We start from the raw sequence: 56,807 nt of genomic DNA, 5'->3' as shown, positions 1-56,807 counted from the left end.
ATCCTGAAATTTACCATGGTCAATATTTAAAAATGGATACGGAAGAAATTTTTGGGATGCGGCTCGAAACACTTTTAAATGAACTTATTGCTTACTGTGGTACGCCTATTTTTTGGGATAGTGATTTTGATGATTACATAAAAAAATGGGATGATTATTATAAAATGGGCTATTTTTTATAATTATATATTGATACTACTTGTGTCTCACATAATCAATCATAAAAAAACAGCCGTACCTCGTTTAAGTGCGGCTGTTTTTGGTTTAATTATATGTTTCGAGTGAGATTGCCGCGCTACATTGCATTTCGCTCGCAATGACAGGCTCCTAAAACCATGCTGTACCAGTACCAGTCATTGCGAGGGAGGTACGACCGCGGCAATCTATTAATTATTAGTCACTCTTCAATCTCAATATTTATCTTTGTGTTAGGGAAACTACTACGATTTTCAGTCAACAACTTTTTCAGTTGGCTTTCATTATCATAAATAACGGTTTTATCGTGTGTTTTTATTGTCAGGCTTTTTAAATCTGACGTAATTAATTGTATTTCTTTGTCGCTCCAGGTTCCGATACCGAATTCAATATGATCATCAGTTTCCGGGATAAGATTGAATACAATAGAATCTCCTGTAACTAACTCTCCTAAATCATAACTTTTGGCTTTATCTTTAATTTTCAGGATTACTTTAGCTTTAAAGTCGGTATTGTTTTTAAAGATAATATCATGTGGAGGGTCGCAGCTAACAAGTGCAAAAACTGTAAATAAAAGTAAATAAACTTTTTTCATAGAATTAATTGGTGTTGTAAAACTAATAATTTTGGCAACACCCTACACCAACTCCCTCAAAAACTCACCTTCATTCCCAGCTTTAACAGCCTTTAAATACGCGGGGCCTATAATAACGCCATCTATGCTATTAAAAACATGTTCTTTTTGGCTTTAGAGTCAATACCAAAACTAAGAAAAAGAGGCGCCATTCCATTCCGACGATAGGAGGAATCTTAAATAAAAAAACAGCCGTACCTCGTTTAAGTGCGGCTGTTTTTGGTTCAATTATATGTTTCGAGTGAGATTGCCGCGCTCCATTGCATTTCGCTCGCAATGACAGGCTCCTGAAACTGTGCTGTACCCGTCATTGCGAGGGAGGCACGACCGCGGCAATCTCATTTTGCGTGACACGATGCACTTCTAAAGATCATTTTCATTTACCCCAAGATACATTATTTCTTCCGAATCCATCTTTTGTGGGTTTATTTCTTTAAGTGGAATATAAATGCTATTTGATTGTATCTTTATTTGTGGTTCAGGATTATTTTTAATGACGATTTTACCATTGTATTTTATAACCCAGCCCTCATTTTCAATTATTGAATTTAAATGCGAATCAAAAATACGACTTGAATAAAGATGCCATTTGTATTTTCCAGGCAGTATATATCTATAATCATTGGAAATCAGATCAGATAACTTACGTTCTTCACCTGAATATAAGTTAAATAAAGAAAACCCTTTTTCATTTTTAGTAATTTCCCGATATTCAGCATCATGGTTATAATCATCTAAAATCAATGTATCACTACTAACCGCCGTAATTTCAAATACAGTAGCCTGCACTTCGCCCTTAGCATAGTATACTTTATTACAATAAAAATCAACACTATGGTTTGGAACAATTTTTTCATCTTTTTTAGTGCTGCATCCAACTAAAATCAATAGAATAAAAGATAAATTCTTCATGTTTTTTATTTAGTAGTGATTATTACCATCGTTATAAACCTACAAAAAAATATTACACACTACACCAACCCCCTCAAAAACTCACCTTCATTTCCAGCCTTAACGGCCTTTAAATACGCGGTGCCTACAATAACACCGTCAACACTACTAAAAGCCTGTTCTTTTTTGGCTTTAGAATCGATACCAAAACCAAGAAAAAGCGGTGTGCTGCCACAAAGCGATTTAAGTTCGGCATAGCGCGTAGATAGCGTGCTGCTAATATCGTAGCCCTGGCCGGTAATACCGTTTTGCCCCACCAAGTACACAAAGCTGTTTTGGCATACCTGTGCAATGCGTTGTACGCGGGCATCGGGGGTTAGGGGGGTGACTAAAAACGTAACTGGAATGCCGTACTTTTCAAATGCCTGCTTATACTTTGTTTCGTACAATTCTACCGATAGGTCGGGTAAAATAAGCGATGCTATGTTGAGGTTTTGACACTTTTGAAGAAAGGCATCCAGCCCAAATTGCAGCACGGGGTTTAAATACCCCATTAGCACTAACGGAATGTGAATTTCGTTTTGCATGGCTTCCAGTTGTTGCAAAAGTAGGCCCAGCTTCATGCCATTGGCAAGGGCAATGCTGCTGGTTTCCTGTATTACGGGGCCATCGGCCATCGGGTCGGAGAACGGTATGCCTACCTCGGCAAAATCAACGCCCAGTTCCTGTAGCTGCAATAGCTGCCCTTTAAGACTGTCGAAATGGGGGTAGCCTGCCGTTACAAAAATGCTTACCTGCTTGCTTTCTTTTTTAAACCGATTCATAAGTTTGAGAATTTTTCCATGTACGTATTCATATCCTTGTCGCCGCGCCCCGAAAGGTTTACCACAATAATATCATCTTTCTTTAATTCCATTTTGCTTAGCGCAGAAAGGGCATGCGCGCTTTCTAAAGCCGGAATAATGCCCTCTAACAACGACAATTCTAATGCCGAAGCCAGTGCCTCATCGTCGGTAATCGCAATGCTGGTGGCGCGCCCTGTGGCAATGGTATGCGCGTGCAGCGGCCCGATGCCCGGGTAATCTAACCCTGCCGAAATAGAGTGTGGTTCAGTCACCTGGCCATCTTCGTCCTGCATTAAAAGGGTCAGGCTGCCGTGCAGTACACCCGGTGTACCCAGTATGCTCGTGGCGGCCGACTTGCCCGAATCGACACCCAAACCGGCTGCCTCTACAGCTACAAGCTCTACATCGGCATTATCGTAATATTGATAGAATGCCCCGGCTGCGTTACTGCCGCCGCCTACACAGGCAATTACCTTGTTAGGGTAGGTTTTGCCGGTTTTTTCTAACAGCTGTTGCTCCATCTCTTTAGAGATAACCGACTGAAAGTACGCCACAATTTTTGGGTAGGGGTGCGGCCCCACCACACTGCCAATAAGGTAGTAGGAGTCGGGGTGGTTAATCCAATGGCGAATGGCCTCGTTGGTGGCATCTTTAAGCGTTTTACTGCCCGATGTTGCCGGGCGAACTTCGGCGCCAAGCATTTTCATGCGTTGCACGTTGGGTGCCTGGCGCTCTATATCTTTTTCGCCCATGTACACAATGCAGTTAAGCCCCATAAGCGCGCAAACGGTGGCGGTTGCCACACCATGCTGGCCGGCACCGGTTTCGGCAATAATATTGGTTTTGCCCATGTGTTTGGCAAGCAGTATCTGGCCCACAGTATTGTTTACTTTATGCGCACCGGTATGGCAAAGGTCTTCGCGCTTTAGGTAAATAGTGGCACCGTATTTTTCGCTTAGCCTGCCGGCGAAGTACAGTGGGGTAGGGCGGCCCACAAAATCTTTAAGCAGTTGTTTATAATCAGTTTCAAAGGCTTCGGTAAAGCAATAGGCATTAAAAGCCGCATCCAGTTCTTCTACATTGGGGCGAAGCAGTTCCGGCACATAGGCACCGCCAAATTCGCCATAAAAGCCAAGCGAGTCGGTATCTAAATAAGAGGGTGTTTTCATTTTTAGTAATTTTAAAAAGTTGGCAATTGCCGTTGGGTCTTTTTCTTTTGGGGCAACCTCAAAACGGCTGTTAAGGTCGTAGCCCGCTAATTTTGGGTGGCTAAACTGCTGTAGTGCCCGTGCCGAATCCGGCCCTATGCCACCACTTAGTATAAAAGGCGTGTTGCCTTTATAGTTGCTTAACACCCGCCAGTTAAAAGCGGTACCTGTGCCGCCGTGGCTCTCGCTTTTGGTGTCGAATAAAAAGTAATCGGCCAGGCCCTCATAAGCTTGGGTAGTATCCAGGTCGGCCTCGGTGGCAATGCCAAAGGCTTTAATTATTTTAATGCCGTGGGGCAATTGCCTTATAAAATCAGGGCTCTCGCTGCCGTGCAATTGTACCGCATCCAGTTTATGTTGCAGCACCTGCTCTTTAATATACTCTGCGGAAGCGTTTACAAACACACCTACTTTTTTCTTATTAGTATAAAAGCTTGTAGTAGTAAATCGTTTGGAACCTTCGTAAAATATAAAGCCCAGGTGGTTTACGCCATCAAGATTGGCTACCTGTTTGCTGCTGGCGTTATCGGTTAGCCCGCATACCTTAATCATGGCTTTAGGTTTTTAACCAGTTCGGCAAGGTGGCCCTCGCGTAAAATGCTTTCGCCGATGAGTGCCCCTTTAAAACCGGCTGCCCTTAGCGCCCCAATATCCTGCGAAGTGCTGATTCCTGATGCCGATATGGCGGGAATGTGCTTTGGCAGGATCTTTATAAGGTCGAACGAATGCTGTAGCGAAGTTTGCTGTGCTTTAAGGTCGCGGTTATTAACAGCAACAAGATCGGCCTCGGCAGGAATAAAAGCTACTTCCTCTGCCGTATGCACTTCATACAAAACCTCAAGACCCAGGTTGCGGGCCACATTGGTAAGGTAGGCGGCCTCCTGCGGCTGTAGTATGGCACCTATAAGCAGCACGGCATCGGCACCGGCGGCTTTGGCCTCGTACAGCTGAATTTCGTCTATTATAAATTCTTTGCGCAGCAGGGGCAAATGCACCACCCTGCGTGCCGCGGCAATATCGTTAAGGCTTCCGCCGAAGTAGTCTTTATCGGTTAGAATCGAAATGCCGCTTGCGCCGTTGTGTTCGTAAAATGCGGCCTGTTCGGCTACATCGAGCCCCAGTTTTATATCGCCACCACTGGGCGACTTGCGTTTTATCTCGGCTATAATGCCAAAGCCCGCTTTTGTTATGGCATCGGTTAAAGAAATGGTTTCCCTGTTAAAATGCTCGCTTTCGCGGAAGCTGTCTATAGAAAAAGACTGCTTAACCAGTTCTACCTCCCGGCGTTTATTGATAACTATTTGCTCTAATACATTCATATCGTAATCTTTTTTAGGGGATTAATGGCGTTGCCCGATAGCACAGCCTCATGCGCTTCGGCAAAAGCCATTTCAAAACTTTTTTGTGGGCTAAAGGTTTGCAACGCCAGTGCTACATTACCTGCCAATACGGTGTTTTGCTGCTCTGTACCGTTGCCCTGTAGCAGGTTGGCCAGCAATTTTGCAGCGGCCTCGACGGTATCGCCACCGGATATTTGAGACAGTTGGATGGCCGATTGCAGCGGAGAGCCCTCAATGAGCTCATCCCGTTGCTGACCCAGCACACGCGTTACTCCTATAAAGGTAAGCTCATCAAAGCCATCCATGCCGTGCAGCACCGTAAATTCTTTACGCTCTTTGCGCAATGCGTGCTGGTACTGGCGTGCCAGCTCTAACGAGTAGGTGCCCGACAACTGGTGCGTGGGGTTTGCCGGATTTACCAGTGGCCCCATGCTGTTAAAAAACGTGGCAATGCCCAGTGCCTTGCGCAATGGCGCCACGGCCTTTAACGCCGGATGAAACAACGGTGCATGCATAAAGCATATATTGGCGCTGTCCAGTTGTTTTTGCAGTGCATCTTGATTGTTGGTAAAGGTGTAGCCTAAATTTTCGAGCACGTTGCTCGACCCACAAAGCGAACTTACGCCGTAGTTGCCGTGCTTTACCACCTTGTAGCCCATACCGGCCAGTACAAACGCCGTAGCTGTAGAGATGTTAAACGTATTCTTGCCATCGCCACCGGTGCCGCAAACGTCTATGCTGTCGCCTACATCAAAATGCATGGGCAGGGCGAGTTCCAACAGTGCTTCGCGAAAGCCGTTAAGCTCGTCCAGTTGCAGGCCGCGCATTTGTATGCCGGTAATAAGGGCTACGGTTTGCGCATCATTCAACGTGCCGTTGCCTATAGCAAGCATGCAGTTGTAAGCCTCGGTTTTATCGAGGTGGGCGCGGGTTATTATTTTATCGAGAATGTGTTTCATTTTTTTTAAGTTTCAAAGTTTTAGTCCTCTCCCCAGCCCTCTCCGAAGGAGAGGGAGCAGCTACACTCAGCTGTTTGGGGTACTATTATTTCTTAAGTCAATATTACCGAACTATACCCGTTCTCGGCTCCCCTCTCCAAAGGAGAGGGGTTGGGGGTGAGGTCAAATGCTATTTCTTGTAAATATCAAACTGTATCCGTCCTCTCCCCAGCCCTCTCCGAAGGAGAGGGGGTAGCTACACTCGGCTGTTTTGATTGTGTATAATATACTTATTATTAATTGCCGAACTGTACCCGTTCCTGGCTCCCCTCTCCTTCGGAGAGGGGTTGGGGGTGAGGACTATTTAGTATTAGATCTGTACCCGTTCTCGGCTCTCCGTTGGCGGTAAGGTTCATAAGCCCTGTGGCTCAGCCACTAATTACTCCCGTATCCAGTTTTCTATTATTTGCCTGCCCTGCGGGGTTAACACCGATTCCGGGTGAAACTGCACGCCGCTGGTGGCATGGGTGGCGTGGCGCAGTGCCATAACGGTACCATCGGGTGTTTGGGCTGTTATTTGCAGCAGCGGATTATCGTGTGCCGTGATTTTCCAGCTGTGGTAACGGCCCACGGGCATGGTTTGCGGCAGTCCTTCAAAAAGCGGGTCGGCCACCAGTATGTTCATATCGGTTGCCTTACCATGTACAGGCTCGGGGCACTGCTCTAAGTGGCCGCCAAAAACCTCGGCTATAGCCTGATGGCCCAGGCAAACACCCAGCATTTTTTTACTGCCGGAATAGCGCTTTATAACCTGTAGCAGCTCACCGGCTTCGGACGGAATGCCCGGCCCGGGTGACAGCAGCAGGGCATCGCAGGTGTCCAGCTCATCATAATCTACCTCGTTGTTGCGCTGCACTATTACCTCTACATTATCAGTCTCGCGCACATAGCGCACAAGGTTGTATACAAAGGAGTCGAAATTATCTATTATACCTATTTTCATTATCGGAGTCTTAAAGTCTTAAAGTCGAAAGTTTTTAAAGTCAAAAGTAGTGCACTCTTAAGGTTTCAGGTTGGCCGCGGCAATTGCGCGGCGAACGGCCCCCAGTTTATTGTTTACTTCCTGTAGTTCGTTTTCGGGTACAGAGTCTAACACCACACCGGCACCGGCGCGGTAGTGCAACTCGTTGTTTTTGCTAAAAATGCTGCGTATTACAATGGCAAGGTTCATGTTACCATCGGTGCCTAAAAAGCCTATGGCGCCACCGTAGTATTCGCGCGGACTCGCCTCGTACTTCTGGATCAGCTTTAATGCCTCGGGTTTGGGTGTACCCGATAACGTTCCGGCCGGAAAGGTACCCGCAAATAGCGTTAGCGCATCGGTGGCCTCGGCCTGGCCGGTAACTTTAGACACTAAGTGTATTACGTGCGAAAAATGCTGCACCTCTTTATACGATGCTATGTGCACGTTGTTGCAATATTTGCTGAGGTCGTTACGGGCAAGGTCTACAAGCATGGTGTGCTCGGCGTTTTCTTTTTCGTCGTGCAGCAATTCGTTAGTATTGTATACGTCGGTTGCGGCATTGCCGGTTTTTTTAACCGTGCCCGCAATGGGGTGTATGGATGCCAGGCCGTCTTTAAGGCGTATTTGGGTTTCGGGCGAAGACCCCATCAATCGGTACGATTCCATATCTACATAAAACAGGTAAGGCGAGGGGTTTAGCCTGCGCAGTTGGCGGTATACCTCGAAATCATCGCCAAAAAAAGGCTGCGAAAACGGGCGCGATACCACCAGCTGAAAAACATCGCCCCTGTAAATGTGCTCTTTGGCTTTGTTTACCAGATCGATAAACTCGTTGCCGGCCACTGGGGGGTTTTCGTCGCCTTTGGTTTCAAAAGGCAACAGCGTAAAGCTCTGCCTGCGCAACAGGGCCTCAAAATGGGTGTCGGGCACCACGGTACCGTCTAACGAATTGTAAAGAATTTCGCCGGTATCATGAAAATGGTCCAGCACTATTAAATACTTATATAATATAAAGTAGGCCTTGGGCATGTTGAGCCCCGATGGTTTTTCGGCAGCAACCGTTTCTTCAAAATGCGAATATTCGAAACCAAAGTAGGTAAGAAAGCCGTTGTTGGCAAACTGGGTTTCAAAATTAAAACCGGCTATTATTTGGCGTACCTGTTGGGTTACTTTGCGCTTATCTGTAATGGGGTGCTCAGTTTTTTGGCCGGCCACATCTATAGTAATAACGGCATCGAACACGTTGATTTCTATAAGCGGGTCGAGCCCGATGTACGAGGTGCTGTCGGCGCGGGAGTGGTAATCGTTACCCTCCAGCAGGCAGGGTTTGCGGTAGTGGTTGCGCAGCCCCATGTACAGGCCAACGGCAGTATACATGTCGGCGTTAAAAGAGTAGGCTTGGGTATGTACGTTCATTTGGATTATAATTTTTGGGTAAAAAGAAAAACGGCTTGCCACATTGTGACAAGCCGTTTAAACATAATGGTATATATACGTGTTTAGGCAACAGTCACTAAAAGAGTTGACTGCCACCACCAAAAATTTACAGATATGTTGTTCGATTGTAAAATCATAAGTCAAAAGTAGTAAAGGTATTTTTACTGAGCAAATATTTTAAGAATAGTTTATTTGGTAATTTGAAGATTTGGTTATTTGATGGAACGCGGATGACGCGAATTTTCACGGATTTTAAAAGTTTGAATGCAGTTTTATAGCCCAAGTGGTAAAATTTTGGTTGGATTAATTTGCTACAGGAAAATAAAATATACCGTTTAAATGGTCTGCCTATTTAGCAAGGCATTTTATGTATTCCATTATAAGCCTGCCTTCTTCTACTTTCTGCTCTTTATTACCTACTATCTTTTTGGCTATTGGGCTTTCTTTAAGTAGCAGTAATTGTTGTTGGTTAACATCGGCACTTGTTCTGTAGTTGTACATATTTGTTGCACTTTCTACATCTACTGATGCCTCAGGGAACGATACTTCTTTGCCATTTTCTAATACAAGTGTCAGGCCTTTAAGCCCTGTTTCTTTACGATCTGCACTGGCTGTAATAAGTACATGAATTGCAAAGTCGTTATTATCGCCATACAAGCAAATATCTTCTGTGCAAGGAGTATGGCTAACATAATCGTATTTTACTGCAGCTGAATTCCATGTTTTATCGATTTTATTATACTTGCAAAAAAAACCATCAGGAAACGTTAATCCGCCCACTACTTCAAAATGGTAGTCAAAGTCGCGATTCTTATCGTATTTATAATATAAGGTTCCTATGTCAGAATTTTCAAGTTTTATAATGTAGTTACCTGCATTTGGTTTGTATGAAATAACTTTAAAAACCTTACCTACTAAAGCATCATATTTAGTATTTAAACTTCCTTTTTTATATACTTTCTTAACAGTTTCATCGGTGTAGAAACCTTCATAACCAAATTTTTGCAGGCTTTCTCGTAGTGTTTGCACTTTTAATTCTTTGCCTTCCAGCATTTCTACCGCCTCACCCGGGTAGTTCATAGATTGCGCAAAACAATTAATACTAACTATACACAACAAAATAAAAAATAACTTTTTCATGGGGAATACTATATTTAATAAAAGGTTACATGGAAGGTATTCGCTCTGCGAAAAGTAAAGTTGCAGGCCGTGCAAAGCTAATTAAAAATATATTTCAAAAACAATTTGTTATAGAATTAGACTTAACAAAAATATCCAAAAGAATGTTTTTAAACCCCAGTAAAAAACAAAGCCGTGGTGCTTTGGGTACCACGGCTTTGCAGAAAATAAAAAATTGAGTTGTGTGTGTAGTAGCGTGTACTAATTATTGTTTTACAAACTGAAGCTCTAAAGCCAGTTTTACTTCTTCGCCAAGCATAACACCGCCGGTTTCAAGGGCTGCGTTCCAGGTAAGGCCAAAATCTTTACGATTAAGTTTACCAACTACAGAGAAGCCCGATTTAATGTTGCCCCAAGGGTCTTTCTGGATACCGCCAAACTCTACTGCAAGGGTAACCGGTTTGGTTTCGCCGTGTACCGATAGGTCGCCTGTAACTACATATTCGCCTTCTTCGGCTTTAGTTACCGATGTTGATTTGAACGTTAGTTTCGGGAATTTTTCTGCATCAAAGAAATCGCCGCTTTTAAGGTGGCCATCACGATCGGCATTGTTGGTATTGATAGAATCTACATCGGCACTAAAATCGAATGTAGCGTTGTCAAAGTTTTCATCGTCTGAAGTAGCGGTAGCTTCAAATTTTGTAAAGTTGCCCGATACGTTGGTAAACATAAGGTGTTTTACTTTAAAACCTACTTCTGAGTGTGTTGGGTCTAATACCCATTTTGTTGTAGCCATGATGTTATAAATTTTATGGTTTATTAATTTGTTTTTATTTAATGTCTTTTAATCTTTTAGACAGTACAAAGTTCTGCCTTTATAATTGCCCCGGCATTGAACTGGGACAAGAAAATCAATTCTTTCAAACTTTTTTACATTGCCATGGGCACTTCCATAAGCAGTATTTCGGCATCCTGAGATTTGGCAGTAATGTCTATGGCGGTAGTATTCCAGATGCCAAGGCCGTCGCGTTCGTTTAGTGCAATATCGCCAATGGTAACATTGCCTTTAAGCACAAAGGCATAAATGCCGTTGCCCGGTTTTTTAAGCGCATATTCGGTTGTAAAGCCCTCGTCGAACTTGCCCATGTGGAACCACGCATCCTGATGGATCCAAACGCCGGCATCGTTAGCGTTAGGCGATAGTATTTGCTGCAGCTTGTTGTGCCTGTCGGCCACATTTAGCGTTATCTGGTCGTAGCGCGGGGTAACGTTGCGTTTGTTGGGGTACACCCATATTTGCAGAAACTTGGTAAGCTTATCTTTATTTTTGTTGTACTCGCTGTGGTAAATACCGGTACCGGCGCTCATGGCCTGTATGTCGCCCTTTTTTATAACGGCGGCGTTGCCCATGCTGTCTTTATGCTCCAGGTCGCCCTCTAAAGGTATGGATATTATTTCCATATTATCGTGCGGGTGGGTGCCAAAGCCCATGCCGGCATCTACACGGTCGTCGTTTAAAACACGCAGTACGCCAAAGTGCATCCTGTCGGGGTTATGGTAATTGGCAAAGCTAAAGGTGTGGTGAGAATCCAGCCAGCCGTGGTTGGCGTGGCCGCGGGTGCCCGCTTTGTGCAGCACCGTGTTTTCCATTATTTTGGTAGTAGCATTGGGCAGGTGGTTGTACCCAATTGGCTCCAGGGGTTTAATCTCGTCGATATCGTTATTTAGAGCATCGCCAACGGCAGCCGATGTTATAAACATCCCGGTGCCCATTAACCCTTTTTTTATAAAATTCTTTCTGTCCATGGTAGGTTGCTTTATTATTACACTACAAAATTGCGACATAATAAAGGGGTGTGCATTGAACTGGGACAAGAAAGGGACATTTAAAAATTTAAAGATTTAAAATTTAAAAATTGAAGTACACTCCATTCTCCTATCAGCAAGTTAACTAATTGGCAATTTTAAATCTTTCAATTTTAAATCTTTAATTAATTCCTTGCCAGCTTCGCTCTTGTTTTGCTTAAAAACTCGGCCGATATGCCAAGGTACGATGCTATGTAATGCTGTGCCACGCGTTGCGGCAGGGTAGGGTACAGTTCTAAAAACTCTACATATTTATCTAATGCGGTTTTAGATATGGTATTAAAAAGCCTGTTTTGCAGGGCGGCAAGGTTGCGCTGAAACAATATGCGGTAGGCCCTTTCGAACTTGGGTGCTTTTTTAAAGAGTGCCTCTTTGCTTTCGGGACTGAATACATAAAACTCGCAATCCTCTAAAGTTTCGATAAACACCTTGCTGGGTTTGTCTTCATAAATGCTAAATGAAATATCGCTAACCCAGGCATCTTCTATGGCAAACTGCAATATAACCTCAAAGCCGTTGGCATCTATATAGTATTTTCTTACACAACCCTGAATTACAAAGGCTTCGAAATTACACATTTCGCCCTCGTGTAGCATAATGGTCTTTTTCGGCACTTTTTTGTACTCTAAAAGTGCATTAAAAGTATCCAGTTCCTGCTGTGTAAAATCAACATAGCGGCTTATGCTTTTGTTTATATTGGCAAAGTTATTCATATCTGTAGGGTTTCACACAAATATAACGCTTTTGCGGAAATTGGAAAAGGAGGGGTGTGGAAGGCCTAATATGAGTGTGACTAAAGTAAATGTCATGCTGAGCTTGTCGAAGCGCGGCATTTACTTTAGTTACTCAACCGGTAAACTAATGCGGTGCACACGAGCGAGACGCTCGCGGCAGCAAGAGCGGCATGCCAATTTATATGCCGCTCCCCTCCGGAGCTAAGCAACAACAAGGGGAGATTTCTCCTGTCGTCGAAATGACAGGCGGTTTGTCATCCTGAACGCAGCCTGCCTGCCGGGAGGCAGGCGCAGCGGAGTTGAGGAATCTCATACAATGATATACCACAACCCTAATCACAGCGCCAAACGCTTTCGTTGCAAAATGGCTGCACTAATTAACGATACGGCAAGGCCTACAGGCAATATCTCGGTATAGGTAATAAGGGCGTTTAAAAACGGGTTCTTGTACATCTCTTTAAAGCCTTGCATCTCGGCACTTGCGTCGGTAATTTCTTTTAATGATGCGCCATCGGCCTGTAGGCCTTCCAAATAATGCTGGGTGTACTTATCTAAATAATCCGGAATAAAAAAGTAGTAGGTAATAAGCCACACCACAACATAAACGCTCGATGCAATAAGTGTAATGTACAGGCCTATTAAAAATGCTTTGCTAAAAGTTATGCTGCCGCCGTAGTAGTTGTCGCGGTACTTTACGGTGGCCACAAATATTAGCGAGAAGCCAATAATCATAGAGGCGTAGCCCACCAGCATGCCGTTGCTAAAATCTACAACATTGGTAACATTTAGTGCAAAACCAAGTACACTAATAAGGCCGGCAAGAAGCCCGGAAATGAGTACAATTTTTTTCATAAGGTTTGTTTTTAATGTATTTTGTTGCTGCAAAATTGGGCAATTTGGGCAGTTGCACACTCATACTTTAGTATGATTTTAAGCTTTAAGCCAACATATTACACAATTATACCAAGGCGTTTGGACTTTTCTACCGCCTGGGTGCGGCGTTTAACGTCGAGTTTCTCGAAAATGTTGGACGAATGTGTTTTAACCGTATTTAAAGATACAAATAAACCGTCGGCAATTTCTTTATTGCTCAGCCCCTTCGCCATAAGCTGCAAAACTTCCATCTCGCGTTTGCTAAGGGCAAGGTTATCAATTTCTGCCTGGTTTATTTGGGCGGGTGTGGTTTGCGGTAGGTAGACCTCTTTTTCCACCACAATGGTATTGGTTTTGGGTTTTACCAGTTTTAACGTTAGCCATATGCCCAGCGCAGTAAAAATAGCGGCTATAGCACCTATGTAAATATCCATGGCGTGGCTTAGCACCAGGAACCTAAACTCCAGCCAGCGCAGTAAAAACAGCAGCGCGGCCAGGCTAATGCCATAGAGCAGGGTGCGTTTGTATTTGTTGTAGAATGCTTGCATAGCTGCGCAAAGATAAATATTCTGTTGCTTATATGCGCCGGGGTCAGTACATTTGGGTAATTAATAGCAACGCATGAAAATTGTACTATCGCCTGCAAAATCGCTTGATTTTGAGACCAAACTACCCGTTAAAAAACATACGCAACCGGCTTTTTTAGAGCAATCGGCCCTGGTGCACGAAGCTGTAAAAGATAAAACCCCTGCCCAGCTAAGCAAGCTTATGGACATTAGCGATAAGCTGGCCGACCTTAACTGGCAGCGCAACCAGGACTGGAAAACGCCTTTTACCACTAAAAATGCCCGCCCTGCCATTTATGCCTTTAACGGCGATGTGTATATTGGGTTAGATGCGTATACCATTCCCGCTGCTAAAGTTAGTAAGCTGCAGGACAGCCTGCGGATACTATCGGGCCTTTACGGCTTGCTTAAGCCGTTGGATTTGGTGCAACCCTACCGTTTAGAGATGGGCACCCACCTGCCTGTTGGCGAAAACAAGAACCTGTACGAATTCTGGAAGCCTGTTATTACACAAGCGCTTAACGACGAGCTTAAGGATGGCGAACTGTTTGTTAACCTTGCCAGTAAAGAATATTTTGATGCCGTTGATGCCAAAGCCCTTAAAGTGCCTGTTATTGTACCCGAATTTAAGGACTATAAAGATGGCAAGCTGCGCATGGTGAGCTTTTATGCCAAAAAGGCGAGGGGCATGATGGTGCGCTACATTATAGACAAGAACATTAAGACCCTTAACGGCCTTAAAGGTTTTGACTATGATGGCTATAGCTTTGATGCCAAATTGAGCAAAGGGAACACAATTGTGTTTACGAGGTAGTTTGGGGTTTGGGGTTTAGAGTTTGGGGTTGTTGGTTGATGGTTGATGGTTGATGGTTGATGGTTGATGGTTGATGGTTGATGGTTGATGGTTGATGGTTTGAACTTTGCAACTTTGCAACTCTCAAACTTTGCAACTCTGCAACTCGGAAACTCTGCAACTCTAAAATAAAAATACCGATCGGTATAAAAATAAAAACGACCCAAATTGAGCTATAATAATATACCGATTGGTATATTATTTGGTATAATGACATAAAAAGTAAAGAATGAACGTATACGATTTGTTTAATAATGATAAGGCCGAAAGTGACGATACCCGACAGTCGGTCGTGATCTATTTTAATTACGACCATAAAAACCTGGAGCCGCTGCACGAGCTGGAAAGTAAGCTACGGATTGAGTTGTACAATACGGCTACAGGCGAGCTGGAAGGCCACCAAATGGCTCTGGATCTGTTAGATGGCTTTTTATACCTGTATGGCACCAGTGCCGAGGCACTCTTTAAAGCCATACGCCCTACGTTGCTTGCCACACCCTTTATGAAGGGGGCAGAGGTACGGCTGAGGTTTAAGGCCCTTGAAAATAACGAGGTATCTGAAATAGAATTTATACTCGAATAAACAAAAAACCTCCGGAAGCGATTTCCGGAGGTTTTTTGCTAAAACTCAAAGTCCAAAAGTGAAATATAAGGCTTAAAGTCCGCTTTTTAACCGCTTCATAAAGTCTTTAAAGGCCGGTTGAAAATCTTCAAAAAGAGGATTTTCTTTATTGCGAAGCATTACCTCGCTAAACATTTTAAGCCCTATGGCAAACTCGGTTCCCTGGTTAACATCGTTAAAAAGGTCGCGTTCCTGTAGCTTTTGTATGATGTTAAAAATGTTGTCGTGGTTGTCAAATACCACGCTAACAGGCTGTTGCAGGCCATCATCCTTTGGGTTGTGGGTGTGCTCTAACGTAATTTTGTAGTGGTTGTATTTTGGGTTCATAGCGAACTATTTAAGATTAAAAGATTGAAAATGAAAGATTTAATGCTAAAAATTAAGCCCGTAAACACTTGTGTTTAACGGGCTTAGGGCAAAGTTGTGTGTAGTTGTAGTGTTTATTATTAATTATTGTATGCGATACTGCACCTATCAATGCCCGGCATTATTTTTTTAGTGAACGGATGACATATCTACCTTGCTCTTACCCTGTTTTACCAGTAAAATAAAGGGTATACACACAAGGAACAGGATACCGAGGTACAGAAATACATCCATATAAGAGAGCACCGTAGCCTGCTTCATAACAGCACCTTCCATAGCGGCATAGGCCTTTTGAAGTGCCTCGCTGGAGCTAAAGCCCCTGGCCATAAAGCCGTGCTGTAGCTGGGTTAGGCGTTGTTGTGTCTGGAAATCGGTAACCGTTTCATGGCCCACCAAATTAACCCTGTGGCTTTGTGTAAAGCGGGTTATAAAGGTGGATATCAACGCAATACCAAACGATCCGCCCAATTGGCGCATCATCCCTGTAAAGGCAGCACCCTCGCCAATATTCTTCCCCTTAAGGGTAGAAAGCGACATGGTAGTAATAGGTACAAACAGCAATCCTAAACCTATACCTCTAAGTATCAGTGGCCAGAACATGTGTTCGGCACCGGTATCAGGCGTCATTATGCTAAACATCCAAAACGTAAAGCCAAAGAATACCATAAAGCCTGTTGCAACCATATAGGTTTGCTTAACACCATTCTGAATCATCTTACCAATAAACGGCATCATAAAGGCAGTCATTAAAGAGCTGGGTATTAGTAGCATACCGGCATCAAGGGCAGTCCATCCTAAAATAGACTGGGTGTAAATGGGTATTACAAACGTAGACCCGTACAAACCAAAGCCCAGTATAAAACACATTATGGTACCAATACGCAGGTTGCTGTCTTTTAGCACACTAAGGTTAACAATAGGGTGTTTGTATACGGTTTCGCGCCATATAAAGGCCAGTAAGCCAAATACGGCTACTATGCTAAGTATTACTATCTCATGCGATTCGAACCAGTCGTCCTGCTGGCCGTGCTCCAGTACAAACTGCAGCGACCCAATAAAGGCTATAAGGAACAAAATACCCCACCAGTCTACCTGGCTTGCCTTAAGCTTTTCGCCATATTTAGGGCTCTTAACATATATAAGGCTCAGCATAGTAGCTATAATACCAAGTGGTACGTTAATGTAAAATATGTACGGCCACGACCAGTTATCTACTATCCAGCCACCCAGAGGCGGGCCAAGGGTAGGGCCTACAATAACACCCATACCGTAAATGGCCTGGGCCATACCACGTTTTTCTACAGGGTAACTCTCTGTAATAATGGTTTGTGCGGTAACCAAAAGGGCACCACCACCCATACCCTGTATAAACCTAAAGGCTACTAACTCCCAGATATTGTCGGCGTTACCGCAGGCAAAAGAGGCTATGGTAAAAATTATAATAGATGCTGCAAAGTAGTTTCGTCTTCCAAACTGTAGCGAAAGCCAGCTGGTCATGGGTATTACAATTACGTTAGCAATTGCATAAGCGGTTATAACCCAGGCAACATCGGTTAGAGTTGCCCCAAGGCTTCCGCGCATTTCGTTTAGCGCTACGTTAACAATCGTGGTATCTACAATTTCGAGCAGGGCACAAAGTACTGCTGTTATTGTAATAATAACGCGATCAAAGCCGTAGAGCACTAAACTGTCGTCTGCTTGAACTGTTGCTCCTGCCATAATATTATTTTAAGTGTACATCTACTTCTACGTTCATACCAGAGCGAAGCAGTTTTACTTTTTCTTTGTCGTTGTTGGGTGTTATAGATATTTTTACAGGAAGCCTTTGTACTGTTTTTACAAAGTTACCAGTCGCATTATCAGGAGGTAACAAAGAGAAACGGGCACCTGTAGCAGGAGAGAATGATGTTAATACACCTTCAAACTCAACATCCGGGTAGGCATCGGCAACAAAGGTTACTTTCTGGCCGGCTTTCATTTTAGTAATCTGTGTTTCTTTAAAGTTAGCAACCACCCATCCATCAGTAGCATCAATAATGTAAAACAAGGCCTGGCCCGGTTGTACCAATTGTCCCGGCTGGATATCTATGGTAGAAACCTGCCCGTCTATAGCAGCGGTAACCACTGTGTAAGAAAGGTTTAGCTCGGCAGCCCTAAGCGTAGCCTGCGCCCTTTTAATGTTGGCATTGGCAACATCAGTCTGTTTGCCCGATACAGCGCTACGCGATACGCTTGCTGCACGCTGCGACCTGCTGGCTGTTTCAGCCTGCTGTAACACCCTTAAGTTAGCCTCAGCCTCTTGTTTTGCGGCCTGTGCCTGCTCAAACTGTTGCTTGGTGATTGATTTGTTGTTGTAAAGGTTCTGGTAACGGGTAAAATCGTTATTAGCCCTCCAAACCCTTACTTTAGCAGCCTCTATATTACCCCTTGATGACTGGATATTAGCATCTGACACCGCAATACCGGCAGCAGTACCGCCAATATCGGCCTTAGCAGCTTCGTAGCTACCTTCGGCAGCAGCAAGGGCCGCTTTAGCCTCTTCAACACGCACTACATAATCTTTATCATCAATAGTAAAAAGGGTATCACCTTTTTTAACAAGGTCGTTATCTTTTACATAAATCTTTGTAATGTAACCGGTTACCCTTGGTAAAATAGGGTTCATGTTTTTCTCTACCTGGGCATCATCGGTAGTTTCGTGCGCCTGCCCATGTATGTATTTATAAATTCCGTACGTTCCGCCTACAAGCACAAGAACGATAAGTATCACAAGGAACTTTTTGTTAGTTTTCTTTTTTTCCGTGGTTTCCATGGTTATTATTTGTTGTTTTGGGTAAGATTAAAAGAATTGGTTAGTTTGCCCGATGCGTTAAGCAGCTCGTAATAACGCTGTGTAATATCGGCTTTAGAGAACGCCTCGTTAAGCTGCGACTGCAATTTCTGAACATCGGCCTCTAAAAGGTCGTTGGTATCTACAAGGCCGTTATCGTACTTGTCTTTTACAATACGGTAATTCTCATCAGATTGGCCAACAGCCTCGGTATATACCTTGTTTTGTTTAAGCGACAGATTGTAGTTTTCTAACGATTCCTGCACCTGTATTTTAACGCGGTCGGTTAAAATTTCTACCTCATGGCTAACCTCCTGGGCGCGGCTTTCGGCGGCTTTAACCTGCTTGCGGTTTTTAAAGATGTTCGATATATCATACGATACGCCTACGCCAAAGTTAACGGCATTGTACACCTGAACCACATTCTGAATATCAAGTGCTACATAGCCGGCAGAAAAGGACAGCGATGGGTAGTAACCCGCCTTAGCCACCTTAATGTTGGCTTCAGACGCTTTTTGCTGCCATCTAAGCGACTCTAAGTCGCTACGCTGAGCAATGGCCTCACCTTCGGTAACCGATGGCGTTACGCCTGCTGCATTTTTAAAATACGCATCGCTTACGGCAATCTGGGTACCCTCGGGCAATTTTAGCAGTGTAACCAACTGAAAATTCAGGGTAGACACCATTTTCCTGGCATCGTCTAAAGACAGTTGTATGTTGCTTGCCTGTAATTGCGACTTTAACAGGTCGTTACGGGCAATAAGGCCGTTTTCTTCCATAGCGGTAAAGTCTTTTACACGCTGGTTGGCACTTTTAAGGTTTTCCTGAATAAGGCTAACCGACTGCTGCGCCTTATACAAATTAGCATAAAGGCTAATGGTTTGCATAGCAACCTGTTCTTTAGTATTGGCGGCGTTAAACGTTTGTGCCTGGTACAGGTTTTCGCTTGCCGCGATGTTGTTTTTGATCTTAAAACCAGAGAAGATAGGCATGCTAAGTGCAGCCTGCCCAAACATAACCTGGTTTACTTTAGGCGATGCTGTTGTGGTGCCATCGTCTTCGGCCGTATCGGCGTTGTTGTTGGCCAGTTTGTAGTTAATGGTAGGGTTGGTAACCCTAAGGTATTGGCCTGAAATTTTAAAATCGGGGTAAGCCGTGTTCTTAACGTTGTCTACGTCGTACTTAGAAGTGGTTACCCGCGTGTTGGCAAGGGTAGCTTCAGTACTTTGCGAAACTGCAATAGAAATGGCCTCATCCAGCGACAGCTGTTTCTTTTCCTGTGCCTGCATAACAGTTACAGAAAAGAGCAGGAGGCTTCCGGGCAGTAGATACTTAATTTTCATTTGCTAAAAGCGCTTTAATGGTTTGTTTAATATGTAATGTTAACTCGTTTGTTATGTAGCTTTCGTAAGCCTCTTCGGTGTCAAGGCCCAGAATCTTTTCAAAGTAAAGACGGTTGCTTCTAAAGTGTACAATAGTGCCCAGAATGGTGGGCGGTATAAGCTCTATGGTAAGGTCTTTTCTAAAGTCGCCTTTTTGCTGGCCTTCTTCAATAATCCGCCTGAATATCTCTGCATTCGATTTCTTAATTTCCATAAAGCTTTCCATGTTAAGAATGCGCTTTTTGGTGGTGAGTTCAAAGTGCATAATCTGGTACATGCACTTGTTTTCGTTAATGCGCCATATATAAAGATCTATAAGGCGGTCTACTTTTTCGAAAGGGGAGAGGTCTTCTCTTGATATGTTTTCGAGCTGCATTTTCATGCTGCTCGTACGGTGAATTATTAATGCCTCAAGCAGCTTTTCTTTAGAACCAAAATAGTACGATATCATGGCTATGTTAACATGCGCCAGTTTTGCTATTGTTCTTATAGAGGCACCATCAAACCCTTCTTCTGCAAACAGCTGTTCGGCTGCAAGCAAAATATCGACTTGCTTATCGTTAAACTCAGACATAATCTATAAGTAATTAATTATGGTACAAAGTTAAACACTTGTTTAAATTAAACGTTTGTTTAATTTGTTGTTAACATAATATTAACAGAAATCGGTTTCGAAAATAACCATAGTAAATATCTATTGTAACAAATTTATTCATTGTTTTCCAAATATTTATGTTGTATTATGTAAAGTGTTTGTTAATGTTTATTTTTCCGAATAGCATATCTTAAGATGGTTTGGGTTAGGGTATAATTGAATCTATTTTGATGCCGAATTTTATATTAAACAGGTGTAATGGCTCTGTTTTAAGATGCGCGCATACTATTGGGGAGTGATTTTTTAGTATTAATTTATGATTGGTAAGCTGTATAAATCTACTAATTTTGTAGACTACTATTAATTTTTGCTTACATTTGTAAGAAGTCAAACACATAATAATGATCGTAACTCCTATGTTTACAGCATGTACCTGTTGTTCCTTGCTATAAAGGAGCTCTTGCTGCTGCCGTTTGGGTAGGTTATATAATTAAAGCAAAGCTTCTCGATAACGGGGGGCTTTTATTTTTTAAAATTTACATGAAACATCCTATTTATACTGCTAATTATTTAAAAAGTGGCCTGTTGCCCGACAAGGCAAAGACCGAATACTGGATCGAAGAATTTTTTCACTGGATGTTCTGTATCGGGCCGCAATATGGCGACTATGATTATTTTCTTACAAAGGAAAAAGAGCTTGAAAGCATACTTTATAGCTTATTAGAGCACATTGGAATGGAAGAGGGTAAAATACAGCCATTACTCTTATTACTAAAAGATAAGGCTATAATACTTCATCAAAAACTTGAAGATGATTTAAAAGCCATTTTTGAATTTGACCCCGCCGCAAAATCGCGTAGTGAAGTGTTGGTAGCTTATCCCGGTTTCTTTGCAATTGCGGTTTATCGCACCGCCCACGAGCTCTGGAATAACCATGTGCCCATGCTGCCAAGGCTGTTAAGCGAGTACGTTCACGGCAAAACAGGTATCGATATCCATCCGGGTGCTACCATTGGCGAACGCTTTTTTATAGACCACGGTACGGGCATTGTTATTGGAGAGACTTCGGTTATTGGTAATGATGTTAAAATGTACCAGGGCGTAACCCTGGGCGCCCTTAGTGTTAGCAAGGCTGAGGCCGAAATTAAGCGCCACCCCACCATTGGCAATGGGGTTACTATTTATGCCAACGCCACCATTTTGGGTGGCGCCACGGTTATAGGAAACGAGTCGGTTATTGGTGGAAACGTATGGATAACCAACTCCATTCCGCCCAACTCGCTGGTGTACCACAAGAGTGTGGCATCGGTAAAAAGCAGGGATGTTTTTCCTGAACCTTTAAATTTTGTAATATAAAAATCTAATTCAATATATATGAAAGCAAAAAGCATTTTAGAGACCATAGGCAACACGCCGCACGTTAAGCTTAACAAACTTTTCCCCAATCGTAATGTGTGGATAAAACTGGAGCGCAACAACCCCGGCAATAGCATAAAGGACAGGATTGCCTTGGCCATGATTGAGGATGCCGAGGCAAAAGGATTGCTGAATAAAGACAGCATTATTATAGAGCCAACATCGGGTAATACGGGTATTGGCCTGGCGCTTGTAGCAGCTGTAAAAGGCTATAAACTGATACTGGTTATGCCTGAAAGTATGAGTGTGGAGCGCAGGAAACTGATGTCTATTTACGGGGCAGAATTTGAGCTTACCCCCCGCGAGAAGGGTATGAAAGGCGCTATTGAAAAGGCTGCCGAACTTACGGCTGCAACACCTAATGCATGGTCGCCGCGCCAGTTTGACAACCCGGCTAACGTAGCCATCCATAAAAAAACTACCGCACAGGAAATTATTGCCGATTTTCCCGATGGGGTCGATTACATTATTACCGGTGTGGGTACAGGAGGCCATATAACGGGCGTAGCGGAGACTTTAAAAGAAAAATGGCCCAACCTTAAGGTGTTTGCTGTAGAGCCGGAATTATCGCCTGTATTGAGCGGTGGCAGCCCGGGCCTGCACCCTTTGCAGGGTATAGGGGCAGGTTTTGTACCATCAATTTATAACAGCAGTGCAATAGATGGCGTAATACAGGTAGCAAAAGACGATGCTTTTGAATATGCCAGAAATGTGGCTAAAGAAGAAGGTATCCTTGCGGGAATCTCAACGGGTGCATCGTTAGCGGCAGTAAACAAAAAACTGTCTGAAATACCCGAAGATGCTGTAGTGCTTACCTTTAACTACGATACCGGAGAGCGATACCTTTCTATAGAGGGGTTGTTTTAGGCAGAGTTGCAGAGTTGCAGAATAAAGATGTTAAACATCTCCCGATGACTTTGTTACTTTGAAGCTTTGTAACTCTGCCACTTATTAAACTCTGCCACTTTGAAACTAAAATAAAAAAAACAAACCCCCACGCTTAGCGTGGGGGTTTACATTCAATTTAAACCTGATTATTAGAATACTAAGTTAACTGTAACTTCAAATTCGTCTGAAATAGCTTTGTCTCCAAGGCCGTCGAAAATACTACCAGAGTTGTACTCGATACCGTATTTAGTCCTGTCGATGTTAAATGAAGTTGTAGCAGTGTTTTTGTTAACTGTAAGATCAAAAGTTACCGGTTTAGTAACGTTTTTAATAGTTAAGTCAGCAGTAATTGTATAAACGTTAGCCGATTTTACTTTAATAGTTTTGAAAGCTATTTTAGCAGCTGGAAATTTATCAGTACCAAAAAAGTCAGCAGCTTTAAGGTGGCCTTCTAATTTTTCTTTTCCTTCGCCGGCTTTAAGGTCGGTAACAGCAATTGTAGTCATGTCTATGTTAAACTCACCACCAGATACTTTACCTGATTTGAATTTTAAGATACCATCTTTAAAGTTAACAGTACCAGAGTGCTGACCTGTAACTTTTTTACCAACCCATGCTATTGTACTTTTAGATGCGTTGATTTTTTTGTCCTGAGCTGTAGCTGTAAGTGTTGTAAGAGCTACTACTAATGCAATTGCAATCGATTTGAAATTTTTCATTGTTTGTTAAAATTAAAATTTGAGTTTATAAAAATTAAAGGGTAATAAATAATTCTTCGTTAGGTTTGCGCACTTTTTTGGCGTGTTGCTGTGCATCCTCTTCGTGGCGGTAGCCAATAGCTGCAATAACCGCAGCGTTAAGGCCTTTAGCTTCAAGGCCAAGTATATCATTTACTTTGGCAGCATCAAAGCCTTCCATAGGGGTAGCATCAATTTTTAAAAGCGCAGCACTGTTAATAAGGGTAGAAAGGGCAATGTAAGCCTGTTTAGCCGTCCACACATTCTTTTGCTCATCAGTAAGGGTTGCAAGAAAACCGTTAATATAGTCGCCAAAGCCGCTAACAGCCTCTATGGCCACACCGCGTTGGTTGCTAATATTATTCAAAAATGCGTTTACGTGAGTGCCACCTACATTAAGCTCGTTAGCGAATATGAACAGGTGAGAAGCGTCGACAAAAATATTCTTGTTGTTGCCACCGGCAGCTTCGGCAAGTTGTTGCTTAACGGCCTGTGTTTCTACAATAAATATTTTGTAAGGCTGTAACCCTACAGACGATACACTAAGGCGAACCGCCTCTTTAAGCGTTTCAAGATCTTCGGCCGATACCTTTTTAGTAGTATCGTATTTTTTAGCGGCATAGCGCCACTTAAGGCTATCAATATAATTTAACATAATGGGTATGATGGTTTATAAAGTTCGGTATTTTTCTAATAAGTAAATAAATTGTTCCTGTTCGGCAGGGGTAAGGTTGTTGGCAAAGCGGGTTTCGTTATCCTCAACTATCGGGTCTAAATCAGCAAGCAGGTTCAGACCTTTTGGGGTAATTGTAATTTCCATTTTGCGGCGGTTGTCCAGGCAAACTTCGCGTTTAACAAGCCCTTTAAGCAGTAGTTTATCAACCAGGCGGGTGGTGTTGCTTGTTTTGGCAATCATCCGTTCCTGTATAACACACATATTAGCGGGCTTGCCTTTCTGGCCGCGCAGTATGCGTAGCACATTAAACTGCTCCGGAGAGAGGTCGTAAGCCTTCATAACCTCATACGTATGTTCGGCAAGTACGTTATGAGTATACATAATATTCATAACTGCCTGTTTGGCAAGGGTTAGTTTTTCGCTTTTTAGTATCTCTTCAATCTTCATAATCGCTACATTTATTATAGTGTTACTAATAAGTTTGTATCTACAATATTTGTATGTACAAATGTAGTATATGTAATTGTTACGATTACTAATAATGTTGTTAATTTTTTGTTAAAGAAATTAACAGCCTTTTAAGTTGGTTTAATTTTAGATGTTTATAATTTTTGAATACACCACTATGCTAAAAAGACTGGATATAGTAGCTGCAGCCCTAATATTAGGACTTGCAATTGGCTGCAAAAAAGAGGCGGCAACCACCACCGAAATTACTGAACCCGTAACCGAAACACCCGCAGATACAACAGTACCCGCGCCACCAAAGCCCATTAAAGTATATACTAATGATACGGTTACCGTTAATGCCTACGAGTTTGATAACGGACTGGATTATTACCTTAACCAAAAAAATGATACTACTTATGTAGTTAATTTTTGGGCAACATGGTGTGTACCGTGCGTACAGGAGTTGCCGCATTTCGAAAAAATAAATGCTAAGTATAAAGAGAATAAGGTAAAGGTTATACTGGTAAGCCTGGATATGGCTAAGATGATAGACACCAAGCTGCTGCCATTCATCAACCAAAAGCAGATTAAAAGTCAGGTATTATTGTTGCGCGACCCTGATGCCGATAGTTGGATTCCTAAAGTAGACAGTACCTGGAGCGGCGCCATACCGGCAACGGTTATTTATAATAAGGATATGCGAAAATTCTACGAACGATCGTTTACCTATGATGAGTTAGAGAAAGAAATTAGTAATTTTAAATAAATATAGTACGTATGAAAACAATAAAGTTTTTAGCAATGTTTCTTGCCATTGGAGCCCTGGCAGCCTTTAAGGCAGATGCTCCGGCAGCAGGGTATAAAGTTGGCGATATAGCTGCCGATTTTAGTCTTAAAAATGTAGATGGCAAAAAAGTATCGCTTAAAGATATTAAAAACGCCAAAGGATATATTGTGGTGTTTACCTGCAACCACTGCCCGTATGCACAGGCGTATGAAGACAGGGTAGTTGCGCTTGATAAAAAATACAAAGCCTTAGGCTATCCGGTTGTGGCCATTAATCCTAACAATCCCGAAAAGCAGAAGGAAGACAGCTTTGCTAAAATGCAGGAAAGGGCTAAGGAAAAGAAATTCGCATTCCCGTACCTTTTAGACGAAGGCCAGAAGGTGTACCCACTATACGGTGCTACCAAAACACCACACGTTTATGTGTTAGAAAAAACAGCTAAAGGCAATGTAGTTAAGTACATTGGAGCGATAGACGATAATTATGAAGATGCCACGTTGGTAAAACAAAAATATGTAGAGGCTGCTGTAGATGCGCTGCTAATAGGCAAAGAGGTGTCTGTAAAAGAAACCAAGGCTATTGGCTGTTCGATAAAAGCATAATACCTTTGTAAAAAATAACCACAATGAATATTTCTCAAAACGAATGGTGGGAAAAGGCACAGGAAGACAGCAATGCTGTAATACTGGACGTTCGCACACCCGATGAATGGAACGAGGGCATTATACCCGGAGCCATTACTATTGATTATTACAAAGGCCAGGGCTTTATAGACGAGGTTGAGCAGTTAGATAAAACCAAGAATTATTATGTATACTGCCGTAGCGGCGCCCGTAGCGGCAACGCCTGCAGCATTATGAACCAGCTTGGCTTTACAACGGCGTATAACCTTTCGGGCGGTATCTCGCAATGGGACGGCCCGGTGGTAGCGCTGGAAAATTAACTAAAAAGCCCTGCAATTGCAGGGCTTTTTTTATGTTCTTTTACTACTAAAAGTATTAATGTTCTCTTTCCAGTAATCTACCAGGTTACGTATTTTTTCTTTGTACTTATTGTAATCGGTTCCTTTATGAATGTACCCCTGTATTGAAAGCTGGTTAGCCTGCTTTAAAGAATATTCGTCTTGCGCATTAGATATAAAAATGTACGGAATGTCTTTATCGCTTAGCAGTTCTTCCTCCAATATAATATTGCGAAGCTCAAAGCCACCCAGTTTAGGCATATTGATGTCAGATATTATAATAAAAGGCTCAATCTCGGGCCTCCTAATGTAGTCTAACGCCTGGGTGCTGTCGCTAAAAAACACCAGTTTGTTCTTGTAACCCAAGTCCTTAAAAATCTCCTGTAAAATGTCTCTGTCGTCTTCATCATCCTCAATTACAAGAATATCCCTGTGCATTTTCATATAAGCCTGTGTGGTTTTGGTTTATGAAATAAATTTAGGGCAAAATTATTTTTTTTCCAAATGTGTAGCGTTATTAAATATTACAAAATGATTACAAAATAATATTAAATTTTCTAATATTGGTACTCTCTTTGCAATGGTTAAATAAACTTCAAAATTGTTAACTTCGTAACCAACATAATCCTACCTATACTATGAAACTAAAAGTACTGCTTATTACCCTTATGCTAATGGCGCCACTGGCAAAATCTGTCGCCCAGGAAACAGCCACTACAATAATGGACAAAGCCTACACACAGGCCAAAAAAGAAAACAAGAACGTTTTTGTAATGTTTCATGCCTCATGGTGCGGTTGGTGCAAAAAAATGGAAAAGAACATGCAGGCCGATGCCACCAAAAAAATGTTCGACGATAATTTTATAAGCACCGCACTGGTAGTACAGGAGTCGCCAAAAAATAAAGCACTGGAAAATCCGGGTGCCGATGAGCTGCTTTTAAAATTTAAAGGCGATAGGGCAGGGCTGCCTTTCTGGGTAATTTTAGACCCTAAAGGTAATGTTCTGGCCGACTCTTTTGATGCTAAGGGAGAGAACTTAGGCTGCCCGTCATCAGCGGAAGAAGTAGCGGAGTTTATCAATAAGCTTAAAAAAACAACAAAGCTTAATGCAAAACAACTGGCTATAATAGCCCAGACGTTTACAATTAAAAAAGGGTAATCAAGATAATATCAGATGAAGATAATTGCCTATTACAATGGTGTCGAATTAGGTAGTTGTAATTACACATGGCTGGATTCGACAGCTTATAAATCGGCACGAAGTTTTACTTTTAAAGATTTTATTATAACTAATCCGGCTGTTATTGATAATAGTGGACACTCTTTTATAAATATATCTGTTTACATTACAAATGTTTATGGTCTTGTTATTGAACTTAACAAAATAAAAATTGTTCCGTTAGTCGATACAGACTTTACTAAAAACGGTAATATTGAGGTTTATGGTACAATTTTGCCAGACTGGTTTGTAGACGTATATGATCAGGCAATTATAGATGTATTTTACTTTTGGGATCATGGTACTGTGCCTGATTTTCCAGCGGTGCCATTAAGTCTTTATAAAGAGTCAGGTTTACAAGCGCGTGGAATATTTAGTGGTTTGCCTAAACAATTACGAAGCGGCGAAATTGTTATTAATGCCGCAACCATAATTGATGAATTCGACTTTTACGAAGCTCTTGCTGTAAATTTAGTAAGTGAGAAAGGTTTTATGGGAGGTTGCTATAATTCTTTAGCAGATTGTTTGATAGAGTCTTACGATAAGGATTATTCTGCAAAGCTTATTTTTAAAAATGGAAAGCAACTTAATAATGTTTTAGGGGCAGACTTTCTGGACGATATAATTACTTTATTTGGCCAATATAATATCACTTTACACTTACTATAGTTGTATTATCTGTAAGCTTACTATCTATTTCTTAACTTTGCTTTAAATACAAAATCATGAAAGACCTGTTATACCTACTGTTTATAACCTTTACCATTACGTCATGCCACGGCCAGCAAAAGAAAGGCGTGGAGTTGGTATCTCCTGCGGCATTTCAAAAAGAAATGGCTGCCAATAAAGGCCAGGTTATAGATGTACGTACCCCAAAAGAATACCAGAGCGGTCATATAGCCGGTGCGGTAAACATGCATGTTTATGATGCTGATTTTTCTAAACGTATAGACAGCCTTGATAAAAATAAAACCGTTTATGTGTACTGCAAAGCTGGTGGCCGCAGTGCCGAAGCCGTAGAGCAGATAAAAGCCAAAGGCTTTGTGCATATTGTGGAGTTAGATGGCGGTATGGATGCCTGGAATGAGGCTGGTAAACCTGTAAAACGCTAATATGCAAATACCTTTAAACATACTTTTGCTGTTTTGTATTATAGGCCTGCTAAGTATTGTATTGGCATGGCTTATTTCCAGGACGCTTAAATCTGAGAAAACTAAAAAAGACCTTGAGCTGCGCTTTGTAGAAATGGAAAATAAAACCAATACCCTGCAACTGCAAACACTGGAGGCACGGTTAAATCCGCACCTGTTTAAAAACATACTCAATTCTATACAATCGCACGCTTATCAAACGTATTTCGCTATGGATAAGCTTTCTAACGTATTGGATTATATTTTGTACGAAAGCCAGAACCGTTTTGTTAGCCCTAAAGAAGAGATTGAATTTGCACTGAATCTTATCGAGATCAATAAAATAAAGTTGAGCCCGTTGTTTTCTATTAGCATCAAGAAAAAAATTAATGAGTTAGACCCGCTTTATGAGCAAAAGATACTTGCTCCGTTAATATCAATAGATCTTATAGAAAATGCTTTTAAACATGCTGATTTGCAAAGTACCGATGCCTTTATATCTATAATTATAGAGTTTAAGGATGGCATGTTTACCATGACGGTATCTAATAAGATATCGCCAAAATCGGCGTTTCTAAAAGAACATAGCGGTATTGGCGCGGCAACATTAGAGCAGCGCTTAAAAATATTGTATAAATCGTGCTTTAAGCTCGACCGTTATGTAGAGGAAGATATATATGTTGCACAACTTAAAATAAACCTGCTTGAACACAAAAATCAGATGCTTACTGCTTGATGACGAGCTTCCCGGCTTAACGCTGCTAAAAATGTTATGCGAACAAATGCCCGAACTGGAGGTAGTAAAAGCCTTTAACAGTCCGCAATTATTATTGCAGGAGCAAGCCGACTTAGAATACGACCTGCTTATTACCGATATCGAAATGCCGGGAATGAACGGGCTTCAGGTAGCCGATGCCCTTAAAGGCAAAGCCATTATTTTTACCACAGCCTATAAAAATTTTGCGGTAGATGCTTTTGACAGGGATGCTGTTGATTATGTTGTAAAACCTGTAAAGCAGGAAAGGCTGCAACAGGCCGTACAAAAAGTAGCCGCCCGAATGGCTAAGCCGCAGGCTGCAAAAGCGCCAAAGCAAATACAATTAAATACCGATAAAGGCAAGGCTCTTATTGGTATCGATACCATTTTTTGCATGGTTACCTCTAAAATAGACAGCCGCGATAAGATACTTTTTTTAAATGATGGCAGTAAGATAACAGCCAAAAACTGTTCTTTCGAAAAATTGTTGGATATGCTGCCCGAAAATGATTTTTGCCGTATAAATAAGAAGGCTATCATTGCCATTAAGCACGTGCAGTTTTATGCGCACGATATTATTACGGCCGATAGGCTGTTACCCGATGGTACGCATTACACCTTTCCGCTAAGCGAGATATATCGTACCGATTTTATTAAAAAAGTAAAGATATAAGCTTTATTGGCGGCTTAGCTTTCAATAAAATAGCCTGGTTTTGTTATTCTTTAACATTATTTTAAGTTTCATTACATAATACTTCCATTTCATTACATCAGCTATGTTTTAGGGATATTGATGTGCTTTTGCTTATAATTTTCTCAGTAATATTGTGCCGTATTTTAAAAGCCACAATCAATGAAAAAATTCAGGAACAGCCTTTTCTACATAACTGTGATAGCCGTTTTTTCGGCATTAATATACTGGGCACTTAAAAACGGAAAAACCCTCGAAGAGGGGCGTAATGTAGTATCGCAGGCGTCGGGTAAGGGGCAATGGCAGGATTTTTTAGATTCGCTATTCCACAACCTAACCCATCCACTGGCACTGCTTTTAGTGCAAATTATAACCATACTTTTTGTAGCCCGCTTTTTTGGCTGGATATGTAAAAAACTGGGCCAGCCAACCGTTATTGGCGAAATGATTGCCGGTATTGTTTTGGGGCCATCATTAGTAGGTACATTTTTCCCGGAATATTCAGGACTTCTTTTCCCAAAAGAATCATTGGGTAACCTTCAGATCTTAAGCCAGATTGGCCTTATCCTGTTTATGTATGTAGTGGGTATGGAGCTCGATCTTAACGTGCTTAAAAACAAAGCCAAAGATGCTGTTATTATTAGCCATGCCAGTATAATAATTCCGTTTACGCTTGGCCTTGTACTGGCATATTTTATATACGAGCAATTTGCTCCTGCAGGAGTAGAATTTTCTTCATTCGGGTTATTTTTAGGTATCGCTATGAGTATCACGGCATTCCCGGTACTGGCGCGTATCGTACAGGAGCGTGGTTTGCACCGAACCCGTATTGGCGCACTGGTTATTACCTGTGCCGCCGCCGATGATATTACCGCCTGGTGTATACTTGCTGCCGTAATTGCTATTGTAAAAGCAGGGTCGTTTGTAAGCTCGCTATATATTATAGCTCTGGCTGTAGCCTATGTTTTCCTTATGCTTTGGGTGGTTAAGCCTTTTCTTAAACGTATTGGCGACTTATTTAGCCACAAAGAAAATGTTACCAAACCGGTTATAGCCATATTCTTCCTAACACTTTTAATCTCGGCCTACACAACAGAGGTTATAGGCATCCACGCATTATTCGGTGCTTTTATGGCCGGTGCCATTATGCCCGAAAGCATGCGTTTCAGAAGCATATTTATAGAAAAGGTAGAAGATGTTTCTCAGGTAATGCTTTTGCCATTATTCTTTGTTTTTACAGGCCTTCGCACGCAAATTGGCCTGCTAAACGACCCGTATTTATGGAAGGTATGCGGACTGATAATCCTGGTTGCTGTGGTTGGTAAATTTTTGGGTAGTGCTATTACGGCACGGTTTGTTGGCCAGAACTGGCGCGACAGTCTTACCATTGGTGCCCTTATGAATACCCGCGGCCTGATGGAACTTATTGTACTTAACATTGGTTACGACCTTGGTGTACTTTCTACCGAAATTTTCTCTATGATGGTTATTATGGCGCTGGCTACCACGTTTATGACGGGCCCTGCACTTGACCTTATAGGGTATATCTTCAACCGCAAGAAAAACTATATCCCGTCGGAAATTAGGCAGGCCAGCCTTTATAAAATATTGGTTTCTTTTGATAGCCCCGAGGGCGGTAAGACCCTGCTTCGCCTTGCCAATGCTTTTGTAGGTAAAATGAAGGGCAATGCTATGGTTACGGCCATGCACATTTCGCCAAGTAGCGAGATACATACCTTTAATTTACAGGAATATGAAGATGAGAGTTTCCGACCAATTTTGGCTGAAGCCGAAAACCTGGGTCAGAAGGTTACCACGCTTTTTAAAGCTACTACCGATATGGACAGCGATATTGCCACGGTTGCCAATAAAGGGGAGTTTGACCTGGTGCTTATAGATATAGGCCAGTCCATTTTTGAAGGTACGCTTTTAGGAAAGATACTTGGTTTTACAACCCGTATAATAAACCCCGAAAGCCTTTTAAATACCTTTACAGGGAAAGAAAAACTGTTCGAAAACTCGCCTTTTGATGATAAAACACAGCATATACTTTCTAAAACCGAATCGCCGGTAGGTATTTTGGTAGATAAAGGCTTTAGCGGAACCGACAAGGTTTTTATAACCATTTTTGATGAAAGCGATGCCTTTTTAATAGATCTTGCCCAAAAGCTTATTGTTAATGCAGGCTCTCAGGTAACGGTTCTGGATGCCGACGGATCGGTAAAAAATAATGCCGAGATTAAAGAAAGCATCCGTAGCATAGAGCACACTGTGCCTAACCACATACAGCTGCTTAACCAAAAGAAACTGGAAAAAGAGTTCCTTCAAAGCCAGGACCTTATGATTATAAGCGTAGACAGCTGGAAAAAACTGGTAGAGTCGCGCAGCCCTTGGCTTAACAATACACCATCATTATTGCTTGTAAAAAAATAGCATGAAGATAGTTGTAAAAACAATGGTACTACTGTGTGTACTACAGGGTGCCTTAGTAGCACACGCCCAGGAAAAAACGACAGATGTCGTAGTAGTGCCTCCAACACCTCCCGCACCTGAGAAAAAATTTGAAGCCGGGTTTGACGGTATGCTGGCCGTATCGTACGGTAGCGAAACTTTAGGCATTAACGTAGGAGGGCCAAGCCTTAAGTATAAGTTTACCAAAAACTTTAAAGCAGGTGTGGGAGCGTTTCCTTCATTAATCGTTCAGGAAGACGGTAAGGCTTTGCCGCGACTGGCTGTTTCGCCTATAATAGAATACAAAAGGTTTATGGTCATAACGCCTTACTACGGCTATGATAGTAAGGATAAACAAATCTGGACCTTTGGGTTAGGTTATAAATTTATCTAATAAGGTTATTAGTCCCGCTCAACGGGTGGGTGCCCCAAAAGTGGGATTAATGTACCTAAATATATATGTTACTTATTACTTTTGAGTTAGTTATTAAAAAAGGATCGTTGTTTTGCGATCCTTTTTTTTGTGATAGTGATTGCTATTCTTACTCTATAAAGTGCATAATTTATGTGTGGCATTCTTTATTACTAAAGATTGCAGCTTAATTGTATTAGTGTATCAGGTTTGAGTGTAGTTAAGGCATTAAACTTCGTTGCGTTAAGCAAAATAGAAGAAGAGGCGTTAAGAATCATTTGTTGTCTGAGCGCATCGAGTTCAAATGATTTAGCCAAATCTTCTATTTTGTAGCAAAAGAAGTTAGAGCCTTGAATTTTTGGTTCTTTTGTTTCAAGACAAAAGAACAATATAAAACATCCAAAAAACGAAATCCCCACGCTTTTTAAGGGCGTGGGGATCTCTACCAAACAAATTATTATGTTGACGACAAATAATTTACTTTCTAACGGTGGTACCGTTCCTCATTTCTTCGCTGGCGGCCTTTACAAGCACATTATCAACTGCAAGGCTATCGCTAAATATCTCTACATTATCGCCCGTTTCGCGGCCTTTTTTAATGCCGGTACGGTGGGTAACATTATCTTTTACGCTAAGTACAAAGCTACCTTCGGCAGAACTTACCACAGCTGTTTTAGGTACTACAAACGTACTGTCTTTAGAGTTTAATGCCAGTATAACCTCGGCAACCATACCGGGTAACAGTTTCTTATTATCGTTAATTACGTCCATCTCTACACGTTCAGAACGTAGTCTTAAATCGAGTGCGCCCGACATACGTTGTATCTTAGCCCTGAATGTTTCGTTAGGAAAAGGCCTCACTGTAAAGCTAATCTCATCGCCCTGTTTAAGGTAACCGGTGTACATTTCGGGTACCGATACGGCAAGGCGCAGTTTCTTCTGGTCCTGTATGGTAAGCAAAGGGAGTTCAGACCCTTTACCGGCCGGGCCTACATAAGCCCCGGTGTTTATATTTCGTGCCGATACCACACCATCAAACGGGGCACGTATTTGCAGGTAGCTAAGGTTAACCTGTACCTCTTTGTAGGCTGCTTTTGCGGCCTGTAGTTGCGCATAGTCAGAGCTTTTGCGAGACAGGGCAATATCAAGGTCGTTTTTAGAAATAGTACCCTCAACTTTGCTGGTTTCCAGTATACGGTTGTAGGTGCTGTTGCTGGCCATATACACGGCCTCCTGAGAGCGCAGGCGCGATTCGGCGGCAGCCAGTTGCGAGCTTATCTCTGGGGCTTCTAATACAATTAGTAGCTGCCCAGCCTTAACCTCGCTACCTATATCTACCTTAAGCTCTTTTACAAAGCTGCTTACCTTAGCATAAAGGTCGGTTTGGCGAAAGCCGGATAATTCTGCCGGAAGGCGAATCTGGCTTGATAGTTTTTCTTTGTGTAACGAAAATGTTTCTATCGTAGGTTCGGCTTCAACAACCGGCGCTTCTTCTTTTTTTCCGCAGCTAACGGCACTTACAAGTAGTAGTGCAGCTGCCGGTATTAATACATATCTCTTCATTGTTTATTGGTGTGATGTAGGTATATAATGTTTACTTTCTATGTCTTCCGGGTCTAATGAAACCGATTGGGTTGTGGCTTTGCCCTGTGCCCATGCAAATATAATAGGTAGTATTACAAGTACGGCAAAGGTAGAGAACAACAAACCGCCAATTACGGCACGCCCCAGTGGCGATACCTGTTCGCCGCTTTCGCCATGGCCTATAGCCATTGGCAGCATACCGGCAATCATGGCAACACTCGTCATTATAATAGGGCGAAGTCGGGTAGAGGCGGCATCGCGGGCTGCCCTCAGGGCATCGCCACCATTTTCACGGCGCAAATGTTCGGCATTCGTAACCAATAGCACTGCGTTGGCTATTGATACCCCGACCGACATAATAATACCCATATACGACTGTAAGTTAAGTGTAGAGCCTGTTGCAAGCAATAAAAGCAATGCCCCTAACACCACGGCAGGCACGGTAGTTAAAATTACCAGCGATACCCTGAATGATTGGAAGTTAGCAGACAGCATTAAAAAGATAACCACAACAGCTATTAGTAAGCCCGATTGCAGGCTGCCCATAGTTTCGCTTAATACTTTGCTAAGGCCAATTGGCTCTATAAACAAACCACGGGGCAGTTCGCCTAAAGAATGTATGGCCGCATTAAGGTCTTTAGATGCAGTACCAAGATCGGTATGGTCTGTGTTGGCAGTGACAGACAGGTACGGCATGGCTCCAAGGTTGTCGTTCTCGCCATGTGTAAACGAGTGGGTAATGGTAGCCACATCGCCCAGTACCGGCCTTACCGAGTTTTTAAGCAATGGTATGTTGGCAATATCCTGTTCGGTCTGCATTTTATCTAAAGGCACCTGCACCTGAACGCTGTACGACAGGCCTATTTTTTCATCTATCCAGGTATTTTTATCGGTATAACGGGATGAGGATGTTGCTGCAATTAACGACCTCGAAATATCGTTCATGTCTACACCAAGTTGTGCCGCCCTAACCCTGTCTATAGTAATATCTAAAGCTGGGTATTTGGTGGCCTGTGCTATCTGCACATCTCTAAAATAGTGTATCTTATTCAGCTTGCCAATAATCTTGTTGGCATATTCTTCGTTCAGTTTTTTGTTTTTCCCTGCAATTCTAACCTCTATTGGGGTTGGAGATCCCTGGCTCAATACCTTATCGGTAAGTTCTATAGGCTCAAACGAAACTTTTACATTAGGCGCTATCTTTTTAATGCGCTGCCTTAATTCATCTTTAAAATCGTCCATATCTCTATGGTAATCTTTAAGTGCTATCTGGAAAACACCTTCGTGCGGGCCCGCCATAAACAAATAAATTGGCGATACCGAAAACAGCGATGGGTGCGTACCCACATAAGCCGATGATATGGCAATATGCTCTTTGCCCACCATAGTTTCCATCTCTTTAAGTATTTTAAGGGCTTCTTCTTCGGTGCGCTCCATACGGGTACCATCGGGTAGCCTTATACGCAGCTGAAACTGACTTGAGTTTACTTTAGGGAAAACATCCTGACCTATAATTCCAAGCATTAGTATGGCAATGGCGGTAATACCCAATAGGTAGCCAATAGAAATAAACTTTCGGGCAGGCATAAGCCTGTCCTGTAGCTTCATAAATCCACGTCGGAATTTCTCAAAACCACCTACTTTGCCATTGTTATTGTAATCTTCCCTCTCGGCAAAATCAGTTTTTTGTACATATACGTCTTCTGCAGGAACGGTAAGTTCGTTGTTGTGTTCTTTCTCGTGCCCGTGGCTTTTCATCAGCCAGTTGGCCATTACAGGCACAAACGTCTGCGAAAGCAGGAACGATATTACCATACTAAAACCAATTGCCATAGCCAGCGGAAGGAACAACGAGCCCGGTATGCCACTCATGGTAAAGGCCGGTGCAAATACCGCCAGTATACATAATAAGATTAGCAATTTAGGCAGGGCTATTTCTTTACAGGCATCCCAGATGGCCAGTGCCTTGGGCTTGCCCATATCGAGATGCTGGTGAATGTTCTCTATGGTAACCGTACTCTCATCTACCAATATACCAATGGCAAGCGCCAATCCGCTTAACGACATCAGGTTAATGGTTTGCCCGAATAATTTTAGGAATAAAACGCCCGATATAATAGAGATAGGGATGGTTAGTATTACAATAAGCGCCGCGCGCCTGTCGCCCAAAAATAGTATTACCATAAGCCCGGTTAGTACTGCCCCGATAATACCCTCTGTAATAAGGCTTTTAACAGAGTTAATTACATAAACCGACTGGTCAAACTCATACGATATCTTAACGTCTTCGGGTAGGGTACTCTGTATTTTAGGCAGGTTTTCTTTTAAATTTTTTACCACTTCCCAGGTAGAGGCATCGCCCGCTTTAGCGATACTTACATAAACCGATCGTTTACCATTAACCAATGCGTAACCGGCATTAGTATCGGCACCGTCTTTTATAATGGCAACATCGCCAAGCGAAAGGTTTTGAACCGAGCCTTTAAACAGCGGAATGTTCTGGAAATCGGTTACCTCTTTAATAGTGTTATTAGTAGGTGTAATATAATTTTGATTGCCTATACGCACATTACCCGATGGTGCTGTTTGGTTGTTAAGCCTTATGGCCTCTACAACTTGGTCTGGCGTTAAGTTGTGTGCACTAAGCTGAGATGGGTCTACGTTAACCTCTATGGTTCTTGGGCTTCCGCCGAAAGGTGGAGGCGATAACAACCCTGGAATTGATGTAAACGATGCCCTTACATAAACGTTGGCTAAATCCTGAAGTTCGTTATTGCTTCGGGTTTTACTGCTTAATACAAGCTGGCCTACAGGCAGCGATGAGGCATCAAAACGAATAATAAACGGCGGTTGCGACCCCGGAGGGAATGCCGCCTGTATCCTGTTAGAAAGTGCACTTAACTCGGCGGCAGCCTGTGCCATGTTGGTACCTTCGTAGTAGCTAACCTTCATTAGGGTAAGCCCTTGTATGTTTTTGGTTTCTATAGTTTTAACACCATTGGCAAATAGCATAATGTTAATGTAGTTCTTGGCAAAGTAAGCCTCCATCTGGTCGGGCGTATAGCCGCTAAACGGGTGCGCCAGGTAAATTACCGGCAGGTTCATTTTAGGCAAAATATCTACCTTAATATCCCTAACGGCGCTTATCCCGAAAAAGAACAGCCCTGCTACAAGTACCAGTATAGAGATAGGCTTGCGGAGTGCAAAACGTATTAAATTCATTATTTAAGGATAATTAAAATTCGTTGATAAAAAGGTTAAAGTCGCCCGTAGCAGCTGCTTTCATAAGCAAAGCCTGCCAAACATTGGTGTAAATAACATCGCGGTCGGTCTCGGCACGGTTAAGTATATACAATGCCTGGGTAACATCTACAAGGTTGGTAAGGCCATTGTTATAAAGCGTGGTACGTTGCAGGTAGGCCTGCTGTGCGGCGTTAACCTGGCGTGGTGCCTCTTTATAATTTTGCATGGCAAAGCCAAGGCGGGCATTGGCAGCATCGTCCTGCGCTTTTAGCTGCAGGTCTATAGCTTTATACTCGTCCTGCAGGCCACTTGATATTAATTTTTGCGCACTAACCTTTTTGCTCGAACGCGCTATAGAGGTAATATTCCAGGTCATGCCCACACCCATAAGGTAGTTTTGGCGGGTAGGGTTTATACCGTCAAAATAATTTTGTGTATACGAATTCTGATTGGTAGCGTAGTCTGAATTAAATCCCGATCCCCTTGTCTGGAACACACCAAAAAGGCTAAAGGTAGGCCAGTATTCTCTCCTAAAAAGCTTTAATTGCTGGTTGCTGTAGTTAATACGGCTCATGTAAAACTGCCTTATAGGGTTAAGGCTGTCGTTTAAGGTTTCTGTACTAATAACACCTTTAGGTACACGTGCAATAAGGGTGGTATCGGTAACAAAATCGGCTGGTTCTACACCCATAAGGCGCACCAGTTCGTTATTTTGCAGCTTAACCTGCTCCTTAATCTGGTTAAGGGCAATTTTGGCGCGCGAAACTTCGGCTGAGGCGAGGGTAGAATCTACCCCCGGCAACAACCCATTTATAACGCGAACAGCTGCGTTTTTAAGTACTACTTCAGATCGTTCAAGGTTTTTTTGCTGAGAGCGCACCAGCCTCTGGCTGGCTAATAAGTTAAGGTAGGCAGCACTAATGCGTATCTTGTGCTGAAACTGCTCCTGCTCAAAGTCTTTTTGTTGGCGCTGTGCATCGGCTTTAGCCAATGTTATGCGCTGTTTCATTCGCCCGAAGGTAAAAAAGTCCCAGTTAATGTTAGCAAGATACAATGCACCAAAGGCAGCGTTGTAATTTTGTTCGGCCAGCGGTAAGCCCGATGAGGCTACCCCTAAACCGCCAAGGCCATAAAGCGGGCCGTTCTGGCCGTTTACGGTACCGTAATCCTGTTGTGCCGAAAGGTTAAGGTTAGGCAGGTAATCGCGCCTGGTTTGTTTTACGGTTTCCTGGGCTGCCTGTGCATATTTGCCCTTGGCGGTAACCAAACCGTAATTTGTTACGCCGGTATCTACTGCTTCTTTTAACGACAGGTTTTGGCCTGCGCCATGCAAGGAGTACAGTAATAACAGCAGCATTAATTTTTTAAAGTGCATGTAAATAAGTATTAGTAAGGAATATAAGTGATGGCGCAAATTTACAAACGATAATAGTTTAAACACTTGTTTAAAATGACGAATTAAATTCGTCATGCATTTTTGCTTTAATCGCAGTTTAAGTAGTTACTTTGTACTCAATACGCATGCTAATGACCCGTTATCTTAAAAATTTTATCGAAAATAAATGGTGGCAGGAGCTTCTTATCCTTGTCTTCTCGTTTATACTGTTTACCCTTAACGACTGGATCTTAATAAAATCCTGGAAGGGTATATGGTCTGGCTGTGCCTATTTTTTAATGTTATACGGGCATGCACAGTTAAACCGCTTTTTCCTGCTGCCTATACTGCTTAAAAAACACAAGCCTTTACTGTATTTGCTGGCTACCTTCGGGTTATTGTTTGTGTTCTCTATTGTAATGTACAAGGTTGCCAATTTATGGATCTACAAAAACTGTTTTCTCTATAAATCGTCAGAGCAGCAAAGCTATGTATTTCAGGCAGCAACACTATTAGCAACACTTATATGTATACTCTCTACCATACTGATATTTAAGTTTTACCGCGACCGTAAAAACCTGGACCGCGAAAAACTACTTTACAATCAGGCCCAGATAAACTCGCTTAAAGATCAGTTAAACCCGCATTTTTTATTCAATACCTTTAATACCCTTTACGGAATAAGCCTTCAATATCCGGAGCGTACACCCGAACTTATAATGCACGTATCGCAGCTAATGCGCTACCAATTAGAGAGCCATGAACGCCAGTGCGTGCCGTTGGAAGACGAAATTAGCTTTATAGGCAGTTACATTCAGTTAGAAAAAGAGCGTGTGGGCTACCGTTGCAACATTACGTTTAATAGCGATGTGGACGATGAGAACGCCTATAAAATTCCGCCCATGCTGCTTATCAGCTTTATAGAAAATGCTTTTAAGCACGGTACCTGCTCTATAGAAAAATGCTTTGTTGAGGTTACTATATCAGTTAAAGAAGGCAAGCTGGACCTGTTAGTAAGGAACTCGATACCCGAAAAGAAAAACGATGTGGTTTCTACCAAAATAGGTATTAAAAACACTACCGAAAGGCTTAAATTACAGTACGGCAGCAACTATACACTTGATATTAAAGAAGACCGTGTTTTCAGCGTAAACTTACAACTTCAGCTTAAAAGGATATGAAGCAGCCTACTACCATAAAATGTATTATTGTAGATGATGAGCCTGCTGCCCATTATGTGCTTGCCAATTATATTAAGCAAAACCCCGAACTGGAGCTTGTATTTGAGGGCTACAATGGGGTGGAAGCCTTAGAGTATCTTAAAACAAACAGTGCCGACCTGATGTTTCTTGATATTGATATGCCCGAAATTAGCGGCCTTGAAATGCTTAAAAAACTGGCTAAGCCCCCGCGTACCGTTCTTACAACCGCCTACAGCGAATTTGCTTTAGAGAGTTACGAGTATGGTGTTATAGATTATCTGCTTAAACCCATATATTATCCAAGATTTCTTAAAGCCATTAATCGTTATTATGAGCTTGCTGCCCCGGTAGAAGCAGTTATCGACGAGCCTGTAACACAGGAAACCATTAAGGTTAAAGTTGATAGCGAAACCGTTACTATAGAGGTTAGCAGCATATTGTATGCCCAGAGTTATGGCAACTACGTAAAGATATTTACACTGAGGCGCAATTACCTGGCTACCATTACCACCAACGATTTTGAAAAGTGCCTGCCACCGGGCTTGTTTATGCGGGCGCATAAATCGTTTATTATTGCTTTAGATAAGGTAGAAGAGGTTAAAAAAGACCATGTACTAATTAAGCGTAACCCCATACCTATTGGTATTACCTATCGTCGCGAGCTTGCCGAAAAGCTGCGCGAGGTAAAAAAATAAAACACAAGAACAACTATAATTTTAAATTAAACTACCCCATGATCGAAGTAAAAGCCTTTGCGGCCTATGATGCCGAAACCCCATTAAAACCATTTGATTTTGAACGTAAAGATGTTGGCGCTCACCAAATACAAATAGAGATACTCTTTAGTGGTGTTTGCCATAGCGATATCCACACGGCACGCAGCGAGTGGGGCAAAGCCAATTACCCTGTTGTACCCGGCCACGAAATTGTGGGCAGGATTATAAAAGTGGGCAGCGATGTTACTGCTTTTAAAGTAGGCGAACTTGCCGGTGTTGGCTGTTTTGTTGATTCTTGCCGCGAGTGCCAGAGCTGTAAAGAAGGCGAGGAGCAATATTGCGAAAAGGGCATGACAGGTACCTACAACAGCTTTGAGCGTGGTACTAACATTCCTACGTATGGTGGTTACTCTACAAGCATTACTGTAGATGAAAAATACGCTTTGCACATTGCTGATAATTTAGACCTTGCCGGTGTTGCACCGTTGTTATGTGCCGGTATTACTACATTTTCGCCACTGCGCCACTTAAAAGTAGGTAAAGGCCATAAGGTAGCTGTATTGGGCCTTGGTGGTTTAGGCCACATGGCGGTTAAATTCGCTGCGTCTTTTGGTGCAGAGGTTACTATGCTGAGCACATCGCCATCTAAAGAGGCCGATGCTAAAAAACTTGGTGCGCATAACTTTGCATTGACATCTGACCCTGAAGTAATGAAATCGTTAGCTAACTCGTTCGATTTTATTGTAAATACTATCTCTGCTAAGCACGAATATGCTACCTACCTGAACCTTTTGCGTAAAAACGGAACTATGGTTGTTTTAGGTGTGCCCGAAGTACCATCTGTAGCACCGGCTATGAGCCTTATTGGAAAACGCCGAAGCATTATGGGCAGCCTTATTGGCGGTATTGCCGAAACGCAGGAAATGCTTGATTACTGCGCAGAGCACAATATAGTGTCTGACGTTGAGGTTATAGACATGCAGTACATTAACGATGCTTACGACCGTATGGAAAAAAGCGATGTTAAATACCGTTTTGTTATAGATATGGCTTCGCTTAAATAAGAACCTTTTTTGTTACCAATAGCTATATATTTGTAAAAAAGGACAGTCCGCAATGGCTGTCCTTTTTTTTATTAATGCTGTAGTATCTCGAACCAGGAGAGTATATAATCGGCTTCGTCGTGCCAGGTTGGCAATCCTAACACAAAATGGTTCTTGCCTTTAAACTCTTTATAATCAGTAACCGAATGGCTTTTTTCGTACTTAAGGTAGTTGCTGTAATTAAGAGATTCCGGCATTATATGGTCGGCACTGCCGGATATGAAAAGCAGTGGTGCATGCGGTTTATTAAAATCAACAGCGGCGGCATCAGTCAAAGTGTCGCGCAATACCTGTTTGCTTTCGGGTATAGTATTTTCCTGATACGATATAAGTTGCTCTTCGTGGCTCATGCCGTTGGTAAAAGCATATTTCCATTCGTCAATACTCATTAAATGGGTCTTATTCTTCGGCGTAAAATACCCTAAAGGCTTCCATATCGATTTAATAAAAGACCATTCAAACGATCGTACGCCCTGCGGCGGAACAGAATGTATGGCAACACCCGCCAAAACAAGGTCGCGGTTAACCAAAAGCTGCACTAACAAGCCACCAAGTGAATGTCCAATAGCTATGGGTTTTTCGGGCAGGGCAGCAATTATATCTATATAATGTTGTAAAAGAGTCTCTAAGCGCAGGCCTGCCAGATCGGTATCGTTAGGCTGGCGTTCCCTAAGTTCATGTGCAGGCGCATCTTTAAAAGGCCACGGTGGTGCAATGCAGGTATAGCCTTTGCTCTTATAAAAAGCAATCCAGGCATCCCACCCGTGGTGCGATACAAATGCACCGGTTATAAATATAATCGTTTTAGAATTAGGTAAAATCATTGCAATTTTTGTTGTTTGTATGTAGGGAGGTTGTGCACAAAGCTATTGCGATAGTACATCGTGTATTTCGGGCTTGCGGTCGAACATTTTCTTGGCAAACGGGCAAAGCGGAATAATTTTTTTGCCGTTTGCGCGTGCAAAAGCCACCGCGCTGTCCAGCATTTTAAGGCCTACACCTTTAAACTCAGGGTTGCCAACGGTATGCTCAATAATAAATTTATCATCGCCGGCCCAAACGTAGGTCATTATACCGGCTTCGGTTTCTCCTTCAATAGCCCTAAAGTGGCCTTTCTTTTTATCGTCAAAATGCTGTATTTCCATAGCAGATATTTATTTTTTTATGTTGAAGTTGGGGTTTTGTTCAGGCAGCGGCACATAGCCGGTTTCGCCCTCTAATTTGGGGAATTTGTGGTCGGTCCAGCGTTGTTTTGCCTCTTCTATCATTTCTGCAGATGATGCCACAAAGTTCCAGTAAATATAGCGGGGCTCCGGAAAAGGCTCTCCGCCAAAAATATATACGGTAGTATTTTCGTTCATTGTAAACTCGCAAACAGAGCTGTCTTTAGCTACCAGTAATTGCTTAGGCAAAAAGGTAGTGCCATCGTTCTCTATACTGCCCTCTAATATATAAAGGCCACTTTCGCCATACAGGTCTTTGCCAATGGCAACCTTTTGGGCTGTAGTACTTTTAAGCTCTATAAAGTAAAGGGGGCTGTAAACCGGCACGGGCGACTTTTTACCAAAAGCTTCACCTGCAATAAGTTTGATGTTAACAGTATCCAGTTTCCATTCCGGCAACTGGTCTTCGGTAATATGGGCAAATGAAGGCTCCATTTGCTCCAGGTGCTTGGGCAGGGCAACCCATATTTGCAGGCCGTGCAAAAATTTATCCGAATGGCGCAGGCGTTCGGGTGTACGTTCAGAGTGTACAATGCCTTTACCGGCAGTCATCCAGTTAACCTGGCCTGGAATAATTTCCATCTCGGTACCCAGGCTGTCGCGGTGCATTATATTGCCCTCAAACAGGTAGGTAAGGGTAGAAAGCCCAATATGCGGGTGCGGACCCACATCTAAATTTTCATGATCGTTAAGTGCGGCGGGCCCCATGTGGTCTATAAAAGCAAAAGGCCCCACGGTGCGCTTATCTTTAAACGGCAAAAGCCTCCCTACCAAAAAGTTGCCTATGCTGGCAGGGCGCTCTTCTATTATCTGGTTTATATTAGACATTATCAATTTGCTTTGTGTGTGTTAATTTACAAATAAATTTATAAAAAAACCAAACCCAATATTGAGAAATTGATAAAAGTCTAAATAATTGCCGTTTTATTAATTAAAATTTTTAGCAAGCCATTCGGCAGAAAGCACCACATCCTGCTGTGTAAGATTGTGGCTTGTTGGCAAATCGTAAAAAGCTACGTTAAAGCCCAGCTCTTCAAGATTTTTAAGGTATATGGTTGTGGCATTAGCATTAACGGTAGGATCTAATTTACCCGAGCTAAAAAATACCGGAACCTGTTTTGTAGTGCCCTCTGTACCTATACCTTTAAAAGGCTGCATTGGGCGGTACAGTATAGCCCCCGCTAAAAAATCAGGGTACTGTACAAGCGTGGCGCCTGCAATGTTAGCCCCGTTAGAATAGCCAAGTGCAATTATTTTATTAAGGTTGAAACCTTCTTTTTCTGCCAACTCCTTAATAAAAGCTACCATTTCATCGGTACGGAAGCGCAAATCGTCTTCATCAAAAATACCCATGCCCAGGCGTTTAAAAAAGCGTGGCATACCGTTTTCGCTCACGTTGCCGCGAAGGCTCAATATGTTATAGCTATCGCCAAAATTCTCAGCAAGCGGAATCAGGTCGGCTTCATCGCCACCGGTACCGTGTAATAGTAATAGGGTATAAGCCTCAGGGTTACCTGTAGGTTTATAAATATATTTAAGTGGTGTAAAATCCATAATATAGTAGTTAAAATTACCTCCCGGCTGAATTGTGGCAGCCGGGAGGTAAATAATTAATTTATAGGTACTAAATGAGCTTCGATATCTTCGCGGCGCGATTCGTACTGTGCAGGTAGTTTAAGGCCTTTGCCCAAATCTTCAAGAGCCTCATCTACAGTAAAGCCGGGGTTATCGGTAGCAATTTCAAACAAAACACCGCCCGGTTCTCTAAAGTAAAGGCTGTGGAAGTAATTCCTGTCTATTTGCGGGGTAATGCTAAGGCCGGCAGCGGCTACTTTTTCTCTAAAGTGCATTAAAATTTCATCGTTTAAAACCCTAAAAGCAACGTGGTGTACGGTACCATTGGCAACATGGCCGCGTTTTTCGTCTTTAAGTTCTACTAAGTCAACTATCGCTGCCTGATCTACAGTATCTATGGCATAGCGGTAGCGGTTACCTTCCTGGGCTATAAGTTTGTAGCCAAAAATATCGGTAAGTACAGCAGCAGTGCCGGTTATACTGTTTAGGGTAATGGTAATATTATGAAAGCCCCTTGTTGCAATGTTGGCTTTAACCTCGTCGGTTTCCCAGGGTTTGCGGTTATCCTGTGTGGCCGATTCTATAAGCTCAAATTTAAGTCCGTCCGGATCAAGAAATGTAAGGTAGCGTTCGCCGAATTTCTCGGCCGGTTTATTATAGATAACATTGTATTTTTCAAAACGTTCTACCCATAATTCCAAGCTGCCTTTAGGTACAGAGTAGCCAATTTCGGTAGCCATGCCAGAACCCCTGCGGCCTTGTGGTATGCCATCTCCCCACGGGAAGAAAGTAAGTATGGTACCGGCGCTGCCCACTTCGTCTCCAAAGTAAAAATGGTAGGTTCCCGGATCGTCAAAGTTTACGGTTTTTTTAATAAAGCGTAAGCCTAAAATGTTGGCGTAAAAATTAAAGTTACGTTTGGCATCGCCTGCAATTGCAGTAATATGGTGTATGCCTAAAATTGTATTTTCCATGGTTGTTTGATTATTAAAATTTGATATTGTAAAGGTATAACTGGTTTATTTTTAAAACATTGAACTAAGACAAGAAGTTGGTAGTAGTGCCTCCGGTCAACGCGGTTGTAATTTCATTATAAAGTAACCCACTGCCGCCGCCATAGTGCTGCACTATTTTAACTGATGGGTTATTGAGGGTAAAAAAAGTCCTTAATTTGTTTTCGTCTTCTTCATCTATGCCACAGCCCAGGAGCACGATATCAAACGGGTGCTTTATAAAAAGCTCCATAGCCTGGCTATCTTTGCTTACCCCAATGCCGTTCCAGCTATCGTTCTTATTAATAAGCCTTACTACGGTTTCCAGTATTTCGGCGTGCCTGCCAATGTAAAGGATGTTTATTTTTTTAGACATGGCGTTATAATTTTTTGGTTGATTATTATAGTACAAAGTTGCTGCATTACGACCTTAAAAACATTGAACTGGAACATGTAATACATTATTTACCTGCATAAGGCAAATTGCATACCTTTATTTTAGTTTATTGATAATTAGTGTTTTATTTTGTTTTGTGTGGTTTTTAAATAGCGATATAGAGTTTTTTATTTGCCACATTACGGTATTTCGTTGTTTTTTAAGTGGGTAAGAATTATCAGGCAATTTATTTATCTTTACAATCATGTTTGATAACCTTATACTATACCTGCAATCTAAATTTACTATTACCGATGAAGAAATTGAAATAGTAAAACAGGTGTGCCGCCTTAAAAAGCTGCGCAAAAGGCAGTATTTGTTACAGGAAGGCGATGTTTGGCGCTATAATGCTTTTATATCTAAAGGCTTGGTGCGTACTTTTAGGGTAGACGAGAAAGGGCAGGAGCATATTATACAATTTAGCTCTGAGAACTGGTGGACGGGCGACAGGCAAAGTTATATTACCGATAGCCCTGCACGCTATAATATAGAAGCCCTGGAAGATACCGAGGTTATATTAATACCTAAAGGCGATTTTGAAGGGCTGTACCGCTCTATACCTAACTTTAGCGATTTTATGCACCTGCTTATGGAGCGTACTTTTATAGCTTCGCAAAACCGCATACATGCCGGCATTAGTTATTCGGCTGAAGAAAAATACCACGATTTTCTTAAAACCCACCCCACGCTTGTTAACCGTGTGCCACAGCACATGATAGCTTCTTTTTTAGGCTTAAGCCCCGAAACCCTTAGCCGTGTGCGCACTAAGAAATAGTTTTACTTGCTTTTTTATCGGCTGTTATTATTTGTCTTGATAAATGTCAAGAGTTTTTTCTGCTTTTTATCAATGGATGCAGGGTGGTGTTTAACGCAACTTTGTATCATCAAAAACCAACAAATGGTTTTGAGTTTAAATAACAATTAAAAACTATTTATCATGAAAACTTTAGAAAATAAAGCAGTATTAGTAACAGGCGGTAGCCGTGGCATAGGTGCCGCAATTGTAAAAAGATTAGCTAATGAGGGTGCAGATGTTGCCTTTACCTACGTAGCAGGCAAAGAGCAGGCCGATGCCCTTGTAAAAGAAATTGAAACCCTTGGACGTAAAGCAGTAGCCATACAGGCAGACAGTGCCAATGCCGAATCGGTTATTGCGGCGGTAGAAACCACCGCAGCGCGCTTAGGTAAAATAGATATATTAGTTAATAATGCAGGTGTTGCGGTTATGGGGCCTTTAGACCAATTTTCGTTAGAAGATTACAATAAAACCTTTGATATTAATGTGCGTGCAGTATTTGTGGCTATTAAAGCAGCTGTAAAACACATGGCAAGCGGTGGCCGTATTATAAACATAGGCAGCACTAATGCTACCCGCATGCCGTTTGAAGGTGGTAGCGTTTACGCTGCCAGTAAGGCTGCCGTACAGGGCTTAACTATGGCATTGTCCAGAGATCTTGGTCCGCAGGGCATTACCATTAACAACCTGCAACCTGGCCCGGTAAATACCGATATGAATCCCGATAATGGCCCGTTTGCCGATTTGCTGAGAACACAACTGCCAATTGGCCGTTATGGCGAGGCATCTGAAGTTGCATCTTTTGTAGCCTACCTTGCAGGCCCCGAAGCCGGCTACATTACCGGAGCCAGCCTTAATATAGATGGTGGGTTTATGGGTTGATTTTGAGCAGCAAAGTTCCAGAGTTGCAAAGTTGCATTGTCTCACAACTCATTAACTGTGCAACTTTGTAACTTTTGTAACTCTGCAACTTTCTCCATTAACTTTATACTTTCCTTAATACTCTTAGCTGTTTTTGTGTGGTACATTTATAGTAAACTAAAAAAAATAGCCATGAAAACAGTATATACTAAAATAAGTTTATTTGCCATACCGCTTATTGCGGCTGCTATAACAACATCGTGCATAAGTGGGCAAACCGCCGGAGATGGGGGAGTGGAGAGCGAAACCATTAACGTTACATCGCCTAATGATATAAGAACATCCAGCGATATGAACATCTCGCCATCTAACCTTACTACCAGCGACCCGGCCATTAAAATGCAGGAAGATTCGCTTAAAACTACACCCGCTGGGCCAAGCGAACGCTATATAATTAATAATTAAAGGGTTTTGAGTTATTTTTGTGCGTTTTTTAAGGTAAATTTAATAAAACTATAAGAATTTTTTTGTGATTGCTCGCCTATCTTTGATTTTCAATAATATAAAGAGCAAATTCATGAAAAGATCATTTTTAAAAAACAGCATGTTTGTTGCATTGCTTGCTGCAGGTTTAGGCCTTGCATCTTGCGGAAGCAACAAAACAGAGGGTGACGCAACAGCTACTGACACTATTAGCAGCACCGAAACAGAAATTACTACCGATACGGTTACAACAGTTACAGATACTGTTACACCACCGGTTAACGATACTGTAGCACCATAATTCTAACCGGCATTAGCCTGACTGAATTATTAGAAAAGGACAACTTTATTCAGGTTGTCCTTTTTTTGTTAAGGTTTTGATGGATAGTCCTGTTAATTAGGTTTTTATTAATAAAATGATGGCTAAATCTTAATTATTGATGTCTTATATTTGTTAATACACTGAGTACATTAATTTTAAATTATATAATTATGAAAACCACATCGCTAAAAAGTGCCTTATTCGCTTCTTTGCTGGTTGCAGGTTTAAGCCTGACATCGTGTAAAGACAAGGCAGATTCAAAAGACCCTGATACTACAGATACGGTGACTACACCAATGGTGGACCCAACACTTGATACCACAAGTACTGATACAACAGCTACCAGTACCGATACGGTAACTAATCCTGTAGGACCGTAATTAAAAAGGCTAACGCAGATATAAAGACAACATAATTAATTATGTTGTTTTTTTTATGAAAAATGCTACCAAATATTTATGTTTTTTTTAATATTTAGATAATTAATGAGAACATTTTAAAATGTAACTTTGAAAATAGGCCAAATACAAACCTTAATTATAACTGATTATGAAAATTAAATTTTTAAAGAATACTCTAATGGTATCCATGCTTTTAGCAGGGTTGACACTTACTTCTTGCAAAAACAAGGCAGATGATGGCGATGATGCCGGAGCAGATGATACGGTAGCAACTGATACTCTTTCTGGCTATAATGTAAATGAGACACCTGCTGATACTGTTATTACCGATAAAGATACGGTTGTAGAAATGGGTACAAAAAATGATAGCAAAGAGAATGCTGTAGGTACACAGGTGCCTTAATAAAAATAAAATTTGGGAAGATAAAAAGGGCAGTCCACTATTAGGATTGCCCTTTTTTATATGCCTAATTTAAAAGGCTATTTGCAGGCCAATGTTAAGGCGGCCTCCATCTTTAGAGTTAAAAAAGGCAATGTTTGCTGTTGTAAAGCCGGCAATATTAAACAAAAGCCCGCCACCGGCAGATGTATGCCAGGTGTTGCTGTTTTCGGCATCTATCCAAACGCGGCCATAGTCAAAACCACCATAAAGCTCCCATGCAATAGGTATAAAGCCATTGTTTAGCTTACCCAACGACAGGCGCAGATCAGAATTTTGGTAATAGGATGTTTTACCGCTAAAGCGCTGTTTCCTAAAGCCTCGTACACCATCCATATCGCCAATGGTGGCAGCCTGGTAAAATTCGAAATCATTATTAAAAATATGCTGTGCCTTTAGTTTTGTAGCATATACTAAAATACCCTTGCGGTCTATTTTAGTGGTTATTCTCAACTCCGGAATAATGTAGGCATAGCCCTTGTCTTCATTAAAATTAGCCTTATAGCCACCTGTAAGGCTTACGCCGATGCCTTTTTTGGGCAGTGCGGCACTATCAAAGTTGTTATAAGTGTATGATGCCTCTGCGGTATAAAAAGTCTGCTCATCAAACACTTTCGGGTTTACCGGCGCAAGGTCTATATATCTTCCCGCGGTTTTTTCTACCTCTATGTTTTCGTACTTTAACCCAAAACGAATCAAGCTACCATAATAGCCCCTGTAAATTAACGACGGGTTAAAGTAAGTGGTACGAATGCGTACACGGTTGTAGTCCATACTCAAATCGTTATTATCGGGTGTGTCGTTTCCAAAACCAAAAAAGTTATTGGCATAAAACGGAGAGGTATAACCCGCAGCAATACCCAAATTTAAATGGTTGATTATATGGGCAAATTCGCCTGCATAGCTAATGTTTAAACCACTTGTAGCCGTATAGTACAGTGCCTTTATGTCGTGCTGGGCAGTAAAAGGGTTTCGACGCAAATCATTCTTAGTGTACGAAAAGGCAGCACCCACCGCAAGGCCATCATCCGGGTTATAGCCCAGCATAGGTATAATTTGTTTCAGGTCTCTGCGGCCCTTCATAAAATTGTACGTATTAAGTTCGTAATCATCGGTAAGGGTTTTGTGTGCAGGCGTTTCAAAAGTATTAGGCATAGTCTTCTGGTCGTACACCTTAATACCTTTCCTGTTTTCTAAACGGTAGGTGTCGTTGTTTTTGCCGCCAATAATTTTAATGCAAACCGGGTGATCCCCATCGCCCTGTACCTCAAAAATATCTTTATCATCCAATCCGTAAAGCCACAACTCTTTGGTAATTTTGCTATCATAATCTACATCCCAAAATACAGGGCCTTTGGCACCGTCTTTTATACGATAGCCCTTAATATTGGTAATGCCGTTGGGCATGCGGGTAATAATAAACCAGTCGTCTTTATCGGTACCGGTAATCATTACAAACGATTTTAAATACTTATATAAGTCGTGCGAAAGCGCCTCTACCTTATCAATACGGCCTAAACTGCTTTTTTAATCTGTGCCTTCTTGTCTTCATCAACCCCTTCCGGAAATTTAGAAAACGCTTTGTTAATCACCTCTTCGGTAAGGTGTTCCTTAATATAAGCGGCTTCCCTTGCCCAGTCGGCCTCGGTATCGTTTTTAAGTACGGCTCTGTCTACATCGTCTCCGGCATCGTTAAACCAGCGTATCCATTTATACCTGTCTTTATATTGCTGCATAAAGCGTAGCGGGGGGCTAAGGGTGGTAACAGCACCAAGTATAAACCCATCGAAGTTAGAAAAAGCCTGGTCGCGGTCGCGGGGTATGGGGGTATATAACAGCGTGCCGTCGTCTTTAGTGTCTTCGGTCCAGCGCCATTGGTCGGCATGGCGGTCAAAATCACCAAGAATGTTGTCTAATAGCCTTGACCTTATGTAAAGCGACTCGTTAACAGTAATCTTATCTTTTCGGCGCAGTTTTTCTAAAAGGTCATCGGTACCTATAATTTTGTTATGATAACCAAAACCGGCTTTATTGCCCTGGCCATCGTTAGCCTGCTCTTCTATAAAATAAACCTGGTCGCCATAATCATCGTTATAAATGCCCAGTGCTTTTTGTTTAGGAATGTAATATAACTGCGGGTTGGCATGGTAAATTTCCAGTGCATCGCTAATATCGGCAATGGTTAGGGCGGCATAGGGGTTGGCGGTAGTCCAATAATCCTGTAGCAGTTTTATAAAATAGGTGTCGGCAACATCAGGGCTCAGGTATTGGGTTTTAAATAAAAAGTATTGTATAAAGCGCAAGGCACTCTTTTTGGTGTTACGCATGGTATATTCAGACCCTGATTTATCTTTTAACCTAAGCGAATTGGTTTGGTGCCCGCCACCTTTACGCACAGGAGTAAGACCGCCGTAAAGCGTATCCAGCAGGGCGGTTTTAAGTTTGATGGGAGCAAGGTAATCTTTGCGGTAATGGCTACCCCACAGGGCTTCGAATACAGCCGAATGCTCCAGTTCGTCTTTACTGTAAATAGATTTTTCTACATATTGTGGCGATTGGTATTCGTTATATTCCGGCAGGTTTGGTTTTTCATCAGGTGCAATAACCTGACTTTCAAATAAGGGTGCTCCATAGTTGTTAGACGCCCCGTAAAAACTTACAGACAGCGATCCGTCACTATAAGCTGTTAGTTTAGAAAAGCCATTTTCGGCAGCGCTAAATTTACTGTTAGGGCTCATTTTAACGCTGTTGGTTTCTTTACCCGATCCGCTAATAATTATCGGCACATCCCTGTCTAAAATATATTGCAGGTTATTTTCGTGACCCGATACAAACACCACATTTTTAAAACGGAGTGCCATAGTAAAGAGCCTGTCGCTTAATTCTTTGTAGTATTTGTTGGTTATTTGCTGGGGGCTGATGCCAAACGCATAGCTACTGCCGTATTTGCCATACGTGGCAATAGGGTGGTATAGGGCTATAATTACCGTTTTGCCTTCGCTTTTTACAATTTCGCTCTCAACCTCGGTATAAAATTGGTTTTTGCTTTTAATAGCGCATTTATCATTAAGGTTGGGTATTTTATCCCAGTCCATTAACGCCCACTCCGAATCTAAAAGCAGTAAATCAACATCCTTGTTTATCTTTATTTTCTCTAATGGGCAGCCATCTTCGGGCTCAAAAGCCTTGTCGTTTTTAAGTGCGGCAGTAATAAAGTCCTGTTGTTTCTTAAGGCTTTTTAGTCCATTATTCCAGTCGCTGTGGCCCGGCATAAAAAACACATTGCCTGTGTAACCCTTTAGCAGGTTAACTTGTTGGTTGAGGTTGGCAACGGCATCAGGATTATTTTCATCAAACCCTGAAGCTGATGCACTATTGCCTAAAAACAGTACAGTACTGTTGCTGCCTTCTATTTTAAGAGTATTGGTTAGAGCTTCTAATGCGCTGCTTTTATTGGTATTGGCACCGGTATTGCCTATTGCATAGAATGTATGCGAAACGGTTTTAACCGGCTCTTGCGCATAAATTTTTAAAAGGCAAAATAAAAAAATGAGGGTAATTTTTTTAGTCATAATATTATGCTTTGCGTTAAACTTTCTCAGGCAACCGGATATTTCAATCAATAAAAGTAATCAATTTTATGTAAGAATTGTAGTGCGTTTAATTACGTCAATAGATTTTGAAACAATTGATAATAATTATAACAAGCAAATTTGTAACCGTATTATAATAAGATGTATACGTTTTGTAGTAAGGGCGTATAAAATTTTTCGGCTTCTTGAAATTTCAATGTTAAATGTATGAAATTTAATGAGTTGTAGCTAAATCCTGTAATCAATTTTAGAGCTTTGGCTGATGATTTTTCTATGAAATTTATTTGAAGGATGCAGATAAATTTCAGGCTTACGAAATATCGTTGAAAGCAATACAGATTAACGAAATGCCGTCGTATTAATAAAAAAAATCCCCGCTGTATAGTAAACTACAGCGAGGATTAGCGAACCAGTAATTTTTTAGTAAAAAACCCTTTTCCGGTGAGGGAAAAGGGAAGCCATTAAACCACACCTTACTTTAATTTGAATGGCTTTTTTTTTGTTTGGGGGCAATGCATTAGTAATTTTCAATTATATATACGTAAGGTTTATTTAGATGGTTTTAAAAAAAATTAAAAAAATATCTTTTTTTGTAAATTCTTATTTTCAAAGGATTTTATTACCGTAATATTTATATTTACAACAGTTGCAAACCGATTAATTTTTTTAATACCTACCGGTATATTTTATATATGGAAAACATTACTATAATAATCATGATGTTGTTTGGGGTAGCCTTTCTGGGCCTCATAAGCAGCAAATATAACTTTCCGTTTCCTATAGTATTAGTGCTTTGCGGGGTAGTGATAAGTGTAATACCGGGCCTGCCGGTTATAGCCCTTAACCCAGATGTGGTTTTTGTAATATTCCTGCCGCCGTTGCTGTACTTTGCCGCGTGGAATACCAGCTGGCACGATTTTAAAGGGTCCATCCGTCCGATAAGCCTTGCTGCCATCGGGTTAGTAATTTTTACAACTGTTGCAGTGGCATTAGTGGCACATTATTTAATAGATATTAGCTGGCCACTGTCATTTTTAGTAGGCGCTATTGTGTCTCCGCCCGATGCTGTTGCGGCAACCACTATAACTAAAGGCCTTGGGCTGCAGCCCCGCCTTATAAGCATTTTAGAGGGCGAGAGCCTTGTTAACGATGCCAGCGGACTTGTAGCTTACAAATACGCACTTGCAGCCATTACAGCAGGTAATTTTGTGCTTTGGGAAGCCGGGCTTAATTTTTTGCTGGTAGCATCGGCAGGGGTGGCTATTGGCTTAGCTTTAGGGTACTTTATGTACATAGTGCACAAAAAATTTGTATGCGACCCGATTGTAGAAACTACTTTTACTTTCCTAACCCCGTTTGCGGCTTATTTACTGGCAGAGCATTTTCATTTTTCAGGGGTGCTTGCTGTGGTAACAACAGGTTTGTACCTGTCGTTCAGGTCAGGGCAAATATTTACGCACCAAAGCCGTGTTATGAGCTCTACCGTTTGGGAGGTTGTGGTATATATACTTAATGGCCTTATTTTTATTTTAATAGGCCTGCAGCTACGCCAGATAATGGATGGCATTGGCGATTATTCTACATCTTCTTTACTAATATGGGGTCTTGCTGTAAGCCTTGTTGTAATAGTGGTGCGCTTTTTATGGGTGGTGCCGGCAACTATGCTACCCCGATTTTTCAGCAAAAAGATAAGGACTACCGAAGCCTTTAATCCTCGCAACCTCGTTGTATTTGGCTGGGCCGGTATGCGTGGCGTGGTGTCTATGGCGGCGGCATTGGCCCTGCCGTTAACGCTACCCGGTGGGGCGGCTTTTCCGCACCGTAACCTTATTATTTACCTTGTATTTTGTGTTATACTCTCAACACTGGTGCTCTTGGGGCTAACGCTTCCGTGGATAATTAAGGTACTTGAAATAGAGCCGTACTCTATTTTTGCCGAAGAATATGAGGTTCGTAACCAGGTAGTATCGCAAACTATAGCACATATAGAGGAAAATTTATCGCTCCTGCAAGACGATTTGCTGCGTAATATTAAAAGTAAGTATGAGGTTAAGTACAATAGGCTTCAAAAAACCGACCTGCCTGCTAATTACTTTGGCAAAGGCGAAACCCTTGCCCTTAATATATTTAATGAGTACACACAACTGCAAATAGACCTGGTTAATATTGAACGCCAGAAGATTGAAAAGCTGCACCGCGATGGCAGTGCTAACGAAGAAATTTTACGTAAGATAGAAAAGGAACTGGATTTAGAGGAAACCCGCCTTAACATGGATATGTATGAAGGATAAGTTATAACAAAATATGTAATATTATGTAACACCTAAGTTGTAGGAAATACAGAGCAAAATTTGCGTATATAATTAAATTTTAGTTAAATAGTATAGGCTTGCTTAACACTTCTTTAACACTTGTTTTTATACTTTTGGTACGTGAGCCAAAAAATAAACACACCACTTTTTAAACCTGAAAACCCTTACAATAAGCTGCTTTTAAAAGGAGTTCATTATGAGGTATATACTGTTATATCACATTTAATTTACCGCATTACTAACAATGCGCACCAAAAATTAAACAGCAGTATAAAAAACGTTTCGGTTTCTAAAAAACAATATGCCTATACATTATGATTTTAATTGTTGATGATATACGGGCAAACATCCTGGCCTTACAAAAAATACTGGAACTCCATAACCTGCAGGTAGATTCGGCAGAATCCGGCGAAGAAGCGCTTAGGAAAATCCTTAAAACCAACTACTCCCTTATTATAATGGACGTGCAAATGCCCGGTATGGATGGTTTTGAGGTGGTAGAAACCCTTGCAGGCAGCAACAGGACAAAAGATATTCCGGTTATATTTTTATCGGCGGTAAATAAAGAGAAAAAATTTATCTCTAAAGGATACGAATCGGGTGGGGTAGACTACATTACCAAGCCGGTAGACCCTGATTTGCTCATCTTAAAGGTAAAAACTTTTCTTAAGCTATCCGAACAAAAAAACGAGCTTAAAAACATCCGCGACCTCTTATCTAAAGAGATAGAGATTAGGAAAGAAGCCCAGGAAAACCTTGAAATTAAGGTAGAAGAGCGCACCAGGGAACTGAGTGCAAAGAACGAAGAGCTGGAGCTGCGCAACCACGAATTGCAACAATTTTCGTGGGTGGTATCGCACGATTTAAAAGAGCCTTTGCGCAAGATCGAGACTTTTATAAAGATCATCCACGAGCGCTACCTGATGAAGGATGAAAAGGCAGATGACTATGTAAACCGAACCATTCGTGCATCACAACGTATGTCGAGGCTTATATCAGACCTGCTGGAATATTCGCGCCTGTCGTCTACCGTAATCCCTGAAAAGACCGACCTTAATGAAATCCTTAAAGAGGTTTTAACTGATTTTGATTATCTTATAGAACAAAAGCATGCCATTATACAGCAGGGCAATTTGCCGCTGGTAACCGGGGTGCCCAGCCAGTTAAGGCAGCTGTTCCAGAACCTTGTGGGTAACTCGCTTAAATTTGTTAAGCCCGATGTTAGCCCACTTATAGAAATAACATCTGAGGTTATAG

61 protein-coding genes (2 of these 61 cut by a window edge) are annotated in these 56,807 nt (G+C 41.9%); 27 read left to right on the top strand and 34 right to left on the bottom strand.

Annotated elements, in window-relative coordinates:
• Positions 1-182, top strand: partial view of a hypothetical protein gene (locus tag G509_RS0120720; protein WP_131450785.1) — the 3' portion only. Its footprint begins 175 nt before the window's first position; only the last 182 of its 357 coding nucleotides appear in the window; its start codon lies beyond the left edge, outside the window; the stop codon is at positions 180-182.
• 215 nt (positions 183-397) lie between these two features.
• On the opposite strand, the gene G509_RS0120715 is transcribed toward G509_RS0120720, so the two are convergent.
• The 9 genes from G509_RS0120715 to G509_RS0120675 all read right to left on the bottom strand — a co-directional run bounded on the left by G509_RS0120715 (position 398) and on the right by G509_RS0120675 (position 9,652).
• Entirely contained in the window at positions 398-790 is a 393-nt protein-coding gene (locus G509_RS0120715) for a hypothetical protein (RefSeq protein WP_026993301.1), read from the bottom strand.
• A 402-nt stretch (positions 791-1,192) separates the two neighbouring features.
• Positions 1,193-1,741 carry a hypothetical protein gene (locus tag G509_RS0120710; RefSeq protein ID WP_026993300.1) on the bottom strand — a complete coding sequence of 183 codons (549 nt, stop codon included), beginning with the start codon at positions 1,739-1,741 and terminating at the stop codon, positions 1,193-1,195.
• A gap of 59 nt (positions 1,742-1,800) precedes the next feature.
• The gene (trpA, locus tag G509_RS0120705) at positions 1,801-2,544 is read right to left on the bottom strand and encodes a tryptophan synthase subunit alpha (protein WP_035739412.1); all 744 of its coding nucleotides are present in this window, start codon (positions 2,542-2,544) and stop codon (positions 1,801-1,803) included.
• A complete protein-coding gene (trpB, locus tag G509_RS22630; RefSeq protein ID WP_081663357.1) occupies positions 2,541-4,325 on the bottom strand; it encodes a tryptophan synthase subunit beta in 1,785 nt (594 codons plus the stop codon). The genes trpA and trpB overlap by 4 nt, the downstream gene beginning before the upstream one ends.
• The gene (locus G509_RS0120695; RefSeq protein WP_026993298.1) at positions 4,322-5,092 is read right to left on the bottom strand and encodes an indole-3-glycerol phosphate synthase TrpC; all 771 of its coding nucleotides are present in this window, start codon (positions 5,090-5,092) and stop codon (positions 4,322-4,324) included. Before G509_RS0120695 ends, trpB begins: the two co-directional genes overlap by 4 nt.
• On the bottom strand, positions 5,089-6,072 hold the full coding sequence (trpD, locus tag G509_RS0120690) for an anthranilate phosphoribosyltransferase (RefSeq protein ID WP_026993297.1): 984 nt from the start codon (positions 6,070-6,072) through the stop codon (positions 5,089-5,091). Before trpD ends, G509_RS0120695 begins: the two co-directional genes overlap by 4 nt.
• A 418-nt stretch (positions 6,073-6,490) precedes the next feature.
• Entirely contained in the window at positions 6,491-7,054 is a 564-nt protein-coding gene (locus tag G509_RS0120685; protein ID WP_026993296.1) for an anthranilate synthase component II, read from the bottom strand.
• 57 nt (positions 7,055-7,111) lie between these two features.
• The gene (locus G509_RS0120680; protein ID WP_026993295.1) at positions 7,112-8,491 is read right to left on the bottom strand and encodes an anthranilate synthase component I family protein; all 1,380 of its coding nucleotides are present in this window, start codon (positions 8,489-8,491) and stop codon (positions 7,112-7,114) included.
• 369 nt (positions 8,492-8,860) lie between these two features.
• Positions 8,861-9,652: a hypothetical protein gene (locus G509_RS0120675; RefSeq protein ID WP_154657787.1), complete on the bottom strand. Its 792-nt coding sequence runs from the start codon at positions 9,650-9,652 to the stop codon at positions 8,861-8,863.
• A gap of 29 nt (positions 9,653-9,681) precedes the next feature.
• Between G509_RS0120675 and G509_RS0120670 the strand changes: the two genes are divergently transcribed.
• The gene (locus tag G509_RS0120670; protein WP_026993293.1) at positions 9,682-9,870 is read left to right on the top strand and encodes a hypothetical protein; all 189 of its coding nucleotides are present in this window, start codon (positions 9,682-9,684) and stop codon (positions 9,868-9,870) included.
• Positions 9,871-9,896: 26 nt separating this feature from the next.
• Here the strand turns inward: G509_RS0120670 and G509_RS0120665 are convergent, their stop codons facing one another.
• From G509_RS0120665 to G509_RS0120645, 5 genes are all read right to left on the bottom strand, one after another.
• A complete protein-coding gene (locus G509_RS0120665; RefSeq protein WP_026993292.1) occupies positions 9,897-10,427 on the bottom strand; it encodes a YceI family protein in 531 nt (176 codons plus the stop codon).
• Between the two features lie 134 nt (positions 10,428-10,561).
• On the bottom strand, positions 10,562-11,281 hold the full coding sequence (locus G509_RS0120660; RefSeq protein WP_207382714.1) for a pirin family protein: 720 nt from the start codon (positions 11,279-11,281) through the stop codon (positions 10,562-10,564).
• 341 nt (positions 11,282-11,622) lie between these two features.
• A complete protein-coding gene (locus G509_RS0120655; RefSeq protein WP_026993290.1) occupies positions 11,623-12,210 on the bottom strand; it encodes a Crp/Fnr family transcriptional regulator in 588 nt (195 codons plus the stop codon).
• Between the two features lie 357 nt (positions 12,211-12,567).
• Positions 12,568-13,083 carry a DUF4199 domain-containing protein gene (locus G509_RS0120650; RefSeq protein WP_026993289.1) on the bottom strand — a complete coding sequence of 172 codons (516 nt, stop codon included), beginning with the start codon at positions 13,081-13,083 and terminating at the stop codon, positions 12,568-12,570.
• 98 nt (positions 13,084-13,181) lie between these two features.
• Positions 13,182-13,652 carry a helix-turn-helix transcriptional regulator gene (locus tag G509_RS0120645; RefSeq protein ID WP_026993288.1) on the bottom strand — a complete coding sequence of 157 codons (471 nt, stop codon included), beginning with the start codon at positions 13,650-13,652 and terminating at the stop codon, positions 13,182-13,184.
• Between the two features lie 73 nt (positions 13,653-13,725).
• On the opposite strand from G509_RS0120645, the gene yaaA reads away from it, so the two are divergent.
• Positions 13,726-14,484, top strand: coding sequence for a peroxide stress protein YaaA (gene yaaA, locus G509_RS0120640; protein WP_026993287.1), 759 nt, complete (start codon positions 13,726-13,728; stop codon positions 14,482-14,484).
• 268 nt (positions 14,485-14,752) lie between these two features.
• Entirely contained in the window at positions 14,753-15,106 is a 354-nt protein-coding gene (locus G509_RS0120635; protein WP_026993286.1) for a hypothetical protein, read from the top strand.
• A 72-nt stretch (positions 15,107-15,178) separates the two neighbouring features.
• Here the strand turns inward: G509_RS0120635 and G509_RS0120630 are convergent, their stop codons facing one another.
• The 5 genes from G509_RS0120630 to G509_RS0120610 form a co-directional block, all read right to left on the bottom strand.
• Positions 15,179-15,472, bottom strand: coding sequence for a DUF3861 domain-containing protein (locus tag G509_RS0120630; protein WP_026993285.1), 294 nt, complete (start codon positions 15,470-15,472; stop codon positions 15,179-15,181).
• A gap of 168 nt (positions 15,473-15,640) precedes the next feature.
• Entirely contained in the window at positions 15,641-17,230 is a 1,590-nt protein-coding gene (locus tag G509_RS0120625; RefSeq protein ID WP_026993284.1) for an MDR family MFS transporter, read from the bottom strand.
• A gap of 4 nt (positions 17,231-17,234) precedes the next feature.
• Positions 17,235-18,323, bottom strand: coding sequence for an HlyD family secretion protein (locus G509_RS0120620; protein ID WP_026993283.1), 1,089 nt, complete (start codon positions 18,321-18,323; stop codon positions 17,235-17,237).
• Between the two features lie 5 nt (positions 18,324-18,328).
• Positions 18,329-19,684, bottom strand: a complete 1,356-nt coding sequence (locus tag G509_RS0120615) for a TolC family protein (RefSeq protein ID WP_026993282.1) — start codon at positions 19,682-19,684, stop codon at positions 18,329-18,331.
• A complete protein-coding gene (locus G509_RS0120610) occupies positions 19,674-20,297 on the bottom strand; it encodes a TetR/AcrR family transcriptional regulator (protein WP_026993281.1) in 624 nt (207 codons plus the stop codon). The genes G509_RS0120615 and G509_RS0120610 overlap by 11 nt, the downstream gene beginning before the upstream one ends.
• A 561-nt stretch (positions 20,298-20,858) precedes the next feature.
• Between G509_RS0120610 and epsC the strand changes: the two genes are divergently transcribed.
• Both epsC and cysK read left to right on the top strand, forming a co-directional pair.
• Entirely contained in the window at positions 20,859-21,674 is an 816-nt protein-coding gene (gene epsC / locus G509_RS0120605; RefSeq protein ID WP_051200396.1) for a serine O-acetyltransferase EpsC, read from the top strand.
• Between the two features lie 18 nt (positions 21,675-21,692).
• Entirely contained in the window at positions 21,693-22,601 is a 909-nt protein-coding gene (gene cysK / locus G509_RS0120600; protein WP_026993279.1) for a cysteine synthase A, read from the top strand.
• A gap of 170 nt (positions 22,602-22,771) precedes the next feature.
• Here cysK and G509_RS0120595 read toward each other — a convergent pair whose 3' ends face one another.
• From G509_RS0120595 to G509_RS0120585, 3 genes are read right to left on the bottom strand one after another with little or no spacing between them, the layout of a single operon-like run.
• On the bottom strand, positions 22,772-23,341 hold the full coding sequence (locus G509_RS0120595) for a YceI family protein (RefSeq protein ID WP_026993278.1): 570 nt from the start codon (positions 23,339-23,341) through the stop codon (positions 22,772-22,774).
• 34 nt (positions 23,342-23,375) lie between these two features.
• Positions 23,376-24,014, bottom strand: a complete 639-nt coding sequence (locus tag G509_RS0120590; RefSeq protein WP_026993277.1) for an NAD(P)H-dependent oxidoreductase — start codon at positions 24,012-24,014, stop codon at positions 23,376-23,378.
• 15 nt (positions 24,015-24,029) lie between these two features.
• Positions 24,030-24,482, bottom strand: coding sequence for a MarR family winged helix-turn-helix transcriptional regulator (locus tag G509_RS0120585; protein ID WP_026993276.1), 453 nt, complete (start codon positions 24,480-24,482; stop codon positions 24,030-24,032).
• A gap of 178 nt (positions 24,483-24,660) precedes the next feature.
• Between G509_RS0120585 and G509_RS0120580 the strand changes: the two genes are divergently transcribed.
• From G509_RS0120580 to G509_RS0120570, 3 genes are read left to right on the top strand one after another with little or no spacing between them, the layout of a single operon-like run.
• Positions 24,661-25,251 carry a TlpA family protein disulfide reductase gene (locus tag G509_RS0120580; RefSeq protein ID WP_035739420.1) on the top strand — a complete coding sequence of 197 codons (591 nt, stop codon included), beginning with the start codon at positions 24,661-24,663 and terminating at the stop codon, positions 25,249-25,251.
• Between the two features lie 11 nt (positions 25,252-25,262).
• Positions 25,263-25,874: a thioredoxin family protein gene (locus G509_RS0120575; protein ID WP_026993274.1), complete on the top strand. Its 612-nt coding sequence runs from the start codon at positions 25,263-25,265 to the stop codon at positions 25,872-25,874.
• Between the two features lie 23 nt (positions 25,875-25,897).
• A complete protein-coding gene (locus G509_RS0120570; RefSeq protein WP_026993273.1) occupies positions 25,898-26,215 on the top strand; it encodes a rhodanese-like domain-containing protein in 318 nt (105 codons plus the stop codon).
• Positions 26,216-26,245: 30 nt separating this feature from the next.
• On the opposite strand, the gene G509_RS0120565 is transcribed toward G509_RS0120570, so the two are convergent.
• Entirely contained in the window at positions 26,246-26,677 is a 432-nt protein-coding gene (locus tag G509_RS0120565) for a response regulator (protein WP_026993272.1), read from the bottom strand.
• Between the two features lie 194 nt (positions 26,678-26,871).
• Here G509_RS0120565 and G509_RS0120560 point away from each other — a divergent pair, with 194 nt between their 5' ends.
• From G509_RS0120560 to G509_RS0120530, 7 genes are all read left to right on the top strand, one after another.
• Entirely contained in the window at positions 26,872-27,393 is a 522-nt protein-coding gene (locus G509_RS0120560; RefSeq protein WP_026993271.1) for a thioredoxin family protein, read from the top strand.
• Between the two features lie 15 nt (positions 27,394-27,408).
• Positions 27,409-28,122 (top strand): hypothetical protein, encoded by a 714-nt coding sequence (locus G509_RS0120555; protein ID WP_026993270.1) that lies wholly within the window; start codon positions 27,409-27,411, stop codon positions 28,120-28,122.
• Positions 28,123-28,178: 56 nt separating this feature from the next.
• Entirely contained in the window at positions 28,179-28,565 is a 387-nt protein-coding gene (locus G509_RS0120550; protein WP_026993269.1) for a rhodanese-like domain-containing protein, read from the top strand.
• A 1-nt stretch (position 28,566) separates the two neighbouring features.
• Positions 28,567-29,319 (top strand): sensor histidine kinase, encoded by a 753-nt coding sequence (locus tag G509_RS0120545; RefSeq protein ID WP_026993268.1) that lies wholly within the window; start codon positions 28,567-28,569, stop codon positions 29,317-29,319.
• A complete protein-coding gene (locus G509_RS0120540) occupies positions 29,288-30,013 on the top strand; it encodes a LytR/AlgR family response regulator transcription factor (RefSeq protein WP_026993267.1) in 726 nt (241 codons plus the stop codon). Before G509_RS0120545 ends, G509_RS0120540 begins: the two co-directional genes overlap by 32 nt.
• A 180-nt stretch (positions 30,014-30,193) precedes the next feature.
• Positions 30,194-32,464, top strand: a complete 2,271-nt coding sequence (locus G509_RS0120535; protein ID WP_026993266.1) for a cation:proton antiporter — start codon at positions 30,194-30,196, stop codon at positions 32,462-32,464.
• Position 32,465: 1 nt separating this feature from the next.
• Positions 32,466-32,876 (top strand): hypothetical protein, encoded by a 411-nt coding sequence (locus G509_RS0120530; protein ID WP_026993265.1) that lies wholly within the window; start codon positions 32,466-32,468, stop codon positions 32,874-32,876.
• Positions 32,877-33,371: 495 nt separating this feature from the next.
• Here G509_RS0120530 and G509_RS0120520 read toward each other — a convergent pair whose 3' ends face one another.
• The 3 genes from G509_RS0120520 to G509_RS0120510 are packed head-to-tail and all read right to left on the bottom strand — an operon-like array spanning position 33,372 to position 39,096.
• On the bottom strand, positions 33,372-34,457 hold the full coding sequence (locus G509_RS0120520; RefSeq protein WP_026993263.1) for an efflux RND transporter periplasmic adaptor subunit: 1,086 nt from the start codon (positions 34,455-34,457) through the stop codon (positions 33,372-33,374).
• A 3-nt stretch (positions 34,458-34,460) separates the two neighbouring features.
• Complete coding sequence (locus tag G509_RS0120515) at positions 34,461-37,700, bottom strand: efflux RND transporter permease subunit (protein ID WP_026993262.1); 3,240 nt, start codon at positions 37,698-37,700, stop codon at positions 34,461-34,463.
• A 13-nt stretch (positions 37,701-37,713) separates the two neighbouring features.
• Positions 37,714-39,096 (bottom strand): TolC family protein, encoded by a 1,383-nt coding sequence (locus tag G509_RS0120510; RefSeq protein ID WP_026993261.1) that lies wholly within the window; start codon positions 39,094-39,096, stop codon positions 37,714-37,716.
• 152 nt (positions 39,097-39,248) lie between these two features.
• Here G509_RS0120510 and G509_RS0120505 point away from each other — a divergent pair, with 152 nt between their 5' ends.
• From G509_RS0120505 to G509_RS0120495, 3 genes are read left to right on the top strand one after another with little or no spacing between them, the layout of a single operon-like run.
• Positions 39,249-40,277 (top strand): sensor histidine kinase, encoded by a 1,029-nt coding sequence (locus G509_RS0120505; protein ID WP_026993260.1) that lies wholly within the window; start codon positions 39,249-39,251, stop codon positions 40,275-40,277.
• The gene (locus G509_RS0120500; protein WP_026993259.1) at positions 40,274-40,993 is read left to right on the top strand and encodes a LytR/AlgR family response regulator transcription factor; all 720 of its coding nucleotides are present in this window, start codon (positions 40,274-40,276) and stop codon (positions 40,991-40,993) included. The genes G509_RS0120505 and G509_RS0120500 overlap by 4 nt, the downstream gene beginning before the upstream one ends.
• Positions 40,994-41,031: 38 nt before the next feature.
• Entirely contained in the window at positions 41,032-42,078 is a 1,047-nt protein-coding gene (locus G509_RS0120495; protein WP_026993258.1) for an NAD(P)-dependent alcohol dehydrogenase, read from the top strand.
• A 71-nt stretch (positions 42,079-42,149) separates the two neighbouring features.
• Here the strand turns inward: G509_RS0120495 and G509_RS0120490 are convergent, their stop codons facing one another.
• From G509_RS0120490 to G509_RS0120465, 6 genes are all read right to left on the bottom strand, one after another.
• A complete protein-coding gene (locus tag G509_RS0120490; RefSeq protein ID WP_026993257.1) occupies positions 42,150-42,941 on the bottom strand; it encodes an alpha/beta fold hydrolase in 792 nt (263 codons plus the stop codon).
• A 42-nt stretch (positions 42,942-42,983) separates the two neighbouring features.
• Positions 42,984-43,262 carry a GNAT family N-acetyltransferase gene (locus G509_RS0120485; RefSeq protein ID WP_026993256.1) on the bottom strand — a complete coding sequence of 93 codons (279 nt, stop codon included), beginning with the start codon at positions 43,260-43,262 and terminating at the stop codon, positions 42,984-42,986.
• 9 nt (positions 43,263-43,271) lie between these two features.
• Positions 43,272-44,168 (bottom strand): pirin family protein, encoded by an 897-nt coding sequence (locus G509_RS0120480; RefSeq protein WP_026993255.1) that lies wholly within the window; start codon positions 44,166-44,168, stop codon positions 43,272-43,274.
• Positions 44,169-44,267: 99 nt separating this feature from the next.
• On the bottom strand, positions 44,268-44,894 hold the full coding sequence (locus tag G509_RS0120475) for an alpha/beta hydrolase (protein WP_035739409.1): 627 nt from the start codon (positions 44,892-44,894) through the stop codon (positions 44,268-44,270).
• A gap of 56 nt (positions 44,895-44,950) precedes the next feature.
• Positions 44,951-45,889 carry a ring-cleaving dioxygenase gene (locus tag G509_RS0120470; RefSeq protein WP_026993253.1) on the bottom strand — a complete coding sequence of 313 codons (939 nt, stop codon included), beginning with the start codon at positions 45,887-45,889 and terminating at the stop codon, positions 44,951-44,953.
• Between the two features lie 64 nt (positions 45,890-45,953).
• The gene (locus G509_RS0120465) at positions 45,954-46,283 is read right to left on the bottom strand and encodes a hypothetical protein (protein WP_026993252.1); all 330 of its coding nucleotides are present in this window, start codon (positions 46,281-46,283) and stop codon (positions 45,954-45,956) included.
• A gap of 265 nt (positions 46,284-46,548) precedes the next feature.
• Here G509_RS0120465 and G509_RS0120455 point away from each other — a divergent pair, with 265 nt between their 5' ends.
• The 6 genes from G509_RS0120455 (at position 46,549) to G509_RS0120425 (ending at position 49,609) form a co-directional block, all read left to right on the top strand.
• The gene (locus tag G509_RS0120455; protein ID WP_026993251.1) at positions 46,549-47,118 is read left to right on the top strand and encodes a Crp/Fnr family transcriptional regulator; all 570 of its coding nucleotides are present in this window, start codon (positions 46,549-46,551) and stop codon (positions 47,116-47,118) included.
• A gap of 162 nt (positions 47,119-47,280) precedes the next feature.
• Positions 47,281-48,021: a 3-oxoacyl-ACP reductase family protein gene (locus G509_RS0120450; protein ID WP_035739405.1), complete on the top strand. Its 741-nt coding sequence runs from the start codon at positions 47,281-47,283 to the stop codon at positions 48,019-48,021.
• A 171-nt stretch (positions 48,022-48,192) separates the two neighbouring features.
• Positions 48,193-48,465, top strand: coding sequence for a hypothetical protein (locus G509_RS0120440; RefSeq protein WP_026993249.1), 273 nt, complete (start codon positions 48,193-48,195; stop codon positions 48,463-48,465).
• A gap of 112 nt (positions 48,466-48,577) precedes the next feature.
• The gene (locus G509_RS0120435) at positions 48,578-48,784 is read left to right on the top strand and encodes a hypothetical protein (RefSeq protein ID WP_026993248.1); all 207 of its coding nucleotides are present in this window, start codon (positions 48,578-48,580) and stop codon (positions 48,782-48,784) included.
• 191 nt (positions 48,785-48,975) lie between these two features.
• Positions 48,976-49,185, top strand: a complete 210-nt coding sequence (locus G509_RS0120430) for a hypothetical protein (RefSeq protein ID WP_026993247.1) — start codon at positions 48,976-48,978, stop codon at positions 49,183-49,185.
• A gap of 199 nt (positions 49,186-49,384) precedes the next feature.
• Positions 49,385-49,609 (top strand): hypothetical protein, encoded by a 225-nt coding sequence (locus G509_RS0120425; protein WP_131450761.1) that lies wholly within the window; start codon positions 49,385-49,387, stop codon positions 49,607-49,609.
• A gap of 69 nt (positions 49,610-49,678) precedes the next feature.
• On the opposite strand, the gene G509_RS23050 is transcribed toward G509_RS0120425, so the two are convergent.
• Positions 49,679-51,097, bottom strand: a complete 1,419-nt coding sequence (locus G509_RS23050; protein WP_051200395.1) for a ShlB/FhaC/HecB family hemolysin secretion/activation protein — start codon at positions 51,095-51,097, stop codon at positions 49,679-49,681.
• Between the two features lie 62 nt (positions 51,098-51,159).
• A complete protein-coding gene (locus G509_RS23045) occupies positions 51,160-53,217 on the bottom strand; it encodes a metallophosphoesterase family protein (protein WP_051200394.1) in 2,058 nt (685 codons plus the stop codon).
• A 713-nt stretch (positions 53,218-53,930) separates the two neighbouring features.
• Between G509_RS23045 and G509_RS0120415 the strand changes: the two genes are divergently transcribed.
• Positions 53,931-55,529 carry a Na+/H+ antiporter gene (locus G509_RS0120415; RefSeq protein ID WP_026993245.1) on the top strand — a complete coding sequence of 533 codons (1,599 nt, stop codon included), beginning with the start codon at positions 53,931-53,933 and terminating at the stop codon, positions 55,527-55,529.
• A gap of 335 nt (positions 55,530-55,864) precedes the next feature.
• Positions 55,865-56,807, top strand: the 5' portion of a protein-coding gene (locus G509_RS0120405; protein WP_026993243.1) for a sensor histidine kinase. It continues 263 nt past the right edge of the window; the window shows 943 of its 1,206 coding nt (coding positions 1-943); the start codon lies at positions 55,865-55,867; its stop codon lies beyond the right edge, outside the window.

Origin of the sequence: Flavobacterium subsaxonicum WB 4.1-42 = DSM 21790 (genome assembly GCF_000422725.1) — a bacterium.
GTDB lineage: Bacteria > Bacteroidota > Bacteroidia > Flavobacteriales > Flavobacteriaceae > Flavobacterium > Flavobacterium subsaxonicum.
This window is presented reverse-complemented; position numbering and strand designations above follow the sequence as displayed.

Excerpts from the sequence above, each read along its gene's own strand:
- G509_RS0120715 (WP_026993301.1), bottom strand. The coding sequence starts at position 790 with ATGAAAAAAGTTTATTTACTTTTATTTACAGTTTTTGCACTTGTTAGC.
- G509_RS0120710 (WP_026993300.1), bottom strand. The coding sequence starts at position 1,741 with ATGAAGAATTTATCTTTTATTCTATTGATTTTAGTTGGATGCAGCACT.
- trpA (WP_035739412.1), bottom strand. The coding sequence starts at position 2,544 with ATGAATCGGTTTAAAAAAGAAAGCAAGCAGGTAAGCATTTTTGTAACG.
- trpB (WP_081663357.1), bottom strand. The coding sequence starts at position 4,325 with ATGATTAAGGTATGCGGGCTAACCGATAACGCCAGCAGCAAACAGGTA.
- G509_RS0120695 (WP_026993298.1), bottom strand. The coding sequence starts at position 5,092 with ATGAATGTATTAGAGCAAATAGTTATCAATAAACGCCGGGAGGTAGAA.
- trpD (WP_026993297.1), bottom strand. The coding sequence starts at position 6,072 with ATGAAACACATTCTCGATAAAATAATAACCCGCGCCCACCTCGATAAA.
- G509_RS0120685 (WP_026993296.1), bottom strand. The coding sequence starts at position 7,054 with ATGAAAATAGGTATAATAGATAATTTCGACTCCTTTGTATACAACCTT.
- G509_RS0120680 (WP_026993295.1), bottom strand. The coding sequence starts at position 8,491 with ATGAACGTACATACCCAAGCCTACTCTTTTAACGCCGACATGTATACT.
- G509_RS0120675 (WP_154657787.1), bottom strand. The coding sequence starts at position 9,652 with ATGAAAAAGTTATTTTTTATTTTGTTGTGTATAGTTAGTATTAATTGT.
- G509_RS0120670 (WP_026993293.1), top strand. The coding sequence starts at position 9,682 with ATGGAAGGTATTCGCTCTGCGAAAAGTAAAGTTGCAGGCCGTGCAAAG.
- G509_RS0120665 (WP_026993292.1), bottom strand. The coding sequence starts at position 10,427 with ATGGCTACAACAAAATGGGTATTAGACCCAACACACTCAGAAGTAGGT.
- G509_RS0120660 (WP_207382714.1), bottom strand. The coding sequence starts at position 11,281 with ATGGAAAACACGGTGCTGCACAAAGCGGGCACCCGCGGCCACGCCAAC.
- G509_RS0120655 (WP_026993290.1), bottom strand. The coding sequence starts at position 12,210 with ATGAATAACTTTGCCAATATAAACAAAAGCATAAGCCGCTATGTTGAT.
- G509_RS0120650 (WP_026993289.1), bottom strand. The coding sequence starts at position 13,083 with ATGAAAAAAATTGTACTCATTTCCGGGCTTCTTGCCGGCCTTATTAGT.
- G509_RS0120645 (WP_026993288.1), bottom strand. The coding sequence starts at position 13,652 with ATGCAAGCATTCTACAACAAATACAAACGCACCCTGCTCTATGGCATT.
- yaaA (WP_026993287.1), top strand. The coding sequence starts at position 13,726 with ATGAAAATTGTACTATCGCCTGCAAAATCGCTTGATTTTGAGACCAAA.
- G509_RS0120635 (WP_026993286.1), top strand. The coding sequence starts at position 14,753 with ATGAACGTATACGATTTGTTTAATAATGATAAGGCCGAAAGTGACGAT.
- G509_RS0120630 (WP_026993285.1), bottom strand. The coding sequence starts at position 15,472 with ATGAACCCAAAATACAACCACTACAAAATTACGTTAGAGCACACCCAC.
- G509_RS0120625 (WP_026993284.1), bottom strand. The coding sequence starts at position 17,230 with ATGGCAGGAGCAACAGTTCAAGCAGACGACAGTTTAGTGCTCTACGGC.
- G509_RS0120620 (WP_026993283.1), bottom strand. The coding sequence starts at position 18,323 with ATGGAAACCACGGAAAAAAAGAAAACTAACAAAAAGTTCCTTGTGATA.
- G509_RS0120615 (WP_026993282.1), bottom strand. The coding sequence starts at position 19,684 with ATGAAAATTAAGTATCTACTGCCCGGAAGCCTCCTGCTCTTTTCTGTA.
- G509_RS0120610 (WP_026993281.1), bottom strand. The coding sequence starts at position 20,297 with ATGTCTGAGTTTAACGATAAGCAAGTCGATATTTTGCTTGCAGCCGAA.
- epsC (WP_051200396.1), top strand. The coding sequence starts at position 20,859 with ATGAAACATCCTATTTATACTGCTAATTATTTAAAAAGTGGCCTGTTG.
- cysK (WP_026993279.1), top strand. The coding sequence starts at position 21,693 with ATGAAAGCAAAAAGCATTTTAGAGACCATAGGCAACACGCCGCACGTT.
- G509_RS0120595 (WP_026993278.1), bottom strand. The coding sequence starts at position 23,341 with ATGAAAAATTTCAAATCGATTGCAATTGCATTAGTAGTAGCTCTTACA.
- G509_RS0120590 (WP_026993277.1), bottom strand. The coding sequence starts at position 24,014 with ATGTTAAATTATATTGATAGCCTTAAGTGGCGCTATGCCGCTAAAAAA.
- G509_RS0120585 (WP_026993276.1), bottom strand. The coding sequence starts at position 24,482 with ATGAAGATTGAAGAGATACTAAAAAGCGAAAAACTAACCCTTGCCAAA.
- G509_RS0120580 (WP_035739420.1), top strand. The coding sequence starts at position 24,661 with ATGCTAAAAAGACTGGATATAGTAGCTGCAGCCCTAATATTAGGACTT.
- G509_RS0120575 (WP_026993274.1), top strand. The coding sequence starts at position 25,263 with ATGAAAACAATAAAGTTTTTAGCAATGTTTCTTGCCATTGGAGCCCTG.
- G509_RS0120570 (WP_026993273.1), top strand. The coding sequence starts at position 25,898 with ATGAATATTTCTCAAAACGAATGGTGGGAAAAGGCACAGGAAGACAGC.
- G509_RS0120565 (WP_026993272.1), bottom strand. The coding sequence starts at position 26,677 with ATGAAAATGCACAGGGATATTCTTGTAATTGAGGATGATGAAGACGAC.
- G509_RS0120560 (WP_026993271.1), top strand. The coding sequence starts at position 26,872 with ATGAAACTAAAAGTACTGCTTATTACCCTTATGCTAATGGCGCCACTG.
- G509_RS0120555 (WP_026993270.1), top strand. The coding sequence starts at position 27,409 with ATGAAGATAATTGCCTATTACAATGGTGTCGAATTAGGTAGTTGTAAT.
- G509_RS0120550 (WP_026993269.1), top strand. The coding sequence starts at position 28,179 with ATGAAAGACCTGTTATACCTACTGTTTATAACCTTTACCATTACGTCA.
- G509_RS0120545 (WP_026993268.1), top strand. The coding sequence starts at position 28,567 with ATGCAAATACCTTTAAACATACTTTTGCTGTTTTGTATTATAGGCCTG.
- G509_RS0120535 (WP_026993266.1), top strand. The coding sequence starts at position 30,194 with ATGAAAAAATTCAGGAACAGCCTTTTCTACATAACTGTGATAGCCGTT.
- G509_RS0120530 (WP_026993265.1), top strand. The coding sequence starts at position 32,466 with ATGAAGATAGTTGTAAAAACAATGGTACTACTGTGTGTACTACAGGGT.
- G509_RS0120520 (WP_026993263.1), bottom strand. The coding sequence starts at position 34,457 with ATGAAGAGATATGTATTAATACCGGCAGCTGCACTACTACTTGTAAGT.
- G509_RS0120515 (WP_026993262.1), bottom strand. The coding sequence starts at position 37,700 with ATGAATTTAATACGTTTTGCACTCCGCAAGCCTATCTCTATACTGGTA.
- G509_RS0120510 (WP_026993261.1), bottom strand. The coding sequence starts at position 39,096 with ATGCACTTTAAAAAATTAATGCTGCTGTTATTACTGTACTCCTTGCAT.
- G509_RS0120505 (WP_026993260.1), top strand. The coding sequence starts at position 39,249 with ATGACCCGTTATCTTAAAAATTTTATCGAAAATAAATGGTGGCAGGAG.
- G509_RS0120500 (WP_026993259.1), top strand. The coding sequence starts at position 40,274 with ATGAAGCAGCCTACTACCATAAAATGTATTATTGTAGATGATGAGCCT.
- G509_RS0120495 (WP_026993258.1), top strand. The coding sequence starts at position 41,032 with ATGATCGAAGTAAAAGCCTTTGCGGCCTATGATGCCGAAACCCCATTA.
- G509_RS0120490 (WP_026993257.1), bottom strand. The coding sequence starts at position 42,941 with ATGATTTTACCTAATTCTAAAACGATTATATTTATAACCGGTGCATTT.
- G509_RS0120485 (WP_026993256.1), bottom strand. The coding sequence starts at position 43,262 with ATGGAAATACAGCATTTTGACGATAAAAAGAAAGGCCACTTTAGGGCT.
- G509_RS0120480 (WP_026993255.1), bottom strand. The coding sequence starts at position 44,168 with ATGTCTAATATAAACCAGATAATAGAAGAGCGCCCTGCCAGCATAGGC.
- G509_RS0120475 (WP_035739409.1), bottom strand. The coding sequence starts at position 44,894 with ATGGATTTTACACCACTTAAATATATTTATAAACCTACAGGTAACCCT.
- G509_RS0120470 (WP_026993253.1), bottom strand. The coding sequence starts at position 45,889 with ATGGAAAATACAATTTTAGGCATACACCATATTACTGCAATTGCAGGC.
- G509_RS0120465 (WP_026993252.1), bottom strand. The coding sequence starts at position 46,283 with ATGTCTAAAAAAATAAACATCCTTTACATTGGCAGGCACGCCGAAATA.
- G509_RS0120455 (WP_026993251.1), top strand. The coding sequence starts at position 46,549 with ATGTTTGATAACCTTATACTATACCTGCAATCTAAATTTACTATTACC.
- G509_RS0120450 (WP_035739405.1), top strand. The coding sequence starts at position 47,281 with ATGAAAACTTTAGAAAATAAAGCAGTATTAGTAACAGGCGGTAGCCGT.
- G509_RS0120440 (WP_026993249.1), top strand. The coding sequence starts at position 48,193 with ATGAAAACAGTATATACTAAAATAAGTTTATTTGCCATACCGCTTATT.
- G509_RS0120435 (WP_026993248.1), top strand. The coding sequence starts at position 48,578 with ATGAAAAGATCATTTTTAAAAAACAGCATGTTTGTTGCATTGCTTGCT.
- G509_RS0120430 (WP_026993247.1), top strand. The coding sequence starts at position 48,976 with ATGAAAACCACATCGCTAAAAAGTGCCTTATTCGCTTCTTTGCTGGTT.
- G509_RS0120425 (WP_131450761.1), top strand. The coding sequence starts at position 49,385 with ATGGTATCCATGCTTTTAGCAGGGTTGACACTTACTTCTTGCAAAAAC.
- G509_RS23050 (WP_051200395.1), bottom strand. The coding sequence starts at position 51,097 with ATGATTACCGGTACCGATAAAGACGACTGGTTTATTATTACCCGCATG.
- G509_RS23045 (WP_051200394.1), bottom strand. The coding sequence starts at position 53,217 with ATGACTAAAAAAATTACCCTCATTTTTTTATTTTGCCTTTTAAAAATT.
- G509_RS0120415 (WP_026993245.1), top strand. The coding sequence starts at position 53,931 with ATGGAAAACATTACTATAATAATCATGATGTTGTTTGGGGTAGCCTTT.